Annotated in this window: 51 protein-coding genes, 2 tRNA genes and 3 pseudogenes (1 of these 56 only partly in view); 28 read left to right on the top strand and 28 right to left on the bottom strand. The window is 72.9% G+C overall.

Annotated features, from left to right (window positions below; genetic code table 11):
- Positions 1-106, bottom strand: the beginning of a protein-coding gene (locus tag AC068A_RS26255) for a helix-turn-helix domain-containing protein (RefSeq protein WP_478588698.1). The gene continues 443 nt to the left of window position 1, outside the view; 106 of the gene's 549 nt are visible here — the first part of the coding sequence; the start codon lies at positions 104-106; its stop codon lies off the left edge, out of view.
- 162 nt (positions 107-268) lie between these two features.
- Here AC068A_RS26255 and AC068A_RS26250 point away from each other — a divergent pair.
- Positions 269-341, top strand: a tRNA-Ala gene (locus AC068A_RS26250).
- A gap of 206 nt (positions 342-547) precedes the next feature.
- Positions 548-1,027: a LysM peptidoglycan-binding domain-containing protein gene (locus AC068A_RS26245; protein WP_478588697.1), complete on the top strand. Its 480-nt coding sequence runs from the start codon at positions 548-550 to the stop codon at positions 1,025-1,027.
- Between the two features lie 82 nt (positions 1,028-1,109).
- Here AC068A_RS26245 and AC068A_RS26240 read toward each other — a convergent pair whose 3' ends face one another.
- Positions 1,110-1,796, bottom strand: a complete 687-nt coding sequence (locus tag AC068A_RS26240; protein ID WP_478588696.1) for a DUF5324 family protein — start codon at positions 1,794-1,796, stop codon at positions 1,110-1,112.
- Positions 1,797-1,971: 175 nt separating this feature from the next.
- Here AC068A_RS26240 and AC068A_RS26235 point away from each other — a divergent pair, with 175 nt between their 5' ends.
- Both AC068A_RS26235 and AC068A_RS26230 read left to right on the top strand, forming a co-directional pair.
- Positions 1,972-2,499 carry a peptidylprolyl isomerase gene (locus AC068A_RS26235; protein ID WP_478588716.1) on the top strand — a complete coding sequence of 176 codons (528 nt, stop codon included), beginning with the start codon at positions 1,972-1,974 and terminating at the stop codon, positions 2,497-2,499.
- A gap of 144 nt (positions 2,500-2,643) precedes the next feature.
- Entirely contained in the window at positions 2,644-3,519 is an 876-nt protein-coding gene (locus tag AC068A_RS26230) for a rhomboid family intramembrane serine protease (protein WP_478588695.1), read from the top strand.
- Positions 3,520-3,665: 146 nt separating this feature from the next.
- Here the strand turns inward: AC068A_RS26230 and crgA are convergent, their stop codons facing one another.
- Complete coding sequence (gene crgA, locus AC068A_RS26225; RefSeq protein WP_179171839.1) at positions 3,666-3,917, bottom strand: cell division protein CrgA; 252 nt, start codon at positions 3,915-3,917, stop codon at positions 3,666-3,668.
- Positions 3,918-4,009: 92 nt separating this feature from the next.
- Between crgA and AC068A_RS26220 the strand changes: the two genes are divergently transcribed.
- The 5 genes and pseudogenes from AC068A_RS26220 to AC068A_RS26200 all read left to right on the top strand — a co-directional run bounded on the left by AC068A_RS26220 (position 4,010) and on the right by AC068A_RS26200 (position 7,245).
- Positions 4,010-4,798: a DUF881 domain-containing protein gene (locus AC068A_RS26220; RefSeq protein WP_478588694.1), complete on the top strand. Its 789-nt coding sequence runs from the start codon at positions 4,010-4,012 to the stop codon at positions 4,796-4,798.
- A gap of 47 nt (positions 4,799-4,845) precedes the next feature.
- The gene (locus tag AC068A_RS26215; protein ID WP_478588717.1) at positions 4,846-5,046 is read left to right on the top strand and encodes a hypothetical protein; all 201 of its coding nucleotides are present in this window, start codon (positions 4,846-4,848) and stop codon (positions 5,044-5,046) included.
- Positions 5,043-5,681 (top strand): aminodeoxychorismate/anthranilate synthase component II, encoded by a 639-nt coding sequence (locus AC068A_RS26210; RefSeq protein ID WP_478588693.1) that lies wholly within the window; start codon positions 5,043-5,045, stop codon positions 5,679-5,681. The genes AC068A_RS26215 and AC068A_RS26210 overlap by 4 nt, the downstream gene beginning before the upstream one ends.
- A gap of 125 nt (positions 5,682-5,806) precedes the next feature.
- Positions 5,807-6,490 (top strand): annotated as a pseudogene (locus tag AC068A_RS26205) (class E sortase); the annotation flags it as partial.
- A gap of 41 nt (positions 6,491-6,531) precedes the next feature.
- A complete protein-coding gene (locus AC068A_RS26200; protein WP_478588692.1) occupies positions 6,532-7,245 on the top strand; it encodes a class E sortase in 714 nt (237 codons plus the stop codon).
- Positions 7,246-7,264: 19 nt separating this feature from the next.
- Here the strand turns inward: AC068A_RS26200 and AC068A_RS26195 are convergent, their stop codons facing one another.
- The 7 genes from AC068A_RS26195 to AC068A_RS26165 all read right to left on the bottom strand — a co-directional run bounded on the left by AC068A_RS26195 (position 7,265) and on the right by AC068A_RS26165 (position 16,626).
- Entirely contained in the window at positions 7,265-8,317 is a 1,053-nt protein-coding gene (locus AC068A_RS26195; RefSeq protein WP_478588691.1) for a restriction endonuclease, read from the bottom strand.
- Positions 8,318-8,537: 220 nt separating this feature from the next.
- Positions 8,538-10,562 (bottom strand): Stk1 family PASTA domain-containing Ser/Thr kinase, encoded by a 2,025-nt coding sequence (pknB, locus tag AC068A_RS26190; RefSeq protein ID WP_478588690.1) that lies wholly within the window; start codon positions 10,560-10,562, stop codon positions 8,538-8,540.
- A 222-nt stretch (positions 10,563-10,784) separates the two neighbouring features.
- Complete coding sequence (locus tag AC068A_RS26185; RefSeq protein WP_478588689.1) at positions 10,785-12,251, bottom strand: peptidoglycan D,D-transpeptidase FtsI family protein; 1,467 nt, start codon at positions 12,249-12,251, stop codon at positions 10,785-10,787.
- On the bottom strand, positions 12,248-13,672 hold the full coding sequence (locus AC068A_RS26180; protein WP_478588688.1) for an FtsW/RodA/SpoVE family cell cycle protein: 1,425 nt from the start codon (positions 13,670-13,672) through the stop codon (positions 12,248-12,250). The genes AC068A_RS26185 and AC068A_RS26180 overlap by 4 nt, the downstream gene beginning before the upstream one ends.
- A gap of 31 nt (positions 13,673-13,703) precedes the next feature.
- Entirely contained in the window at positions 13,704-15,164 is a 1,461-nt protein-coding gene (locus AC068A_RS26175; RefSeq protein WP_478588687.1) for a PP2C family protein-serine/threonine phosphatase, read from the bottom strand.
- Positions 15,165-15,308: 144 nt separating this feature from the next.
- Positions 15,309-15,806: an FHA domain-containing protein FhaB/FipA gene (locus AC068A_RS26170; protein ID WP_360621304.1), complete on the bottom strand. Its 498-nt coding sequence runs from the start codon at positions 15,804-15,806 to the stop codon at positions 15,309-15,311.
- Between the two features lie 10 nt (positions 15,807-15,816).
- Positions 15,817-16,626 carry an FhaA domain-containing protein gene (locus tag AC068A_RS26165; RefSeq protein WP_478588686.1) on the bottom strand — a complete coding sequence of 270 codons (810 nt, stop codon included), beginning with the start codon at positions 16,624-16,626 and terminating at the stop codon, positions 15,817-15,819.
- A 291-nt stretch (positions 16,627-16,917) separates the two neighbouring features.
- On the opposite strand from AC068A_RS26165, the gene AC068A_RS26160 reads away from it, so the two are divergent.
- From AC068A_RS26160 to AC068A_RS26135, 6 genes are all read left to right on the top strand, one after another.
- A tRNA-Leu gene (locus AC068A_RS26160) sits at positions 16,918-17,000 on the top strand.
- Positions 17,001-17,183: 183 nt separating this feature from the next.
- Positions 17,184-18,851, top strand: coding sequence for a sensor histidine kinase (locus tag AC068A_RS26155; RefSeq protein WP_478588715.1), 1,668 nt, complete (start codon positions 17,184-17,186; stop codon positions 18,849-18,851).
- Positions 18,852-18,861: 10 nt separating this feature from the next.
- Positions 18,862-19,521 (top strand): response regulator, encoded by a 660-nt coding sequence (locus AC068A_RS26150; protein ID WP_478588685.1) that lies wholly within the window; start codon positions 18,862-18,864, stop codon positions 19,519-19,521.
- 65 nt (positions 19,522-19,586) lie between these two features.
- Positions 19,587-21,023, top strand: coding sequence for a DUF2252 domain-containing protein (locus AC068A_RS26145; protein WP_478588684.1), 1,437 nt, complete (start codon positions 19,587-19,589; stop codon positions 21,021-21,023).
- Positions 21,024-21,143: 120 nt separating this feature from the next.
- Positions 21,144-21,992, top strand: coding sequence for a J domain-containing protein (locus AC068A_RS26140; protein ID WP_478588683.1), 849 nt, complete (start codon positions 21,144-21,146; stop codon positions 21,990-21,992).
- A 55-nt stretch (positions 21,993-22,047) separates the two neighbouring features.
- Positions 22,048-22,392, top strand: coding sequence for a rhodanese-like domain-containing protein (locus AC068A_RS26135; protein ID WP_478588682.1), 345 nt, complete (start codon positions 22,048-22,050; stop codon positions 22,390-22,392).
- A 52-nt stretch (positions 22,393-22,444) separates the two neighbouring features.
- Here AC068A_RS26135 and AC068A_RS26130 read toward each other — a convergent pair whose 3' ends face one another.
- From AC068A_RS26130 to paaA, 6 genes are all read right to left on the bottom strand, one after another.
- Positions 22,445-23,587, bottom strand: a complete 1,143-nt coding sequence (locus tag AC068A_RS26130; protein ID WP_478588681.1) for an acyl-CoA dehydrogenase family protein — start codon at positions 23,585-23,587, stop codon at positions 22,445-22,447.
- A gap of 128 nt (positions 23,588-23,715) precedes the next feature.
- Positions 23,716-24,855 carry a 2Fe-2S iron-sulfur cluster-binding protein gene (locus tag AC068A_RS26125; RefSeq protein ID WP_478588680.1) on the bottom strand — a complete coding sequence of 380 codons (1,140 nt, stop codon included), beginning with the start codon at positions 24,853-24,855 and terminating at the stop codon, positions 23,716-23,718.
- Complete coding sequence (gene paaD / locus AC068A_RS26120; RefSeq protein WP_478588679.1) at positions 24,856-25,374, bottom strand: 1,2-phenylacetyl-CoA epoxidase subunit PaaD; 519 nt, start codon at positions 25,372-25,374, stop codon at positions 24,856-24,858. It lies immediately after the preceding gene.
- Entirely contained in the window at positions 25,368-26,099 is a 732-nt protein-coding gene (gene paaC, locus AC068A_RS26115; protein ID WP_478588678.1) for a 1,2-phenylacetyl-CoA epoxidase subunit PaaC, read from the bottom strand. The genes paaD and paaC overlap by 7 nt, the downstream gene beginning before the upstream one ends.
- Positions 26,096-26,380: a 1,2-phenylacetyl-CoA epoxidase subunit PaaB gene (gene paaB, locus AC068A_RS26110; protein WP_179171857.1), complete on the bottom strand. Its 285-nt coding sequence runs from the start codon at positions 26,378-26,380 to the stop codon at positions 26,096-26,098. Before paaB ends, paaC begins: the two co-directional genes overlap by 4 nt.
- Complete coding sequence (paaA, locus tag AC068A_RS26105) at positions 26,377-27,390, bottom strand: 1,2-phenylacetyl-CoA epoxidase subunit PaaA (protein WP_478588677.1); 1,014 nt, start codon at positions 27,388-27,390, stop codon at positions 26,377-26,379. The genes paaB and paaA overlap by 4 nt, the downstream gene beginning before the upstream one ends.
- A 134-nt stretch (positions 27,391-27,524) precedes the next feature.
- Between paaA and AC068A_RS26100 the strand changes: the two genes are divergently transcribed.
- The 3 genes from AC068A_RS26100 to AC068A_RS26090 all read left to right on the top strand — a co-directional run bounded on the left by AC068A_RS26100 (position 27,525) and on the right by AC068A_RS26090 (position 30,579).
- The gene (locus AC068A_RS26100) at positions 27,525-28,217 is read left to right on the top strand and encodes a DUF5819 family protein (protein WP_478588676.1); all 693 of its coding nucleotides are present in this window, start codon (positions 27,525-27,527) and stop codon (positions 28,215-28,217) included.
- Entirely contained in the window at positions 28,214-29,506 is a 1,293-nt protein-coding gene (locus AC068A_RS26095) for an HTTM domain-containing protein (RefSeq protein WP_478588714.1), read from the top strand. Before AC068A_RS26100 ends, AC068A_RS26095 begins: the two co-directional genes overlap by 4 nt.
- Before the next feature lie 335 nt (positions 29,507-29,841).
- On the top strand, positions 29,842-30,579 hold the full coding sequence (locus tag AC068A_RS26090) for a TrmH family RNA methyltransferase (protein WP_478588675.1): 738 nt from the start codon (positions 29,842-29,844) through the stop codon (positions 30,577-30,579).
- Between the two features lie 7 nt (positions 30,580-30,586).
- Here the strand turns inward: AC068A_RS26090 and paaN are convergent, their stop codons facing one another.
- Entirely contained in the window at positions 30,587-32,287 is a 1,701-nt protein-coding gene (gene paaN / locus AC068A_RS26085) for a phenylacetic acid degradation protein PaaN (RefSeq protein WP_478588674.1), read from the bottom strand.
- Between the two features lie 167 nt (positions 32,288-32,454).
- Between paaN and AC068A_RS26080 the strand changes: the two genes are divergently transcribed.
- The 4 genes from AC068A_RS26080 (at position 32,455) to AC068A_RS26065 (ending at position 37,161) form a co-directional block, all read left to right on the top strand.
- Positions 32,455-34,017, top strand: coding sequence for a 3-hydroxyacyl-CoA dehydrogenase (locus tag AC068A_RS26080; protein ID WP_478588673.1), 1,563 nt, complete (start codon positions 32,455-32,457; stop codon positions 34,015-34,017).
- Complete coding sequence (locus AC068A_RS26075; protein WP_478588672.1) at positions 34,014-34,604, top strand: TetR/AcrR family transcriptional regulator; 591 nt, start codon at positions 34,014-34,016, stop codon at positions 34,602-34,604. Before AC068A_RS26080 ends, AC068A_RS26075 begins: the two co-directional genes overlap by 4 nt.
- A gap of 145 nt (positions 34,605-34,749) precedes the next feature.
- On the top strand, positions 34,750-36,459 hold the full coding sequence (locus tag AC068A_RS26070; RefSeq protein WP_478588671.1) for a hypothetical protein: 1,710 nt from the start codon (positions 34,750-34,752) through the stop codon (positions 36,457-36,459).
- Positions 36,460-36,606: 147 nt separating this feature from the next.
- Positions 36,607-37,161 (top strand): CAP domain-containing protein, encoded by a 555-nt coding sequence (locus AC068A_RS26065; RefSeq protein WP_478588670.1) that lies wholly within the window; start codon positions 36,607-36,609, stop codon positions 37,159-37,161.
- 35 nt (positions 37,162-37,196) lie between these two features.
- On the opposite strand, the gene AC068A_RS26060 is transcribed toward AC068A_RS26065, so the two are convergent.
- Positions 37,197-37,772: an Lrp/AsnC family transcriptional regulator gene (locus AC068A_RS26060; RefSeq protein WP_478588669.1), complete on the bottom strand. Its 576-nt coding sequence runs from the start codon at positions 37,770-37,772 to the stop codon at positions 37,197-37,199.
- Positions 37,773-37,974: 202 nt separating this feature from the next.
- On the opposite strand from AC068A_RS26060, the gene pdhA reads away from it, so the two are divergent.
- Genes pdhA through AC068A_RS26045 form a run of 3 tightly spaced genes read left to right on the top strand, consistent with a single transcriptional unit; the run spans position 37,975 to position 41,488 of the window.
- Positions 37,975-39,111: a pyruvate dehydrogenase (acetyl-transferring) E1 component subunit alpha gene (gene pdhA, locus AC068A_RS26055; RefSeq protein WP_478588668.1), complete on the top strand. Its 1,137-nt coding sequence runs from the start codon at positions 37,975-37,977 to the stop codon at positions 39,109-39,111.
- Positions 39,108-40,106: an alpha-ketoacid dehydrogenase subunit beta gene (locus AC068A_RS26050; protein WP_478588667.1), complete on the top strand. Its 999-nt coding sequence runs from the start codon at positions 39,108-39,110 to the stop codon at positions 40,104-40,106. The genes pdhA and AC068A_RS26050 overlap by 4 nt, the downstream gene beginning before the upstream one ends.
- The gene (locus AC068A_RS26045) at positions 40,106-41,488 is read left to right on the top strand and encodes a dihydrolipoamide acetyltransferase family protein (RefSeq protein WP_478588666.1); all 1,383 of its coding nucleotides are present in this window, start codon (positions 40,106-40,108) and stop codon (positions 41,486-41,488) included. Before AC068A_RS26050 ends, AC068A_RS26045 begins: the two co-directional genes overlap by 1 nt.
- Before the next feature lie 236 nt (positions 41,489-41,724).
- Here AC068A_RS26045 and AC068A_RS26040 read toward each other — a convergent pair.
- A pseudogene (locus AC068A_RS26040) lies at positions 41,725-42,870 on the bottom strand (FAD-dependent monooxygenase); the annotation flags it as partial.
- Between the two features lie 75 nt (positions 42,871-42,945).
- On the opposite strand from AC068A_RS26040, the gene AC068A_RS26035 reads away from it, so the two are divergent.
- Entirely contained in the window at positions 42,946-43,503 is a 558-nt protein-coding gene (locus tag AC068A_RS26035) for a TetR/AcrR family transcriptional regulator (protein WP_478588665.1), read from the top strand.
- 24 nt (positions 43,504-43,527) lie between these two features.
- On the opposite strand, the gene AC068A_RS26030 is transcribed toward AC068A_RS26035, so the two are convergent.
- The gene (locus tag AC068A_RS26030; protein WP_478588664.1) at positions 43,528-44,505 is read right to left on the bottom strand and encodes an NAD(P)H-quinone oxidoreductase; all 978 of its coding nucleotides are present in this window, start codon (positions 44,503-44,505) and stop codon (positions 43,528-43,530) included.
- Positions 44,506-44,573: 68 nt separating this feature from the next.
- Here AC068A_RS26030 and AC068A_RS26025 point away from each other — a divergent pair.
- Positions 44,574-44,639 (top strand): annotated as a pseudogene (locus tag AC068A_RS26025) (hypothetical protein); the annotation flags it as partial.
- An 86-nt stretch (positions 44,640-44,725) separates the two neighbouring features.
- Here AC068A_RS26025 and AC068A_RS26020 read toward each other — a convergent pair.
- The 8 genes from AC068A_RS26020 to AC068A_RS25985 all read right to left on the bottom strand — a co-directional run bounded on the left by AC068A_RS26020 (position 44,726) and on the right by AC068A_RS25985 (position 54,667).
- The gene (locus AC068A_RS26020; protein WP_478588663.1) at positions 44,726-46,039 is read right to left on the bottom strand and encodes a molybdopterin molybdotransferase MoeA; all 1,314 of its coding nucleotides are present in this window, start codon (positions 46,037-46,039) and stop codon (positions 44,726-44,728) included.
- A complete protein-coding gene (locus AC068A_RS26015) occupies positions 46,036-46,953 on the bottom strand; it encodes an NTP transferase domain-containing protein (RefSeq protein WP_478588662.1) in 918 nt (305 codons plus the stop codon). Before AC068A_RS26015 ends, AC068A_RS26020 begins: the two co-directional genes overlap by 4 nt.
- Positions 46,954-47,120: 167 nt before the next feature.
- Positions 47,121-47,660 carry a bacterial proteasome activator family protein gene (locus AC068A_RS26010; protein WP_404237062.1) on the bottom strand — a complete coding sequence of 180 codons (540 nt, stop codon included), beginning with the start codon at positions 47,658-47,660 and terminating at the stop codon, positions 47,121-47,123.
- A 94-nt stretch (positions 47,661-47,754) separates the two neighbouring features.
- Positions 47,755-50,487 (bottom strand): FtsX-like permease family protein, encoded by a 2,733-nt coding sequence (locus AC068A_RS26005; protein ID WP_478588713.1) that lies wholly within the window; start codon positions 50,485-50,487, stop codon positions 47,755-47,757.
- A gap of 86 nt (positions 50,488-50,573) precedes the next feature.
- Positions 50,574-51,317 carry an ABC transporter ATP-binding protein gene (locus tag AC068A_RS26000; RefSeq protein ID WP_478588661.1) on the bottom strand — a complete coding sequence of 248 codons (744 nt, stop codon included), beginning with the start codon at positions 51,315-51,317 and terminating at the stop codon, positions 50,574-50,576.
- Positions 51,318-51,343: 26 nt separating this feature from the next.
- Entirely contained in the window at positions 51,344-52,024 is a 681-nt protein-coding gene (locus AC068A_RS25995) for a PadR family transcriptional regulator (RefSeq protein ID WP_478588660.1), read from the bottom strand.
- Between the two features lie 108 nt (positions 52,025-52,132).
- Complete coding sequence (locus AC068A_RS25990) at positions 52,133-52,645, bottom strand: hypothetical protein (RefSeq protein WP_478588659.1); 513 nt, start codon at positions 52,643-52,645, stop codon at positions 52,133-52,135.
- A 339-nt stretch (positions 52,646-52,984) separates the two neighbouring features.
- On the bottom strand, positions 52,985-54,667 hold the full coding sequence (locus AC068A_RS25985; protein WP_478588658.1) for a protein kinase domain-containing protein: 1,683 nt from the start codon (positions 54,665-54,667) through the stop codon (positions 52,985-52,987).
- A 229-nt stretch (positions 54,668-54,896) separates the two neighbouring features.
- Between AC068A_RS25985 and AC068A_RS25980 the strand changes: the two genes are divergently transcribed.
- Positions 54,897-55,977 (top strand): protein kinase domain-containing protein (locus AC068A_RS25980; protein ID WP_478588657.1); only part of this gene is annotated, 1,081 nt, incomplete at its 3' end.

Raw genomic sequence — 55,977 nt, 5'->3', positions numbered from 1 at the left:
CCAGGTCGTCTATGAGCCGGCGGAAGAGCGCGCCGAGGGGTTCTCCGTACCAGCTGCGCTGAAGTTCTCTGGCTCTGGCTGTAGCCTCTTGCTGTACTGCGTCCACGCGTCCTACTCCCCTTCGCTGGTGCGAACCTCGCGAGCATCTTACGGAGAGTGGTCGCACGGTGGGAGTCCCCATCATTTTTGCGGGATGAGGGGGAGAACCCGGTACTCTGTTCTGCGGAACGGCCACTCCTTCGCGGGAGAGGGTCGCGTCCTCCCTTTCGGGGCTTTAGCTCAGTTGGTAGAGCGCTGCCTTTGCAAGGCAGATGTCAGGAGTTCGAATCTCCTAAGCTCCACTTCTTCACCCCTTCTGACCTGCGGAAACGCCGATCGGGAGGGGTTTTGTCATGCCGTCTTCGGCGATGTTTCACGTGAAACGACGGGCGCGCGGGGCCTCCCTGGTCCCCCGGACAGGCCCGTCGCAGGGCCCGGCGGCGCCTCCTGGCGGACAGTGGTGACAGGCACCGAGCCCGGGGGACTGACCATCCGGAGGCGCACAGACATGGGACTCTTCGACTTCCTCAGGTCCGAGAAGAAGAAACAGGCCGCCGCCGAGAAGGCGGCCGCGACCGCCTCCGCCGACTACGCGACGACGTACGCCGACGCGGTCGCGGCCACCAGGGAGGCCGCCGAGCGCATGGCCGCCGCGGCCCCGCCGAAGCCCGCCCCCGCCACGCCGCGGGCCGCCCGGACCCCGCAGAAGTCGGCCGCGGCCGGGCACCCGCCGCACACCCCCACGCCCGGGTCCGCCGCGCACAAGGCGGTTCCCGCGGCTCCTGCGCCGGCGGCCGGGAGGGGCGCCGTGAAGCGCACGTACACCGTCCAGGCCGGTGACTCGCTCATCTCGATCGCCCTCCGGGAGCTGGGCAACGAGGCCCGCTGGCGCGAGCTCTACGCCGTGAACCGGGGTGTCATCGGTGCCAACCCCCACCTGATCCACCCCGGACAGGTGCTCACGCTGCCCGGCCGGTCCCCCGGTTGATCCTCCGCCAGGAGGCAGCGGAACGCGTGGGGCCGGATCACTCGGATCCGGCCCCACGTCTCACGTCTCACGTCTCCGGCGACTACTCCCCGTTGGCCTCGCGTTCCTTCGCGGCCAGTTCGTCGTCGAACGTCGCCTGGGCCTCGTCGCGCGAGGACAGTTCGGTCGCCGCCGGCGGCTCGACCAGCCATTCGGGGTTGGACTGCTGGTCCCACCAGCGCCAGGCCAGGTAGGCGGCGCCGGCCAGCACACCGACGATCACCACACCCTTGAGCACCCGGGTCCGGCACTGAAGCCGCTCGTGGTGCTTGACGAGCCTCTTCACCTCCTGGGCCGTCACCTGGCCGCGCAGCGCCGCCAGGGCCGCCACGCCGACCGCCGCCGAGCGCAGCGCGGCCTCCTCGGCGACCGGCCGGCCCGCCGCCATGGCGCTCTCCAGCCTCGGCTGCGTGTACTCGGCCGCCTGCCGGGCCACGCGCCGGGTCTGGTGTACCGCCTGGGTTGCCGCCCGGTCGACGTTCGGCGGCACGTGGGCGCGCGCTGCGACCATCCGGGGATGCAGATGGGCGTCGTACGCCGTACGCGCTTGGCGCGAGGCCTGCTGGGCGGCCTGCGAGACCTTCGGTGCCAGCCGCTCGTTCGCCTCGTGCGCGTAGTGCACCGCCGCGTCCCTGGCGGATTCTGCGTACGGCGCCACCAGCTCCGCCGCGTGCTTCATCGTGTCCTTGGCGCTGTCGGCGACCAGGCGCACGCTGTCGTTGCGGGTCACGGGATCCTCCTCCTTGGTGGCGGACACAGTTCACCTTTCCACCCTTTGTCGGATCATGCCTGGCTTGGCGCCGGGCGGCATGCGTGACAGGGCATCCGGGTGGGGGATTTCCGTGCCGTACCGCCCTCCGTGGGAGGATCGGGCACCGACAGTGCTGACTATGGAAGGCAGATCCGTGGCCGAGAAGCTCTACGCCACCCTGAAGACCAACCACGGCGACATCGAGATCGAGCTGCTGGAGAACTTCGCTCCGAAGACGGTCCGGAACTTCGTGGAGCTCGCGACGGGCGCCCGTGAGTGGACCCGCCCCACCGACGGCCAGAAGACCACGGACCCGCTCTACGACGGCACCGTCTTCCACCGCGTGATCAGCGGCTTCATGATCCAGGGCGGCGACCCGCTCGGCAACGGCACCGGCGGCCCCGGCTACCAGTTCGCCGACGAGTTCCACCCCGACCTGGCCTTCACCAAGCCCTACCTGCTCGCGATGGCCAACGCCGGCCCGGGCACCAACGGCTGCCAGTTCTTCATCACTGTCGCCCCCACCGCCTGGCTCACCCGCAAGCACACGATCTTCGGCGAGGTCACCGACAAGGCCAGCCGGTCGGTCGTGGACACGATCGCCGGCCTGCCGACCAACCCGCGCACCGAGCGCCCCCTGCAAGACGTGATCATCAAGTCCGTCTCCGTCGAGAGGCGCTGACCGGGAGCGCTGACTGGGAGTGCTGAACGGGAGTGCTGAACGGGCGGCCCGTCCGGCCCCGGGAACCTTCCGCCCCGCCCGTCCGTCCTGATGGCATACCGGACCGGCGGGGGACCGCCGTCCCGCCGCTGACCGAGGGGACCGATGGACACCGACCGTCTGCCGGGCTGCTACCGCCACCCGGACCGCGACACGGGGATCCGCTGTACCCGCTGCGAGCGCCCCATCTGCCCCGAGTGCATGATCAGCGCCTCGGTCGGCTTCCAGTGCCCCGAATGCGTCCGCGAGGGCTCCGGGACCGGCCACCGGCCGGCCGCGAACGCACCGCGCACCCTCGCGGGCGGAGCCGTGGCCGACGATCCCCACCTGGTCACCAAGGTCCTCATCGGGATCAACGCAGCGGTCTTCCTGGCCGGTCTGCTCCTCCCCCCGCTCGTGGTGCAGCTGGAGCTGCTCGGCCGGTACGTGGAGTACATCGGCGGTCCGGTCGAGGGCGTCTCCACCGGCCAGTACCACCGGCTGCTGACCTCGGTGTTCCTGCACGCGGAGTGGTGGCACATCGCGGGGAACATGCTGGCCCTGTGGGTAATCGGCGGCCCGCTGGAAGCGGCTCTGGGCCGGGTCCGCTACCTCGCCGTCTACGTGCTGTCCGGCCTGGGCGCCAGCGCGTTCGTGTACCTGCTGACCGAGCCGAACACCCCGACCCTCGGCGCCTCCGGGGCCGTCTTCGGGCTGCTCGGGGCGACCGTCGTGCTCGCGCGCCGGCTCCGCTACGAGATGCGGCCGGTCATCGCGATGGTCGTGCTGATGCTGGTGCTGACGTTCGTGCCCTTCGGAGGGGCACTGTCGGTGTCCTGGCAGGCCCATGTCGGCGGGCTGCTGACCGGTCTGCTGCTCGGTCTGGCCATGCTGGCCCCGGGGAGCGGGGGAAAACGGGCCTTCGTCCAATGGGGGACGTGCGCGCTGGTATTTCTGCTGGCAGCGGGCCTGGTCCTGGCCCGTACGGCCGAACTCACCTGATCACACCGGCGTCAAGCTCCACAGAGTTATCCACAGATGGTCTGTCTTTTCCTCAGGTGTGGATGACGCTGTGGATAACTCCTGGGGAGAGCTTGCGGGGCGGCGGCATCCTGTGCTTGCCGCCCCGCCTCAGGCTGGCGAGCCGCCTACTTCCACTGGGTGGAAACGCCGAATCCCGCCGCAATGAATCCGAATCCGACTACAATGTTCCAATTTCCGATGGACTCGATCGGAAGCTGGGTCTCGCTCACATAAAACACGACAATCCAGGCCAGACCGATCAGGAAGAGTGCGAGCATGACCGGAGCGACCCAGCTGCGGTTGGTCAGCTTGATCTGCTGCGCCTTCGTCGGCGGCGGCGTGTAGTCGTCCTTCTTGCGGATACGTGACTTCGGCACGAGGGGCTTCTCCTGTCGATGCGCTGGGGACCTTGCCTGCCCCGGGCGTCCGTTAGCGTAGTGGACCTGTGGCGTTGAAGGAGAAGGGTACGTTGAGCAATTCCGACGACTCCTCCGTGGGTCCCCGCCGGCGGTTCCGGGCGGTCCGGCTGCTCACCGCCGCCGTCTTCGCCCTGGCCGGCCTGATCTTCATCACCAGCTTCAACACGTCCAAGGGTACGAACATCCGGACGGACGCCTCGCTGCTCAAGCTCTCGGACCTCATCCACGAGCGCAGCCAGAACAACGCGGAGCTGGAACAGACCACCGCTGCCCTCCGCGGCCGGGTCGACGCCCTCGCCGAGCGCGACGACGGCAGTACCAAGGCCGAGGACGCCAAGCTGGCCGCCCTGCGCACCGCCTCCGGTACCGAGGCCCTCTCCGGCAAGGGCCTGACCGTCACCCTCAACGACGCCCCGCCCGGCGCCACCGCCCGCATCCCCAACGTGCCCGAGCCGCAGCCCAACGACCTCGTGATCCACCAGCAGGACCTCCAGGCCGTCGTGAACGCCCTGTGGCAGGGCGGCGCCCAGGGCATCCAGGTCATGGACCAGCGGCTGATCTCCACCAGCGCCGTGCGCTGCGTGGGCAACACCCTGATCCTCCAGGGCCGGGTCTACTCGCCGCCGTACAAGGTGACGGCGGTCGGCGACCCGGGTGCGCTGCGCAAGGCCCTCGCCGCCTCCCCGGCGCTGCAGAACTACCAGATGTACGTCACGGCGTACGGGCTCGGCTGGAAGGTGGACGAGCACAAGGAGCTGACACTGCCCGGCTACTCCGGCACCGTGGACCTCCACCACGCGAAGCCGGTCGAGACCTCCTCCGCGACAAGCACCCCCTGACGCCGGGCCGCTGGCTTTAGTCTGTGTGCGTACCGCCCACGCGGTGCGTGAGCGAAAGGGACGCGGACGGCATGTACGGCTGGATCTGGCGGCATCTGCCGGGCAACGCGTGGGTACGCGCGCTGACCTCCCTCGTACTGGTCCTCGCGGCGGTCTTCGTGCTGTTCCAGTACGTCTTCCCGTGGGCCGAGCCGCTCCTTCCGTTCAACGATGTGACAGTGGACGAGGGATCGGGAGCCACTCCGTGAGCGCGCGCATTCTGGTTGTCGACAACTACGACAGCTTTGTCTTCAACCTGGTCCAGTACCTGTACCAGCTCGGCGCCGAGTGCGAGGTGCTCCGCAACGACGAGGTGGAGCTCTCCCACGCGCAGGACGGCTTCGACGGCGTGCTGCTCTCGCCCGGGCCCGGCACCCCGGAGGAGGCGGGCGTCTGCGTGGACATGGTCCGCCACTGCGCCGCTACCGGCGTCCCCGTCTTCGGCGTCTGCCTCGGCATGCAGTCGATGGCGGTCGCCTACGGCGGCGTCGTGGGCCGCGCCCCGGAGCTGCTGCACGGCAAGACCTCGCCGGTCGTCCACGACGGCCTCGGCGTCTTCGAAGGGCTGCCGTCGCCGTTCACCGCGACCCGCTACCACTCCCTCGCGGCCGAGCCGCAGACCCTCCCGGACGTCCTGGAGGTCACCGCGCGCACCGAGGACGGGATCATCATGGGGCTGCGGCACCGGGAGCACGACGTGGAGGGCGTCCAGTTCCACCCCGAGTCGGTGCTGACCGAGCACGGCCACCGGATGCTCGCGAACTGGCTCGTGCGCTGCGGCGACAAGGGTGCCGTCGAGCGCTCGGCGGGGCTGGCCCCGGTGGTGGGCAAGGCCGTCGCGTGACCTCGCTCGCGCCGTCCGCGCCCACCGAGGGCCGGGCCGCGCGGCGCAGGGCCGCCCAGCAGGCCGCGAAACGCGCGCGGCGGCGCGGCAGCGGGCGGCGGCGCAGGCAACCGGCCTCGGGCGGGCCGCTCGTGGTCGCGAGCCGGCTCCTCGGGGAGCTGTTCATCACGCTGGGCGTGGTGATGCTCCTGTTCGTGGCCTACCAGCTCTGGTACACGAACGTGCTCGCGCAGCGCACGGCCGACGGGGCCGCGGGCTCGCTGCGCGAGACCTGGGAGCAGCAGCCGGGCGGCGCTGCCGCCCCGCCTCCGGCGGCGTTCGAGCCCGGCCAGGGCTTCGCGATCCTGCACATCCCGAAGCTGGACGTGAAGGTGCCCGTGGCGGAGGGCGTGAGCAAGCCCAAGGTGCTCGACCGCGGGATGGTCGGGCACTACGGGGACGGCGCCCTGAAGACCGCGATGCCCGCGGACAGGCAGGGCAACTTCGCGGTGGCGGGACACCGCAACACCCATGGCGAACCGTTCCGGTTCATCAACCGGCTGGCGCCGGGCGACCCGATCGTGGTCGAGACCCGGGACGCGTACTACACGTACGAGATGGCCTCGATCCTCCCGCAGACGCCGCCGACCAACGTGGCCGTGCTGAAACCCGTACCGGAGGGGTCGGGCTTCACCGCCCCGGGCCGGTACATCACGCTCACGACCTGTACCCCGGAGTTCACCAGCACCTACCGCCTGATCGTATGGGGCAGGATGGTGGACGAACGCCAGCGCGGCCAGGGTGCTCCCCCCGCGCTGGCCGCCCGGTAGCCCGGCGGCAGCCGCCGCCCCCGCTCGAAGGACGAACCGCCGTGTCCCGTACCGCGCCGCCCCGCCGCAGCAGTGTGCTCGCCGGGTTCCTGAGCCTCCTGGGCGAGTTCCTGATCACGGTCGGCCTGGTGCTGGGCCTGTTCGTGGCGTACTCGCTGTGGTGGACGAACGTGCTCGCGGACCGGCAGGCCTCGGCGCGCGGCGACGAGATCCGCCGCCAGTGGCAGAGCGCCACCCCGGCGGCGGGGGCCGCGGGGCCCGGCGCGCTGGACACCCAGGGCGGCATCGGCTTCCTGCACGTGCCCGCGATGAAGAACGGCGAGGTGCTCGTCAAGCGGGGCACGGCGCCGGAGGTCCTCGACGACGGCGTGGCCGGCTACTACATCGACCCGGTGAAGGCGGCCCTGCCGTGGGAGAAGCCGGGGAACTTCTCGCTGGCGGCGCACCGCGACGGGCACGGGGCGAAGTTCCACGACATCGACAAGGTGAAGAAGGGCGACGCCGTCGTCTTCGAGACCCGCGACACCTGGTACGTGTACAAGGTCTTCGCGGAGCTGCGCCAGACCTCCAAGTACAACGTGGACGTGATCTCGCCGGTCCCGAAGGAGTCGGGGAAGACGGCGCCGGGCCGGTACATCACGCTGACCACCTGCACGCCCGTGTACACCTCGAAGTACCGGTACGTCGTGTGGGGCGAGCTGGTGCGCACGGAGAAGGTCGACGCGAAGCGGACCCCGCCGGCCGAGCTGCGCTGACCGCTGGAAAGCCACCGGCTTACCGCAGTACCTGAAGTGGTGTCCCCGCGCTCCACGCCTCCAGAAGGCCCCGGTGGACTGCGGTGACGCCGCCCTGGGCGGCGATGGCCAAGGCTTCGCGGGTGAAGGCGCAGGTGGCCACGCAGAGGGCCACGTCGGCACGGTGCAGGACTTTGGCGGCGCCGAGGAACTTCTGCATCTCATCGCTGAGCACGTGCCGGAATCGTGTGACTTTCTTGCACTGGACGGCGACGGTTCGGCCGTCGGCGGTGCGGGCGGTGATGTCGATACCGAGCCTGCCGCCGTGGCCGCCGCCGTGTACGTCGACGCCCGTACAGCCGTCGCGGCGGAGCAGACCCGCGACGTGGAGTTCGAACTCTTGCCGGTTCATGGCGGTGATGGTCCCGATGACCCCGGTGAGGGCCCGCTCAGCCTGGTCGCGCTGAAGCCGGCTGATGGCGGTGTCGTGCTCGACGAGCTTCGCCTGGATCCGTGTGACGTCCTGCCGGAGGGAGACCAACTCGCGGTGGTGTTCGCCGGAGGCTTCGATGAGCACGTTGAGCATGGGTACGACCTGTCGGCGGAGGATCTCCGTGGCCTCCTCACCCGAGTCGGCCCTGTGGATGAAGTTGTCCACAGGATGCCTGCGGGCCTCTTGCTCGGTATCGAGGAGGTACGCACGCACCTGACGTGCGATTTCGCTGTCGCGGAGGAGCATCCCGACGTTCAGGATGGCCCGGCGGGTGTACACGGCCAGGTGCACGCGTCCGCCACGGCCGCGGGCCTGTGGATGACTCGCCTTTGAAAGCGACTGGTTGTAGCTTTCAAAATCCGCCAGGTCAGAGCCCTTGAGGGTGCGCATGCCGTTCTGGCTCAACTCTTCGCGGTGGCGTAGCCGGAGCTGGTTGACCACGCGCTCCGAGACTTCGTAGTACGCCGCCACCATCGCCGTCGTCACGTGCAGTCCGTCCGGCAGGAGCGACAGCGCCTTCACCTTGTCCAGGACGTGCGTGCGGTCCAGGACGCTCGTGCGCAGTGTCCGGGATTCCAGGAGTACCGATTCGCTGACCATCGCCCCGCCCTTCCTGGGCAGAACCCGATGTCCCACCCCGACCGGATCAACGATTTCCGATATATGAAGACACGATCGGCTTTCGTGGATATGTGCGGAGGTGGAGCAGAAGGGCACGGGCCCGGGGATGGACCGAGCACATGCAAGAGGCCCGGCCGCCCCTCCCGGTGGGGGAGGGGGCGGCCGGGCCTCTTGTGTCGTGCGGGGTCGGCGCCCGGGGTCAGCGGCCTCCCAGGCCGCCGAAGAACCCGCCGTTGTTGCCGCCCTGCTGGCCGTTGCCGGCGATCGTGTAGACGTTGACGATCGTGCCGGTGGCGACGGGGGAGCCCGCGTTCGGGTCGCTCTTCACGACGATCGCGTTGTCGTCCGCGGGGCCGCCCGCCAGGACGGCACCGAAGGTCAGTCCTCGGCTGGCGAGCTCCTGCTTGGCCTGGCCGACGGTTCGTCCGGCGAGGTTCGGGACCTGTGTCTGCTGTGCTCCTTTTGAAATCTGCACGTTCACCGTCGTGCCCGGGGCCAGCTGCTCGCCCGGCTGGTACTGCTGCTGGACGACCGTCTTCGGCGGGGCGCCGGGGGAGTCCACCTCGGTGGTGCTGCCCAGCTTCAGTTTGGCGTCGGTCAGCAGCTTGGCGGCCTGCTCCTTGGTCTTGCCGAGGAGGTCGGGCATCGCGGCCTTGGCCGGCTCCTTGGCGACGGTCACGGTGACCGTCGAGCCCTTCTGGGCCTGGCCGTTCTTGGGGTTCTGGTCCAGGACGGTGCCGGGGGTGCGGTCGGACTCCTGGGTCCTCTTCTCGACCTGGAAGCCCTTGTCCTTGAGCGCCTTCTCCGCTTCCTCGAATGCGAGGTTGACGACGTTGGGGACGGCCACCGGCGGGGCGCCCGAGGAGATCGTCAGCTTGACCGTGGAGCCTTCGTCGGCCCGGGTGTCCGGCGCGGGTTCCTGCTTGCAGACGTTGCCCTTGGGCTGGTTGTCGCAGGGCTCGTCGGCCGCTCTCTCGACCTTGAGGCCCACGTTGTCGGCGTTCTTCTGCGCCTGCTCGAAGGTCTCGCCGATCAGCTTGGGCACGACGGGCCGGTTGTCGGCGCCGCCGTTGAACAGCGAGCGGCCGATGAGGATGGCGCCGACCAGGACGAGGACGCCGGCCGTGACCAGCAGGATCGTGGAGGCCTTGCTCTTCTTCTGGTTCTGTCGGCGGCCGTGGCCCTGGTCGTACCCGCCGGGGCCCTGGTCCCCGTACCCGTAGCCGCCGTCGCCCGGGGGCATCGGCGGGAGCATGGAGGTCTGGCCGGCGTCGGCGGGGCGCAGGGCGGCGGTGGGCTGGTCGTAGCCCTGGTGCCCGTAGCCGTTGCCCGGTTCCGGGTAGCCGTAGCCGGCGGCGCCCATGGCGGCGGTGGCGGCGACGGGCTGGCCCTCCAGGCAGGCCTCGATGTCGGCGCGCATCTCGTCGGCCGACTGGTAGCGGTAGTCGGGGTCCTTGACCAGCGCCTTCAGGACGATCGCGTCCATCTCGGGCGTGATCTCGGGGTCGAAGTTCGACGGCGGCTGGGGCTCTTCCCGGACGTGCTGGTAGGCGACGGCCACGGGGCTGTCGCCGATGAACGGCGGGCGGACGCAGAGCAGTTCGTAGAGCAGGCAGCCCGCGGAGTACAGGTCGGAGCGCGCGTCGACCTGCTCGCCCTTGGCCTGCTCCGGGGACAGGTACTGTGCGGTGCCGATGACGGCCGCGGTCTGCGTCATGGTCATGCCGGAGTCGCCCATGGCTCGGGCGATGCCGAAGTCCATGACCTTGACCTGGCCGGTCCGGGTCAGCATGACGTTGGCGGGCTTGATGTCGCGGTGGACGATGCCGGCGCGGTGGGAGTACTCCAGGGCCTGGAGGATGCCGATGGTCATCTCCAGGGTGCGCTCGGGCAGCAGTTTGCGGCCGGAGTGCAGGAGCTCGCGCAGGGTGGAGCCGTCGACGTACTCCATCACGATGTACGGGATGGAGATGTTGTCGACGTAGTCCTCGCCGGTGTCGTAGACAGCGACGATCGCCGGGTGGTTGAGCGACGCGGCCGACTGGGCCTCGCGGCGGAACCGGGCCTGGAACGACGGGTCGCGGGCGAGATCGGCACGCAGGGTCTTGACGGCGACGGTACGGCCGAGCCGGGTGTCGTGGGCGAGGTACACCTCGGCCATGCCACCGCGGCCGAGCACGTGGCTCAGCTCGTACCGGCCGCCGAGGCGACGCGGCTCTTCCATAACGTTCCAGCCCTCTCCGTCAGTCCCGACCGCACCCGTGTGTGGTCCGGCGGTGTGCTGTTCGCGCAAAGGCTACCGGCCGATCGTCGGTGATCGGTTCGTGACCACAGCCTGATACCGGACCGGTACCGTACGCTCGGTTCCGGGCGGGATCAGTGCCCCACGTCACTCCGGACACAGCCTTCACACCTCGTCCCGTCGTTCCATTGTCCGTGCCGCCCGTCAGCTCTTGCTGTTGAGGACGGCCTGCATGACGGCCTGGGCGACGGGGGCGGCGAGGCCGCCACCGCTGATGTCGTCGCGGCTGGCGTCACTGTCCTCGATGACGACGGCGACGGCGACGGGGCTGGTTCCATCGGCGCCCTTGGCGTAGGAGATGAACCAGGCGTACGGGCGCTTGGCGTTCTTCTCGCCGTGCTGGGCGGTACCGGTCTTGCCGCCCACCGTGACGCCCTTGATCTTCGCCTTGGTGCCGGTGCCGGTCTCGACGACGTTGACCATCATCTGCTGGATCTTCTGCGCGTTGGCGGCGGAGAGGGGCCGGCTCATCTCCTGCGGCTCGTGCTTCTCGATGACGTCCAGGTTGGGCGCGGTGAGCTGGTCGACCATGTACGGCTTCATCAGCTTGCCGTCGTTGGCGATCGCGGCGGTGACCATGGCCATCTGGAGCGGGGTGGCGGCGGTGTTGAACTGGCCGATGGCGCTCTGGGCGTTGCCGTCCTTGCCCATGGTCTTGTCGTAGATGCTCGCGAACGCGCGGACCGGGGTGTCGATCTTGTCGTTGTTGAAGCCGAACTTCTGGGCCGTCTCGACCATCTTGTCCCGGGTGACCTTGTCGCCGAGCATCGCGAAGACCGAGTTGCAGGAGACCCTCATCGCCTCGTTCAGGCTGGCCTTCTCGCAGCCCGGGGCGTGATTGACCATCGGGGTCTTCGTGCCGGGCAGGAAGTAGGGCTCCGGGGTGTCGGTCGGCGCGTCGATGTTGGTGACGACGCCGTGCTCCAGGGCCGCGGCCGCGGTGACGACCTTGAACGTGGAGCCCGGCGGGTAGGTCTCGCGCAGGGCGCGGTTGACGAGCTTCTTGTCCTCGCTGTCCTTCAGCTCGATCCAGGCCTTCTCGTCGGCCTTGGAGTTGCCGGCGAAGCTGGACGGGTCGTACGAGGGCTTGCTGACCAGGGCCAGGATGGCGCCGGTGCGCGGGTCGATGGCCGCGACGGCGCCCGTCTTGTCCTTGAGCGCATCGAACGCGGCCTTCTGCACGTCCGGCATCAGCGTGGTGACGACGTTGCCCCCGGCCTTCTTCTCGCCGGTGAACATGCCGATGGTGCGGTCGAAGAACAGCCGGTCGTCGTTGCCGGTGAGGATCTTGTCCTCGAGGGACTCGAGCTGCGTGGAGCCGAACGCCTGCGACGCGTAGCCGGTCACCGGGGCCCACATGGCGCCGTCGATGTAGGTCCGCTTGTACTTGTAGTCGCTGCCGTCGGTTTCGACGGAGCCGGTGATGGACTGCCCGCCCTTGACGATGATGTTGCCGCGCTGGGTGGCGTACTGGGCGATCTGGACCCGGCGGTTCTCCTTGCGGGTGCTCAGCTCCTCGGCCTGGACGTACTGGATCCAGTTGGTCCGGATCAGCAGCGCGAGGACGAGCAGCCCGCAGAAGATCGAGATGCGGCGCAGGGGCTTGTTCATGACGGTCGGACCACCTGGGTCATCTCGGAGTCGGGGGACGGCGCGGGGGCCGGCGCGGGGCGGCGGGCGGTGTCGCTGATCCGGATGAGGATGCCGACCAGGGCCCAGTTGGCGAGGACGGAGGAACCGCCCGATGCCAGGAAGGGCATGGTCATGCCGGTGAGGGGGATGAGCCCCATGACGCCGCCGGCGACGACGAAAATCTGCAGGGAGAAGGCACCGGAGAGCCCGATGGCGAAGAGCTTGCCGAAGGGGTCGCGGGCGGCGAGGGCGGTGCGCACACCCCGCTCGATGATCAGGCCGTAGAGCAGCAGGAAGGCCATGACGCCGGCCAGGCCGAGCTCCTCGCCGACGGTGGAGAAGATGAAGTCGGAGTTGGCGGCGAAGCCGATGAGGTCCGAGTTGCCCTGGCCCCAGCCGGCGCCGAGGACGCCGCCGGACCCGAAGCTCATGATCGACTGGCCGACCTGCTCGCAGGCGCCGGACTTGGCGTAGCAGCCGAAGGGGTCGAGCCAGGCGTTGACGCGGGCCTGCACGTGGCTGGCGAACGTGCCGACGACGACGGCGCCGCCGACGCTCATGAGCAGGCCGATCACGATCCAGCTGGTGCGCTCGGTCGCGACGTACAGCATGATCACGAACATGCCGAAGAACAGTAGCGAGGTGCCGAGGTCGTTCTCGAAGATGAGGACGAGCAGGCTCATCGCCCAGATCATCAGGATCGGGCCGAGGTCGCGGCCGCGCGGCAGGTAGAGGCCCATGAAGCGGCGGCTGGCCAGGGCCAGGGCGTCGCGCTTCACCATCAGATAGCCGGCGAAGAAGATCGCGATGACGATCTTCGCGAACTCGCCGGGCTGGATCGAGAAGCCGGCGACGCTGATCCAGATTTTGGCGCCGAAGACGTCCGCGCCCAGGCCCGGGATGACCGGCAGGATCAGCAGGATGAGCGCGCCCGCCATCGAGATGTACGTGAACCGCTGAAGGGTGCGGTGGTCCTTCAGGAGCAGCAGCACGGCCGCGAACAGGGCGATGGCCACCGCGGTGTACATCATCTGGCGCGGCGCGGACTCGGAGAACGTGCCGAAGCTGCGCTTGGCGAGGTTCTGGAGCCGCTCGGACTGGTCCAGCCGCCAGATCAGCACGCAGCCGAGCCCGTTCAGGAGGGTCGCGATCGGCAGCAGCAGCGGGTCGGCGTACTTGGCGTAGCGGCGTACGACGAAGTGGGCGATGCCCGCGAGCACGGCGAGGCCGCCGCCGTAGACGAGCATGCCGGGGGGCAGCTCGCCGTGGATCGCGAGCCCGACGTTGGCGTAGGCGAAGATCGAGATGACCACGGCGAACACGAGCAGCATCAGCTCGGTGTTCCGCCTGCTCGGCAGCTCGATGGCGCCGATGGTGGTCGTGTTGGTGACAACGCTCATGGTGTGGCGGGCCCCCTGTGCCCGCGTATGACTACTGCTTTCCGCACAGGCCCACCAGCTGCTGCTCTGCCGCAGTCAGACTGGGGCCGGCTGTCTGGCTGTTCTGCTCCGCGGTGCGGCGTTCCTCGTCCTTCTTACACGCGGAAACCTGCACTCCGAGTTCATCGATCTTCTGGCGGGCTCCGTCGAGGCTGGTTTCGCTGATGGTCGCCTCGACCTGCTTGCGCTTGAAGGGCGGCAGGTACTTCAGTTCGATGTCGGAGCGGTCGGTCTCCACCTTGGAGAGCTCCAGCGGGCCGAGCTTCTGGCTGATGCCGCGGAAGAGCGCGACGTGGTCGCCCTTGACGCCGACGTAGTACTGGGTCTGCGTCCAGCGGTGGGCCGCGTAGAGGCCGCCCCCGACGACTCCGGCCACGATCAGCAGGATCAGCGTGCGGGCCGTCCACTTGCGGCCCTTGCTGCGGCGCCTGCGGGGGTGGTCGTAGGTGTCGTCGAAGCGGGCGTCGTCGTCGTACGGCTCGGGGTCGCCGAAGCTGCCGTACGCGCCGCCCTGGCCGTGGCTCTGGTCGGGGTAGCCGTAGCCGGGGGCATCGCCGCTGCCGGGCGGGCCGAAGGCACCGGCGGGCGGCGGGACCTGGCGGCCCAGGCCCGCGGCGCGGCCCGCCGGGGTCTGCATGGCGCCGCCGTCGAAGAGCTGGTGCTGGTTCTCGGCGACCGCGCCGACGACGACCGGGGTGTCGTTCAGCTGGGCGGCGAGGGTGTCCCCGCTGTCGGTGTCGAGGACGTCGGCGACGATGCAGGTGATGTTGTCCGGGCCGCCGCCGCGCAGGGCGAGCTGGATCAGGGACTGCACCGTCTCGTGCGGGCCGTGGTAGTCGGCGAGGGTCTCCTCCAGGGTCTGGTGGGAGACGACGCCCGACAGCCCGTCGGAGCAGATCAGGTAGCGGTCGCCGACGCGGACCTCGCGGATGGACAGGTCGGGCTCGACCGTGTCGCCGCTGCCCAGGGCGCGCATCAGCAGGGAGCGCTGCGGGTGGGTGGTGGCTTCCTCTTCGGTGATGCGGCCCTCGTCGACGAGGCGCTGCACCCACGTGTGGTCCTGGGTGATCTGCGTCAGGACCCCGTCGCGCAGCAGGTAGGCGCGGGAGTCGCCGACGTGCACCAGGCCGAGGCGCTGACCGGTCCACAGCAGGGCGGTCAGGGTGGTGCCCATGCCTTCGAGCTGGGCGTCCTCCTCGACCATGACGCGCAGCTGCTCGTTGGCGCGCTGCACGGCCGTGCCGAGCGAGGTCAGGATGTCGGAGCCCGGGACGTCGTCGTCGAGCTGCACGAGCGAGGAGATCACCTCGGAGCTGGCGACCTCGCCTGCGGCCTGGCCGCCCATGCCGTCGGCGACCGCGAGGAGACGGGGGCCGGCGTAGCCGGAGTCCTCGTTGCCTTCACGGATCATGCCCTTGTGTGATCCGGCGGCGAACCGCAGGGACAGACTCATGCGCACCTGCCCTGTCGACGCTTCCTCGGGGTACAACCGGTCTCGAGCCACACTGCCCACCCTCCGGTCGGGAGCGCGCTCGGGTCCGCGTCCTGCACGGGACGGACTGCCGCGGCTCGCTCGCTCCGCTCGCTCATTCTCGTACTACTTCCGCAGCTCGATGACGGTCTTGCCGATGCGGATCGGGGCGCCCGGCGGAATGGGCGTCGGGGTGGTCAGCCGGGTCCGGTCGAGATACGTGCCGTTCGTGGACCCGAGATCCTCGACGATCCACTGGCCGTCCCGGTCGGGGTAGATCCTGGCATGCCGGCTGGAGGCGTAGTCGTCGTCCAGCACGATCGTGGAGTCGTGGGCGCGGCCCAGGGTGATCGTCTGGCCGGCGAGGGCCACCGTGGTGCCCGTCAGGGTGCCCTCGGAGACGACGAGCTTCGTGGGCGCCCCGCGGCGCTGGCGCTGCTGCGGGGGCGCGGCGGCCTGGCGGCCCGCCTGCTGCGGCGCCCCGCCGCTGCCCCGGCGCGAGCCGCGCTGGGTGACGCGCGTACCGAAGAGGTCGCTGCGGATGACCTGGACGGCCACGATGACGAACAGCCACAGAACGGCCAGGAAACCCAGCCGCATGACCGTCAGGGTCAGCTCTGACATTGCCCCCGCTTCACCCTTCGGCTTGCCGGTAAATGATGGTGGTGCTGCCCACGACGATCCGCGAGCCGTCGCGGAGCGTAGCGCGGGTGGTGTGCTGCCCGTCCACCACGATGCCGTTGGTGGACCCGAGATCCTGGATCGTCGAGGGCGTTCCGGTCCGGATCTCACAGTGCCGGCGGGAGACGCCGGGGTCGTCGATCCGCACGTCGGCCTCGGTGCTCCGGCCGAGTACGAGGGTGGGGCGGGAAATCTGGTGCCGGGTGCCGTTGATCTCGATCCAGTGGCGCTTGGGGGCGCCGCCCGGCGGCACGGGGCCAGGCGCGCCCGCGGCCGGCCTGCGGCCCGGCGCGCCCGGAGGCGGCCCGGCGGGCATCGGCGGCGCGGCGACCGGCGGGTAGCCGTAGCCGCCGCCCTGCTGGTTCTGGGGTGGCTGCGGCTGGGAGGTGCTGCCGGCCAGGGTGCGGCTGCGGACCCGGTAGAGCCCGGTGTCGAGGTCCTCGGCCTTCTCCAGGTGGACCTTGATCGGTCCCATGAAGCTGTAGCGCTGCTGCTTGGCGTAGTCGCGGACGAGGCCCGCGAGCTCGTCGCCGAGCTGGCCGGAATAGGGGCTGAGGCGCTCGTAGTCGCCCGCGCTCAGCTCGACGATGAAGTCGTTGGGGACGACGGTCCGCTCACGGTTCCAGATCGTGGCGTTGTTGTCGCACTCCCGCTGGAGGGCTCCGGCGATCTCGACGGGCTGGACCTCGGACTTGAAGACCTTGGCGAAGGTGCCGTTCACCAGACCTTCGAGTCGCTGCTCGAACCGCTTCAGAACTCCCATGGGGCACCTCCTCCGTCGTTGTCGCCCGTACTGCTTACTGATCGTATCCACGCGTGGCGGATTCGGGTGGTTCCCCCTGGGTCCCGTCCGGACGAGTGTTGGTCCTCACAAGGGATCGTAGGGGGCCGCAAGGAACAGTGTCCCGCACCGGGAGTGCTGTGCGGGAGGGGCGTTCGGGGCGGGATCTCGGCCCCGGGGAAAGCGATGTGATTCCACCCCCGATGACGTGCTACTGTTTCGTTCGTCGCCAGGGGGACGGACCGAAAGGGAAGAACCACTGGGACGCTGCTCGGGCGAGTGGCGGAACGGCAGACGCGCTGGCTTCAGGTGCCAGTGTCCTTCGGGACGTGGGGGTTCAAATCCCCCCTCGCCCACAGATGGAACCCCCGCTTCGGAGAAATCCGAGGCGGGGGTTCTTCGTTGTGCCGACGCCGGATCCGACGCCGGGCCAACTTCCGTGCTGCGCCGACGACTTTCGTCGGGCGGGCCGCGACGAAAGAGGGCATCGCGGCCGCGGCCGGGATGTCTAGGGTCGTCGCGTGGATGCGACGGCGAAGATGCAGGCGGGCTGGAACTGGCTGCGGGGGCCCGAGCCGTGGACCCGGCGGATGCTCGCCGGCGATCTGGCGATTGCGGCGATGGTCACTCTGCTCGGGCTGGGCGTCGAGGAGCTGGAGAACGGCACCACAGTGCGGATGCTGTCCAGCGGCGCGGCCGTCTTCGCGCTGGTGCTGCTGCGGCGCCGGCTCCCGGCCGCGACCCTCGTCGTCAGCGCGGCGGTGGGGCCGTTCCTGCCCGGCACGGTGCTCGTCACGATCCCGCTCGGCTGGTCCGCGGGCCGCCGGATCGTCGGCGTCGGGCGCGCGCTGACCGCCTTCACCCTGGCGTTCCTGGCCTCGGTCGGCTTCGCCGTGGTCGAGCAGTGGGCGCAGATGCGGCCCCTGCTGGTGATTGTGTTCACCACGCTCATGTTCCTCGTCACCACCGTGATGCCCGGCCTGGCCAGCCGGTACTGGTCGCAGCGCCGGACCCTGCTGCGGGCCCTCCAGGAGCGCAACGGGCAGCTGATGCGGGAGCGGGCCATGGTCGCCGGGCAGGCCCGGCTGCGGGAGCGGCAGCGGATCGCCCAGGACATGCACGACAGCCTGGGCCACCAGCTGGCGCTGATCGCCGTTCACACCGGCGCCCTGGAGGTGGATCCGGAGCTCACCGACCGCCAGCGCGAGGCCGTGGGCGTGCTGCGGCAGGCCTCGGTGTCGGCCATGCACGAACTGCGTGAGGTCGTCGGGATCCTGCGCGACGGGGTGGAGGCCGAGGCTCCCGTGGAGGATGCGCAGCCCGCGGCCCGCGGCGTGGCCGGCATCGCGGGGATCGTGGAGGCGGCGCGGGCCGCGGGCACCGACGTACGGCTGGCCGCGCAGGGGCGGCAGAGGCCGCTGGCGGCGGCCTGCGACCACGCGGCGTACCGGATCGTGCAGGAAGCGCTGACGAACGCCTACAAGCACGCCCCGGGGGCCGCCATCGCGGTCGAGCTGCGGTACGAGGACGACTCGCTGGTCGTGGAGATCGCCAACGGCCCGGCCCCGGCCGGAGCGGAGGCCGGCGAGGTGGTCTCGGGCGGACAGGGCCTGACCGGGCTGCGGGAGCGGGCCCGCCTCGTCGGCGGGATGGTCCACGCGGGCGGCACCGAGGACGGCGGGTTCCGGGTGGCGGGCGTGCTGCCGTACGGGGCGGAGCCGGCCGGGGCCGAGGACGTCGCCGACGACTTCGGGCAGCGGGCGCAGGCGCTGGCCGCGGCGGCCGCAGGGCCGCCGATGGACTGGGCGGCCGTGGACCGGGAGCTGGCGGTGCGCGCGCGCAGCCGGACCGGCGGCATCGCGCTGGGCTGCGGCATCGCGTTCGCGGCGCTGGTCGTGTTCGTGATCGTGTTCGGGGCGCTCGCGACGCTGCTGGTGGGCTCGGTGAGCAAATCGATGATCAGCCCGGAGGAGTACGAGCGGATCCAGGTCGGCGAGAGCGAGCAGGCGGTGCGCGACCGGCTGCCCTCGGGGGAGAGCTTCCTGACCGAGGGCCTGGACCGCAAGGGCCCGCAGAAGGCCCCCGGCTCGACGTGCGCGGCCTGGCTGTCCTCGGAGAGCGAGGAGCTCGGCGACGATACGGTTTTCCGGTTCTGCTTCAAGGACGGCAAGCTCGTCGACAAGCAGTCGTACGAGGTCAAGCAGTAGGAGCGCGCGGGTGACAGCCAAGGTGATCCGAGTGGTGATCGCTGACGACGAGCCGCTGATCCGGGCCGGGATCAGGATGATCCTGACCTCGGCGCCGGACATCGAGGTCGTCGCCGAGGCGGCGAACGGCCGGGAGGCCGTGGAGCTGGCCCGCTCGCACGCCCCGGACGTCGTGCTGCTCGACATCCAGATGCCCGTGATGGACGGCCTGACAGCGCTCGGGGAGCTCGGCCGGGCCGTGCCCGAGGTGCGGGCCCTGGTCCTGACGACCTTCGGGGAGAAGGAGAACGTGCTGCGGGCGCTCGGCCAGGGCAGCGCCGGGTTCCTGCTCAAGGACACGGCGCCGGGGGAGCTGATCGGCGCGGTCCGGGCGGCCGCGGCCGGGGACGCGTACCTCTCGCCGGGGGCGACCCGGCACGTCGTCGACCAGCTGGCCTCGGGCCGGGCGGCGGCGCGCAGCGAGGAGGCCAGGCGGCGGATCGCCGAGCTGAGCGAGCGCGAGCGCGGGGTGCTGGCCCTGCTGGGCGAGGGGCTGTCCAACGCGGACGCGGGCCGCCGGCTGCACATGAGCGAGGCGACGGTGAAGACGTACGTGAGCCGGATCCTGGCGAAGCTGGGCTGCGAGAACCGCGTGCAGGCGGCCCTGCTGGCCAGGGACGCAGGGCTGTAGATACGGTCGGGCCGGAAACACGGAACGCGCCGGCAGGCCCGGCGGTCAGGGGCGGGGGCGGCAGCATGGCGATGACGGCACGGCACGCGGCGGACGCGGCGGGCACGGAGGACTGCGAAGGGCGGCTGCCGGCCGTACCGGGCTTCGCGCCGCGGACGGAGGACGGCTCGCCCAAGGAGGCCGGCAGGGCGCTGCGGGGCAGGGTACCGCGCTCGGCGCACGCCCGCTTCGAGCTGCCGGCCGGGCGGCCGGACGCCGTTCGCGCGGTCGAGGAGTCCAACGCCGGGCGGGTGCCCGAGCTGACGCCGATACGGGTGGGCCGGATGGCCGCGAACCCCTTCGCATTCCTGCGCGGGGCGGCCGGACTGATGGCCCATGACCTGTCCACCGGCCCCGTGACCGGCATCGGGGCGCAGATCTGCGGCGACGCGCACGCCGGCAACTTCGGCCTGTACGGCGACGCCCGCGGCCGACTCGTCATGGACCTGAACGACTTCGACGAGACCGTCTTCGGGCCCTGGGAGTGGGACCTGAAGCGGCTGGCAACCTCGCTGATCCTCGCCGGCCGGGTGGCCGGCACGGACGAGGACACCTGCCGGGCCGCCGCCCTCGACGCGGTCGGCACCTACCGCCGCACCATGCGGCTGCTGGCCAAGCTGCCGGCGATGGATGCCTGGAACGCCATCGCGGACGAGAAGCTCGTCACGCACGCCGACGCCCGCGACATGCTCGGCATCCTCCAGCGGGTCGTGGACAAGGCCCGCAGCAACACCTCGGCGCGGTTCGCCGCCAAGTCGACCGAGCCCTGCCCCGACAACGGGCGGCGCTTCGTGGACGCCCTGCCGGTGCTGCGCCGGGTCGGCGACGCGGAGGCGGCGGCCGTGGCGGCCTCGCTGGGCCCGTACCTCCAGACGCTCCAGGGGGACCGGCTGCCGCTGCTGGCCCGGTACGCCATCCACGACGTCGCGTTCCGCGTCGTCGGCACGGGCAGCGTCGGCACCCGCTCGTACGTGGTGCTGCTGCTGGACCACCGGGGCGAGCCGCTGGTGCTCCAGGTCAAGGAGGCGCGGCCGTCGGTGCTGCTGCCCCACCTGCCCGCGGTGGGCTTCGGGGCCCGGGCCGAGGAGCACGAGGGCCGCCGGGTGGTGGCCGGGCAGAAGCGCATGCAGGTGGTCTCGGACATCCTGCTGGGCTGGACCACGGTCGAGGGGCGCCCGTACCAGGTCCGCCAGTTCCGCAACCGCAAGGGCAGCGTGGATCCGGCGGCGCTCTCCGCGGACCAGCTCGACGACTACGGCCGGATGACCGGGGCACTGCTGGCCCGGGCGCACGCGCACAGCGCCGACCCGCGGCTGCTGGCCGGGTACTGCGGGAAGAACGAGGAACTGGACGAGTCGTTCGCCGCGTTCGCGGTGGCCTACGCCGACCGCACGGAGGCCGACCACGCGGACCTGGTGGCGGCGGTCAAGGCCGGGCGGATCGCCGCAGAGCCCGGGGTCTGAGCAGGTGCACCGGGCCGGCCCGCGGTGCGGCTGCCGGCCCGGTAGCGGTCGGGGTCACGGTCCAGGGTCGATGTTTCACGTGAAACCCCGGCCCGGCCGGACCGGGCTTAGGGTGGCCGGGTGAGCGAGCAGCAGAGTGAAGAGACCGCCTCCGCGACCTCCGGCGCCTGTGGGCCGGCCTCCGGCGACGAGCGGCCCGAGGCCCGCCTGGAGCGGGCCGTACGGGTCGCCGAGCAGGCGCTGATCGAGTTCGAGATCGCGGTGGAGACCTTCCGGGTGGAGGTCGAGAATTTCTCCCGGCTGCACCACCGGAAGCTGGGCCCGATGTACGCGCGCCTCGACGAGCTGGACGCCCTCATCGCCGAGGCGAAGGCGGAGCGCAGCGGTGACGCCGAGGACCTGCGGCTCGCCCGCGAGGCCCGCTCGCTGGTGATGCCCATGCCGGGGGTGGACGAGCTGTTCCACGACTGGATGGGCTCCGACGGAATCTCCGACGACGCGGGCGCGATGCTCACCGACCGGCCGGTGCAGCCCCCGCAGCGGGTGCGGCCGACGGAGGAGGCCAAGCGCCTCTACCGCGAGCTGGTCCGCCGGTCCCATCCGGACCTCGCCCAGGACGAGGCCGAGCGGCAGCGGCGCGACGCCTTCATCGCCCGGGTCAACGCCGCGTACGGGCGGGGCGAGGAGCAGCTCCTGCGGGAGCTGGCCGAGGAGTGGGCGGCCGGCCCGGCGACGGAGGCGGAGCAGCGGCTGAGTGAGAGCGAGGAGCTGTACGCCCGGCTGGAGTGGCTGGCCCAGCGCAAGGAGCTGCTCACGGTGGTCGCCCGCGAGCTGGAGGACAGCGCGATCGGGGCGATGCTGCGGATGTCCCCGGAGGACCCGGACGGGCTGTTGGACGAGATCGCCGAGCAGCTGCTGGCCCAGGTGTCCGACAAGGAGGCCCAGCTCGCCGCCCTGGTCGCGGGGTGAGCGGGGCAGGCTCGGCTAAGTTGGAGCTCCGACCTGTGACGAGAGAAGGCGACGTATGAACTTCGGACCGCTTCCCTCGGTGGACGCCGCCGCAGTGCCCTCCGAAGGCTTTGTGCTGGACGTCCGCGAGGACGACGAGTGGGCCGCCGGGCACGTGGAAGGCGCCCTGCACATCCCGATGAGCGACTTCGCGGCCCGCTTCGGCGAGCTGACGGAAGCCGTCGAGGACGGCCGCCGGGTGCACGTGATGTGCCGGGTCGGCGGGCGCTCCGCACAGGTCACGCAGTACCTGGTGCGCCAGGGCATCGACGCCGTGAACGTCGACGGCGGGATGCAGGCCTGGCAGGGGGCCGGGCGTCCGATGGTGGCCGACAGCGGCAGCCCGACCTTCGTGCTGTAGGAGCACGCGCTGCGTCTGCCCGCAGGGCCGCGTCAGGCGCCGGCGAGGCGCCTCAGGCGAGTGCGTGGGCGGCCAGCAGGTCGCCCAGGGCCTCCTCGTGCGCAGCGGCCGGGCCGAGCTGGAGCTCCAGCTGCTTGGCCCAGGCGTGGTAGCGGTGGAGCGGGTAGTCGGTGTCGGCGCCGAAGCCGCCGTGCAGGTGCTGCGCCGTCTGCACGACCCGGCGCAGGCCCTCCGCGGCCCAGATTTTGGCGACGGCGATGTCCCCGGCGGGCGGCAGCGGGCCGCCGGCCCCGCCGGTCGCCGCGTCGATCCGCCAGGCCGCCTGCCACAGGGTGGCCTCCATGGCGCGCAGGTCGATGTAGCGGTCCGCGGCCTGGACGGCGACCGCCTGGAAGGTGGCCACCGGGAAGCCGAACTGCTCGCGCTTGCCCGTGTACTCGCCGGTCATGGCGAGCACGGCCGTGCCGAGGCCGAGCGCGAGGGCGCAGGTCCCGACGGTGAGGAGCCGGCGCAGCCGCTCCCAGACCTCCGGGGGGGAGATCAGGTGGGCCGCGGGCACCCGGACACCGTCCAGGGAGAGTTCGGCGAGCAGCTCCCCGCTGGTGGAGAACTGGTCGGCCAGGGTGAGGCCCTCGGCGCCGCGCGGGACGAGCGCGAGGACGGCCTCCCCCGCGCCGGTGTGGGCCGGTACCGCGATCCAGTCGGCGCCGTGCGCCCAGGGCACGGCGGTCTGCACCCCGTCGAGCATCCAGCAGGTGCCCTCGCGGCGTGCGCCGACGGCGAGTTCGGCGGGATCGTGGCCGCTGCGCCCGTGGGCGGCGGCGGTGAGGACGAGTGCCCCGCTCCCGGCGCCGGGCAGCAGGGCGCGGCAGAGTTCTGGGCTGCCGTGGGCCTGGACGGCGGCGGCGGTGGCGCAGTGCTCCAGCAGCGGAACCCGGGCCAGCCGCTTGGCCGCCTCGCGCAGCACCAGGCAGAGGGCGACCGCGTCGAGGCCGGCGCCCCCGTACTCCTCGGCCAGGACCAGGCTCAGCAGGTCGGATGCGGCGAGCCGGGCCCACAGCGGCCGGTCGAAGTCGTCGGCGACGGCGCCCGGGGTCAGGGCGGGGCTGGGCACGCCGTCCGGGGCGACCCCGGCGAAGACGGCCTTTGCCGCCTCGGCGGCGGCCTGCTGCTCCTCGGTGAAGGTGAAGTCCACTGCCTGTCCTCCCGCGCGCACACCGGCAATCCGTCCACTCGATCTGACGGAGCGTCAAGATAGAGGAGGTTCCGGGAATTGGACAGGCCTGCGGCGGCGGCCCCGCACGGGACCGCCGCCGGCCCGGCTCAGCGGTCGAAGTCGATCTCCACTTCCTCGGTCACCGCGTGGGACTGGCAGGCCAGCACGAACCCGGCGTCCGTCTCCTCCGCCTCCAGCGCGAAGTTCCGGTCCATCCGGACCTCGCCCTTCACCACGAACGCGCGGCAGGTGCCGCACACCCCGCCCTTGCAGGCGTACGGGGCGTCCGCGCGGTTGCGCAGCACCGTGTCCAGCAGGGATTCCCCGCCCTCGATCGGCCAGGTGCCCGAGCGGCCGTCGAGGCGGGCGGTGACCCGGCCGTGCGCCGGGGTCTGCGCCGCGGCGGGGGCCGGTGCGGCGGCGTCCTCGACGTGGAAGACCTCCTCGTGGACCCGGCCGCGCCCGACGCCGAGCGCGCCCAGGGCCCGCTCCGCGGAGACGACCAGACCGTAGGGCCCGCACAGGTACCAGCCGGTCACGTCGGCGACGGGCAGCAGCGCCGGCAGCAGGCCCTTCAGGCGCTCCTCGTCCAGCCGCCCGGACGGCAGCCCGGCCTCCTGCTCCTCCCGGGACAGCACCGTGACGAGCTGGAACCGGTCCGGGTAGCGGTCCTTGAGGTCGGCGACTTCCTCCAGGAACATCGTCGAGGCCTGCGTGCGGTCGGTGCGCACCAGGCAGAACCGGGCGTCGGGCCGGGCCGCCAGCAGCGTCGCGGCGATCGACAGCACCGGGGTGATGCCGCTGCCGCCGACGATCGCCGCGTAGTGCCCGCCCGCGGGCGAGGCGGCGGGGTCGAGGACGAAGCGGCCCGCCGGGACCATCACGTCCAGCGCGTCTCCGGCGGCGACCTCCTTGTGGGCGAAGGTGGAGAACTCGCCGCCCTCCACGAGCCGTACGCCGACCTGGAGCCGCTCCGGGCCGGGACCGGCGGGGTCCGGGGCCGGGGAGCAGATCGAGTAGGTGCGGCGGACCTCCGCGCCCTCGGGGGTCGTGCGGCGCAGGGTGAGGTGCTGGCCGGCGGCGTGCCGGTAGTCGGCGCGCAGCTCTGCCGGGACCGCGAGGGTCAGCGCCACGGAGTCGTCGGTGAGCCGGTCGACCGCCGACACCGTCAGCCGGTGGAAGGCGCCGTGGCGCGGGGGACGCGCGGAGCCCGGCGCCGGCGCGGGCGACGGCGTGGACGCGGCCATCTACAGCTCCTTGAAGTGGTCGAACGGTTCACGGCACGCGGTGCAGCGGCGCAGCGCCTTGCACGCGGTGGACGAGAACCTGCTGAGCAGCTCGGTCTCGGTGGACCCGCAGTGCGGGCAGCGGACCGACAGGGCGACGGGGACCGGCCCGCCCGCCGCGTGCGGGCGGGGCGGGGCGATGCCGAACTCGGCGAGCTTGCGCCGGCCTTCGGCGCTGATGTCGTCGGTCGACCAGGCGGGCGACAGGACGGTGCGCACCCGGACGTCGGGTATGCCGTGGCCGGTCAGGGCCCGCTCGATGTCGGCGGACATGGCCTCGATGGCGGGGCATCCGGTGTACGTGGGGGTGAGGGTGACCTCGGCGTGGCCGTCCTCGTGCATCCGCACCCCGCGTACGACACCCAGCTCGGCCAGGGTGAGTACGGGCAGCTCGGGGTCGGGGACGGCGCCGGCCAGCTCGGTCAGCTCCGCCTCCAGGCGGCTCAGGGTCTCGGGGGCGGCCTGCGCGCGGGTCACCATGTCGCCCCCGGGTGGCTGCGGTGCAGATGCTGCATCTCGGCCAGCATCCGGCCGAACGGCTCGGTGTGCAGGCCCTGGCGGCCGGCCCCGGCGGCCCAGGCGCCGGTGCGGGGGCCCTCGGGGAGGGAGAGCCCGGCCCGCTCCAGGACGCCGGCCAGCGCGGCCAGCCAGCGGTCCTCCAGCGCGGTCCAGTCGACCCCGTCGAGGCCCTCCACCGGCTGGAACAGCTCGCCGGTGTACTTCCACAGCGCGTCCAGGCCGGCCCGCATGCGCCGACGGCTCTCCTCGGTGCCGTCGCCGAGCCGCAGCGTCCACTGCTCGGCGTGGTCGCGGTGGTACGCGGTCTCCTTGACGGCCTTCGCGGCCAGGGCGGCGAACGGCCCGTCGCCGGCGGCGAGCTGCGTGTGCAGCTCGTGCTGGTACAGGGAGAAGTACAGCTGGCGGGCGATGGTGTGGGCGAAGTCGCCGCCCGGCTGCTCCACCAGCTGGACGTTGCGGAAGGAACGCTCCTCGCGCAGGAACGCCAGCTCGTCCTCGTCGCCGGCCATCGACAGCAGGACACGGGCCTGGCCGAGCAGGTCGAGCGCGATGTTGGCGAGGGCGACCTCCTCCTCCAGCACGGGGGCGTGGCCCGCCCACTCGCCCAGGCGGTGGGAGAGGACCAGCGCGTCGTCCCCGAGCGCGAGGGCGGCCGCGGCCGACACGGAGACGTCGGTGCCGGTCACAGGTGGCTCACCCCTTCGGGGATGTCGTAGAAGGTCGGGTGCCGGTACGGCTTGTCGGCCGCCGGCGCGAAGAACGGGTCCCGCTCGTCCGGTGAGGACGCGGTGATCTCGGCGGAGGGCACCACCCAGATGGAGACGCCCTCGCTGCGCCGCGTGTAGAGGTCGCGGGCGTTGCGCAGGGCCATCTCCGCGTCGGGCGCGTGCAGGCTGCCCGCGTGCGTGTGCGAGAGGCCGCGCCGCGAGCGCACGAACACCTCCCACAGCGGCCAGTTCTGCGTCATACCCCTGCCTCCTCGTTCGTTGCCGCGGCGGCCGGTGCCGCCGTGTGCTTGGCGGCGTACGCCGCGGCCGCCTCCCGGACCCACGCGCCTTCCTCGTGGGCCCGGCGGCGCTGCTCGAGCCGCTGTTCGTTGCACGGGCCGTTGCCCTTGAGCACGTCCCAGAACTCGGCCCAGTCGATCGCGCCGAAGTCGTAGTGCCCGCGCTCCTCGTTCCACTTCAGGTCCGGGTCGGGCAGGGTCAGGCCGAGCGTCTCGGCCTGGGGAACGGCGATGTCCACGAAGCGCTGGCGCAGCTCGTCGTTGGAGTGCCGCTTGATCCGCCACGCCATCGACTGCGCCGAGTGCGCCGACTCGGCGTCCGGCGGGCCGAACATCATCAGCGAGGGCCACCACCAGCGGTTCACCGCGTCCTGGGCCATCGCGTGCTGCTCCGGGGTGCCCTGGGAGAGGGCGAGGAGGAGCTCGAAGCCCTGGCGCTGGTGGAAGGACTCCTCCTTGCAGATCCGGACCATGGCGCGGGCGTAGGGCCCGTAGGAGCAGCGGCACAGCGGCACCTGGTTGGTGATCGCCGCGCCGTCCACGAGCCAGCCGATCGCGCCGACGTCGGCCCAGGTCAGCGTGGGGTAGTTGAAGATCGACGAATACTTCTGCTTCCCCGCGTGGAGCTTGTCGAGCAGTTCGTCGCGGCTGGTGCCGAGGGTCTCGGCGGCGCTGTACAGGTACAGCCCGTGGCCCGCCTCGTCCTGCACCTTGGCCATCAGGATCGCCTTGCGGCGCAGCGAGGGCGCGCGGGTGATCCAGTTGGCCTCGGGCTGCATGCCGATGATCTCGGAGTGGGCGTGCTGGGCCATCTGGCGTACGAGCGTCGAGCGGTATTCGTCGGGCATCCAGTCACGCGGCTCGACGCGCTCCTCGGCCGCCACCGCGGCGTCGAAGGCCGCCGCGAGCTGTGCCGCGAGGCCGGCTTCCAGCCCCGCGTCCTGCCCCGATTCCGGGGTCACTGCCACCATCCCGGCCCCCTGCCAGAGTCTGTTGACCGCCCGACCGACCGATCGTTCGGTTCGTTCTCTTCAATGGTGAGACGGCGGCCCGTAGGGTGTCAACCTCTGTGGTCAACCTGTGGACGCCGAACGATCGGGACGCGATGGAATCGAACGAGCGCGAGACCGCGGAAGCGGACGATCCGCCCGCCCGCCCGCCGGCCGTCCCGACGGCCCCCCCGCCGGGGATCGCGGGGCTGTCCGCCCCGTACCGGGCCGCCGCGGCCCTGGCCCTGGCCGTGACCGGCCTCGCCGCCTGCGCCCACCTGGCCCTCGCCTTCCTGCACGTCGCCCCGCCCAACACGCTGAGCAAGCGGCACGCGGCGGCGGTAGACGGCTGGATCTACCCCGAGTTCGAGCAGAACTGGAAGCTCTTCGCCCCCAACCCGCTCCAGCAGAACATCGCCGTCGAGGTCCGCGCGGAGTACCGCACCCCCGGCGGGGAGGTGGTCACCGGGCCGTGGCACGACCTGTCCGCCGACGACGGCGCGGCCATCGAGCACAGCCTGCTGCCCAGCCACACCCGGCAGAACGAGCTGCGCCGGGCCTGGGACTTCTTCACCGGCTCCCACGACGAGGACGACACCCCGAACGGAGAGCGCGGCGAACTGTCGGAGCAGTACCTGCGGCGCATCGCGCTGAACCGGCTCGGCGAGGGCGGCACCGCCGGCCGTGACGGGGAGGTCGTACGCATCCAGCTGCGCTCGGCGACGCGCGCGGTGCCCGCGCCGGCGTGGAGCGACGAGCAGACCGACACCCAGACGTACTACCGGGAGCTGCCGTGGTGGACGGTCTGAGACGGGCGCGGGCCGGAGCGGCGCGGGCGCTCGCGAGGGCCACCGGGGAGGCGCTCGGCCCCTACCAGAGCGCCGTCGTCCGGATCGGCTTCGCCGGGACCTGGCTGTTCTTCCTGCTGCGGGAGTACCCGAACCGGCACGAGCTGTACGGGCCCGACGGCCCCTGGAGCTGGGAGCTGGCCCGGCGGCTGGTCGAGTCGAACCACGCCTTCACGGTGCTGCTGTGGTCGGACTCGGTGCTGTGGTTCGAGACCGTCTACCTGGTGTCCGTGCTGGCGAGCGCGCTGCTGCTGCTGGGCTGGCGGACCCGGGCGACATCCGTGGTCTTCATGGCCGGGGTGCTGTCCCTGCAGAACCGCAGCGTGTTCATGGGCGACGGCGGCGACAACGTCATCCACCTGATGGCGATCTACCTGGTGCTCACGCGGTGCGCGCAGGTGTGGTCGCTGGACGCGCGGCGGGCGCGGCTGCGGGGGTCCGCCGCGGCGGGGGCGGCCGGGCCGGTGCTGTGGGGCGTGCTGGGCGCGGTGTTCGCGTACGGGGCCCTGACCGGGCGGTTCGGGCTCGGCTGGACGGCCGCGTTCGCGGCGCTGTGGGTGGCCGCCGCGGTGTGGTGGACGGCCGAGCGGAACGAGGGGGCCGGGCGGGGCGAGGGGGCGGTCGGCCGGAGCGGGGGGCGGGCCTTCCTGGATGTGCTGGCCAACGTGGTGCACAACGCCGGGATGCTGGTGATCATGGCGGAGGTCTGCCTGATCTACGCGACCGCGGGCTGGTACAAGGTCCAGGGGTCGCGGTGGCAGGACGGCACCGCGCTGTACTACCCGCTGGGGCTGGACTACTTCAGCCCGTGGCCCGGGCTGTCGGCGCTGCTGGCGAGCAGCGGGACGGTGGTGATGCTGCTGACGTACGGGACGGTCGTGCTTCAGGTGGCGTTCCCGTTCACGGTGTTCCACCGGCGGATCAAGAACGTGCTGCTCGGTGTGATGATGCTGGAGCATGCGGGGATTGCGGTGTTGCTGGGGCTGCCGTTCTTCTCGTTGGCGATGATTGCCGCCGATGCGGTGTTTCTGCCGACCGGGTTTCTGGTGGGGGTCGGGGCCGTGGTCGCGCGGCTGTGGGGGCCTCGGGGGGCCGGGGCGGCTTCGGGTGGGCCGTCGCCGGCATCCCCTGCCCGGGCTGGGGACGCCGACCCGGATCCCGATCCGGATCCCGACCCGGATCCCGATCCCGATCCCGATCCCGATCCGGATCCCGACCCGGACGTGGCTGCGGCTGCGGGGCCGCGGTAGTCGCCGCTGCGCGGGCAGCTCCCCGCCCCGCCCTTCGCCCGTTCCCCGGGCTCTGCCCGGACCCGCGCCTCAAACGCCGGCGGGGCTGAAGTGGGGCGGCGGGGCTGGACTGGGTCGGTCGGCGGGGCTGGACCGGGCCGGCACGGCTGGATTGGGACGGCAGTGCTGGGTTGGACCGGCAGGGGTGGGTTGGGCCGGCAGGGCTGGCCGGTGGGTTGGGGTCGGCAGGGCTGGCAGGGGTGGGTTGGGGTGGCAGGGCTGGACCGGGTCGGCTGGGGCGGCAGCGCTGGGTTGGGGCGGCGGGGTGGGCGGGGTGTGTGGATTAGGGTCGGGGTATGGGTGTGGTGCGGGAGTGGCGGGAGGGTGTTGAGCGGGGGGACCTCGTCGTTCTCGACGGGTTTCATGCGCTGAAGCACGCCCTGCGGTTCGGGGCCGACGTGCGGGTCGCCGTGGCCGACGATCCCGAGGCGGTGCGGGCGCTGGCCGCGCAGCTGGCTCCCGATGTGGAGGACGACGTCGAGCGGCTCGTGCGGGCCGCCGAGCTGCGGACGCTCCTCACCCGCGTGCACCCCACCGGGGTCGCCGCTCTCGCCGTGCGGCCCGATGCCGCCGAAGGCCGGGCCCGGCTGGACCGGCGGCCGCGGACCGCGCCCATCGTCGTGCTCGACAACCCGCGCAACCTGGGCAACGTCGGCGCCGTGGTGCGGCTCGCCGCCGGCTTCGGGGCGACCGGCGTGGTCACCCGGGGCGACCTGGACCCGTGGCATCCGAACGTCGTACGGGCCGGGGCCGGGCTGCACTACGCCACCACCGTGCAGTCCGTGAGCCTGGAGACCCTCCCCGACGGGCCCGTGTACGCGCTCGACCCGGAGGGCGAGGACATCCGTGCCCTCACCCTCCCGGATGACTCGCTGCTGGCCTTCGGCTCCGAGCGGCACGGGATCTCGCCCGAGCTGCGCGCCCGGGCGGATCACCTCGTCTCCCTGCCGATGCGGCCGCAGGTGTCCAGCTACAACCTGGCGACCAGCGTGGCCATGGCCCTGTTCCACTGGGGCGGGCCCCACCCCGGCTGAGCCGCCGTCACGCCTGGCGGCGGACCTCCACCATGCGGAAGCGGTTCGCGACGAACGCCCCGTCGCACAGCGCCGCGTTCGCGGCCGGGTTGCCGCCCGAGCCGTGGAAGTCGGAGAACGCCGCGGTCTGGTTGACGTACACCCCGCCGGTCAGGTTCAGCGACAGCTGCGCCGACTCCTCCAGGCAGACCTCCTCGAGGGCCCGCTCGGTGTCCGCGGACGTGGTGTACGCGCCCACCGTCATCGCGCCCTTCTCGCGCACCGTGCGGCGCAGCAGGGCGAGGGCGTCCGCGGTGCTGTCCACCGCCACCGCGAAGGAGACCGGGCCGAAGCACTCCGAGAGGTAGGGCGCCGAGTCGTCCGCCTTGCCGGCGTCCAGCTTCACCACCACCGGGGTGCGCACCACGGCGTCCGGGAACTCGGGGTTGGCCACCTCGCGGGAGGCCAGCGCGACCTCGCCGAGGCCGGCCGCCGCCTCCAGGCGGGCCTTGACGCCCGGGTTGACCAGCGCGCCCAGCAGCGCGTTGGCGCGGGCGTCGTCGCCGAGCAGGCCGCTGACCGAGGCCGCGATGTCGGCGACCACCTCGTCGTACGTCTTGCGGCCGGCGTCCGTGTCGATGCCGTCCCGCGGGATCAGCAGGTTCTGCGGGGTGGTGCACATCTGGCCGCTGTAGAGCGACAGGGAGAAGGCGAGGTTCGCCAGCATGCCCTTGTAGTTGTCGGTGGAGTCGACGACGACCGTGTTGACGCCGGCCTTCTCCGTGTACACCTGGGCCTGGCGGGCGTTGGTCTCGAGCCAGTCGCCGAACTCCGTCGAGCCCGTGTAGTCGATCACCTTGATCTCGGGGCGGACGGCCAGTTCCTTGGCGATGCCCTCGCCCGGGCGGTCGACGGCCAGCGCGACCAGGTTCGGGTCGAAGCCCGTCTCCTCCAGGACCTCGCGGGCCGCCTGCACCGTCAGGGCGAGCGGGAGGACGGCGCGCGGGTGCGGCTTGACCAGCACCGCGTTGCCGGTGGCGAGGGAGGCGAACAGGCCCGGGTAGCCGTTCCACGTCGGGAAGGTGTTGCAGCCGATCACCAGGGCGATGCCGCGCGGGACCGCCGTGAAGGTCTTGTCCAGCCGGAGCGGGTCCTTCTTGCCCTGCGGCTTGGACCAGTCCGCCTGGCCCGGGACGCGGGTCTGCTCCGCGTACGCGTACGCCACCGCCTCCAGGCCGCGGTCCTGCGCGTGGGGGCCGCCCGCCTGGAAGGCCATCATGAACGCCTGGCCGCTGGTGTGCATGACGGCGTGGGCGAACTCGTGCGTCCGCGCGCCGATGCGGGCCAGGATCTCGATGCAGACCAGGGCGCGCGCCTCCGGCCCGGCCTCCCGCCAGGCGCCCATGCCCGCGCGCATCGCGGGCAGCAGCACCTCCGCGTCCACGTGCGGGTACTCGATGTCCAGGGCGGGGCCGAACGGGGAGACCTCGCCGCCCGTCCAGCCGTCGGTGCCGGGCTGGTCCAGGTCGAAGCGGGTGCCCTTGAGGGCCTCGAAGGCGGCGAGGCCGTCGGCGGGGGCGGTTTCGCCGTACGCCTTGGGGTGCTCGGGGTGCGGGGACCAGTAGGCACGGCTGCGAATGGCCTCCAGTGCCTGGTCCAGGGTGGGCCGGTGCTTGGCGGACAGCTCCGACAGGGCGGGCGACTGGGGGACGGTGGGCTCGGCGGCCATCAGGGACCAACTCCTCGTTGAGCCGGGCAAGATCGGACTGGATCGCAGACCGGGATCAGGCAGGGGCGGGTGAAGAAGAGCAGACTGGAGTTAGAGTAACCGAACGATCGGTCGGGACAAGAGGGCCCGGCGGACCTGTGGACAACCCGGTGCGGGAGGATCAGGACATGACAGCAATCGAGCGGTCCCGCACCGTTGCGGTGGTCGGCGCCGGCACCATGGGCCAGGGCATCGCCCAGGTCGCGCTCCTCTCAGGCCACCGGGTGCTGATCTACGACATCAACGCCGCCCTCGCCGCCGACGGCGTCGCCATCGTCCAGGACCGTGTCGAGCGCATGGCCGCGAAGGGCCGCCTGGAGCCCGCCGAGGCCGACGCCGCGAACGGCCGGATCGTTTCGGCCTCCGCCCTCTCCGACCTCGCGGACGCCGCGCTCGTCGTCGAGGCGGTCGTCGAGGACACCGCCGTCAAGCGCGCGCTCTTCGCGGCACTCGAAGAGGTGGTGGCCCCGGACGCCCTGCTGGCGACCAACACCTCCTCCCTCTCCGTCACCGAGCTGGCCGCCGGCCTCGCGCACCCCGGCCGCTTCCTCGGCCTGCACTTCTTCAACCCGGCCCCGCTGCTCCCGCTCGTCGAGGTGGTCAGCGGCCACGCGACCGACCCGGCCGCCGCCGAGCGCGGCTACCGCACCATGCTGAGCTGGGGGAAGACCCCGGTCCGCTGCGCCGACACCCCGGGCTTCATCGTCAACCGCATCGCCCGCCCCTTCTACGCCGAGGCCTTCGCGGTGTACGAGGAGCAGGGCGCCGACCCGGCCACCATCGACGCCGTGCTCCGCGAGTCCGGCGGCTTCAAGATGGGCCCGTTCGCGCTGACCGACCTGATCGGGCAGGACGTCAACGAGGCCGTCACCCGGTCGGTGTGGGAGTCCTTCTTCCGCAGCCCCAAGTTCACCCCCTCGCTCGCGCAGCGCCGGCTGGTCCAGTCGGGTCGCCTCGGCCGCAAGACGGGGCACGGCTGGTTCCCGTACGGCCCGGACGCGCCGGCCCCGGCCCCGCACACCGCCGCCCCCGAGGAGGCCCCGGAGAAGGTCACCGTGGTCGGCGACCTCGGGCCCGCCGCGGACCTCGTCGAGCTGATGGAGGAGGCCGGGATCGCGGTCACGGCCACCGGGAGCGGGGGCCCGTACATCCAGCTGCCCGGCGAGGGGCAGCTGGTGCTCGCGGACGGCAGGACCTCCGTCGAGTTCACCGACGTGGTCTACTTCGACCTCGCGCTGGACTACCGCGGGGCCACCCGTGTCGCGCTCTCCGCGGGCGAGGACACCAGCGGGCGGACCCTCGCCGAGGCCGTCGGGCTGTTCCAGAAACTCGGCAAGCAGGTCTCCGTCATCGGCGACGTCCCGGGCATGATCGTGGCCCGCACGGTGGCGATGCTGATCGACCTCACCGCCGACGCCGTTGCCCGCGGAGTGGCCACGGCCGAGGACATCGACACGGCGATGCGGCTCGGCGTCAACTACCCGCTGGGCCCGTCCGCGTGGCACGAGCGGCTCGGCCGCGACTGGGCGTACGACCTGCTGCACCACCTCGACGAGCGCTGCCCCGGCGGCCGTTACGCGCCCTCGCTGGCGCTGTTCAAGCTCGGCTACGCGGACTCCCCCGAGGACACCGAGGACACCGAGGACGCCGCCCAGGCGGAGGCCGCCGCCGAGGCGGAGGAGCGCGCATGACGACCGCCAGGCGGGACACCTACACCCCCGAGTCGCTCCTGACGGTCGCCGTCCAGGTCTTCAACGAGCGCGGCTACGACGGCACCTCCATGGAGCACCTCTCCAAGGCGGCCGGCATCTCCAAGTCCTCGATCTACCACCACGTCGCGGGCAAGGAGGAGTTGCTCAACCGCGCCGTCAGCCGCGCGCTCGACGGGCTCTTCGCCGTGCTCGACGAGCCGGGCGCGGTGCAGGGCCGGGCGGTCGAGCGGGTCGAGTACGTCACGCGCCGCACGGTGGAGGTCCTGGTCTCCGAGCTGCCGTACGTGACGCTGCTGCTGCGGGTGCGGGGCAACACCCGGACCGAGCGCTGGGCGCTGGAGCGCCGCCGGGAGTTCGACCACCAGGTCGCGGAGCTCCTCAAGGCGGCCGCGGCCGACGGCGACCTGCGGGCGGACGTGGACATCCGGCTGGCCACCCGCCTGCTGTTCGGCATGGTCAACTCGCTGGTCGAGTGGTACCGCCCGCACCCCGGGACCACCCCGGACCAGCTCGCCGACGCCGTGGTCCACATGGCCTTCGACGGGCTGCGCACGATCCGCGGCTGACCGGCGGGGGCGGTTCGCCGGGGTTGCGGCGAATCTGGCCGAAAAACTGTGCGATCAGGGGGCCCCTCCGGCATGTACGCTGAGCGCGACTCAAATCCTGAGCGTGTTCAAAACTGGGGGGCCGGTGCGCAATCGCCGTCTTGTAATGTCCGCTGCCGTCGCCGTGGCGGCCAGCGTCGGAATGGCCCTGGCGCCGGCAGCGGCGCAGGCCGCTCCCGCCGCTCCCGCGGCCAAGGTGAAGCCCGTACCGGGCGTGGACGCCGGCAAGCTGGCCAAGCCCGAGGCCAAGACCTTCCACAGCCCCGCCGAGCGCTCGGTCCGCAAGTCCCTGCGTACGGCCAAGGGCCAGGCGGTCGTGGGCCAGGCGACCGAGGGCCAGGCGACCGAGGCCGCGCCGCAGGCCGACACCGCCGCCTCCGCGGGCAACCCGAACCTCGCCGTCGTCCTCAACGCCAAGCCCACGTCGGCGCACGGCATCGCGCTGCAGTCCTCGATCGTGAGCGCCCCGGGCGTCACGCTGAAGGTCACCTACGACTGGGGCGACGGGTCGGTGGACGTCGCCGACGGCATCCCCGACCTGGAGACGACGCAGCAGCACCGGTACGCCGAGCTGGGCGAGTACAAGGTCAAGGTCACCGTGACGGACGCGGCGAACCAGGTCGAGGTCGTCAACGAGCTCCCGCTCTCGACGGTCGGCTCCGACTTCACCCCGCACACCCCGACCCGTCTGCTGGACACCCGCAGCGGCACCGGTGCGCCGAAGGCCAAGGTCGCGCCGTACACCTCGGCCCGGGTGAAGATCGCCGGCAACGCGAAGATACCGGCGGGCGCCAGCGCGGTGGCCCTGAACGTCACCGCCACCAACACCACCAGCGGCGGCCACGTCACGGCCTTCGCGTCCGGCGGCAAGCGCCCGACCACCTCGAACCTCAACTTCGAGCCCGGCCAGACCGTTCCGAACATGGTGATCGTGCCGGTCGGCAAGGACGGGTACGTCGAGCTGTACAACGGCGGCTGGGAGTCGATCGACCTCATCGCCGACGTCACCGGCTACTTCGCCCGCACCGCGTCCAGCGGCTACACCCCGATGACGCCGGTCCGCTTCGTCGACACCCGCGAGGGCCTGGGCACCGCCTGGGGCCAGGTCCCCGGCCAGGGCACGTTCGGCACCCAGATCAGCGGCCTGCGGGGGGTCCCGGGCGGCATCACCGCCGTGGCCCTGAACGTGACCGTCACCAACCCGCGGGAGGACGGCCACCTGACCGTCTTCCCGAGCGACGTGCAGCAGGCCCCGACCACCTCGAACCTGAACTTCCGGGCGGGCCAGACCATCGCCAACTCGGTGATCGTCCCGGTCGGCCCCGACGGCAGCATCAAGGTCCGCAACGGCGCCTGGGCCGGGGTCGACGTCATCGTCGACGTCGTCGGCTACTACAGCCCCGACAGCCAGGGCGCGTACATGCCGACCGCCCCGAACCGCATGATCGACACCCGGGACCCGGTGGAGTGGGGCAACGAGCCGCTGGCCGGCCGCAACTACATCTGGCTCGCGGTCTCCCACAAGGAGCAGGGCATCGCCGGGTACGTCATGAACACCACCGTGACCAGCCCCGCCGAGGCCGGGTTCCTGTCGGTCGCCCCCGACCCGAACGCGCCCAGCGACTACTACAACGACACCGTTTCCGTCCCGGCGCGGCCCACCGCGTCCAGCCTGAACTGGGCGGCGAACAAGACCGCCGCGAACATGGTCCAGGCGAGCTCCGGCGGCACCAACGGCGTCATCGACTTCTGGAACCAGAGCTGGGGCCCGATCCACCTGATCGTCGACATCTTCGGCTACTACGAGACGAAGTAGCAGCCCCCTGCGGCGGCGGCCCGGTCCCGGATGGCGACCGGGCCGCCCCGATGGCAGCCTGGGAGAGAAGTTCCAGGCGACCGGTCGCCACCTCCGCACCGCTGCAGACCACTGCAGACCGCTGTTCGTCCGCGGGAGGTGGACCTCGTGACAAGCCGTGCTTCTCGAACCCGTTGTCTTCTCGGCCCCCTCGTGGCCGCGGCCCTCTCCGCCGCACTGGTACCCGTCGCGGCGCCCCCGGCCGCAGCACAGGGCTGCGACACCTCCGTGCTGTGCCTCATCAACACCGAGCGCACCAGCCGCGGGCTGCCGGCCCTGACCGTCAACCAGCCGCTGACGAACGCGGCCCGGCAGCACGCCGTCGCCGCCGTACAGCAGAAGTGGTGGGGCCCGGGCAAGGACCCGCACCGGAACCCGCAGACGGGCTCCACACCGCAGACGCGCATCACCGCGGCCGGCTACTGCCCGAACCCGCGGTCGTGGGCCTTCAGCGAGATCACTTACACCGGCTGGGGCAGCGGGGGGACCCCGAAGGCCGCCGTGAACTGGTGGATGCACAGCCCTGGGCACCGGGCGATCATCCTCGACGGGTCCCTGCGCGACATCGGCCCCTGGCCGCAGCCCGGCTCGGCCGACCCGGCCGGGGCCGGCGCGAGCAACGCCTGGACCTACGTGGTGACCTTCGGCCGCTGCCGGCAGTGATCCGACCCGGCTCCGGCCAGGCCCTCCGCAGACCGCTAGTCCTCCGGGAAGGCCGGGCCGGCTCCGGTGCCCTCCGGGGCCGGGTCGAGCAGGTCCGTCTCCTCGAAGACCAGCAGAGTGCGCGTGGAGAGCACCTCCGGAATGGCCTGGAGGCGGGTGAGGACCAGCTCGCGCAGGGTCCGGTTGTCGGGGGTGTGGACCAGCAGCAGAACGTCGAAGTCGCCGCTGACCAGGGCGATGTGCGCGGCACCGGGCAGCTCGCGGAGCTTCTCGCGCACCGTGCGCCAGGAGTTCTGGACGATCTTCAGGGTGATATAGGCGGAGGCGCCCTGACCTGCGCGTTCGTGGTTGACGCGGGCGGTGAACCCGCGGATCACCCCGTCGTCGATGAGTCGGTTGATCCGGGCGTAGGCGTTCGCGCGCGACACGTGGACCTGCTCGGCCACCGACCGTATCGACGCGCGGCCGTCCGCCTGGAGCAGCCGCATGATCGACCGGTCTATGGGGTCCAGCGGGCGCGGCGGGGCGGACGGGGCCGCCTGTGGGCCGGAGGAGGATCCCCCTGCCGGGACCGGTGCGGAACCGCTTGCGGCCATTTGTTCATCCGGCATTGCCCACTGCCTCCCTGTCCTGGACGTCCTGCACCCATCCCAGGGCCACGGCGCCAGTTTGTCCACAGCCTGAGGTCGCCTGTAGCCAAATTGCGCCATCGACCGAACAATCGGTTGGTGAGGCACCTCACTCATCCGGCTACCGCCGGGGGTGCCCCACAGGTACTGCCTGCCCGCTTCCCAAGAGGAGGTGTACGCCGCCATGACGGTCCAAGAGCTGCCCGGTGCCGGGGCGTCCCACCGTTCTGCCACGCCGCCCGCCTGGAGTCCCCGTACGGACCCCGCCCCGCTGCTCCCGGACCCCGAGCCGTACCGGGTGCTGGGCACGCCGGCCGCGGAGAAGCTCGACCCCGAGCTGATGCGCCGCTGCCACGCCGAGCTGGTGCGGGGGCGCCGCTACAACGCGCAGGCCACGGCCCTCACCCGGCAGGGCCGACTCGCGGTGTACCCGTCCACGGTCGGCCAGGAGGCCTGCGAGATCGCGGCCGCGCTGGTCCTCGAGGAGCAGGACTGGCTCTTCCCCAGCTACCGCGACACCCTCGCGGCCGTGGCGCGCGGGCTGGACCCCGTACAGGCGCTGACCCTGCTGCGCGGCGACTGGCACACCGGCTACGACCCCCGCGAGCACCGGATCGCCCCGCTGTCGACCCCGCTCGCCACCCAGCTCCCGCACGCGGTGGGCCTGGCGCACGCCGCGCGGCTGCGCGGTGACGACGTCGTCGCCCTCGCCATGATCGGCGACGGCGGCACCAGCGAGGGCGACTTCCACGAGGCCCTGAACTTCGCGGCCGTCTGGCAGGCCCCGGTGGTCTTCCTCGTCCAGAACAACGGCTTCGCCATCTCCGTACCGCTCGCCAAGCAGACCGCCGCCCCGAGCCTGGCCCACAAGGCCGTCGGCTACGGCATGCCCGGCCGCCTCGTCGACGGCAACGACATCGCCGCGGTCCACGAGGTGCTGTCCGAGGCGGTCCGGCGGGCCCGGTCCGGCGGCGGGCCGACCCTCATCGAGGCCGTCACCTACCGCATGGAAGCCCACACGAACGCCGACGACGCGACCCGCTACCGCGGTGACGCCGAGGTCGAGGCATGGAAGGCGCACGACCCGGTGGACCTGCTGGAGCGCGAGCTGACCGCCCGCGGCATCCTCGACGCGGCGGGCATCGAGGCCGCCAAGGAGGCGGCCGAGCAGATGGCGGCCGCACTGCGCGAGCGGATGAACGCGGACCCCGTCCTGAACCCGATGGACCTGTTCGAGCACGTCTACGCGGAGCAGACCGGCCGGCTGCGCGAGCAGGCGGACATGCTGCGTGCCGAGCTCGAGGCGGAGGAGCAGTCGTGACCACGGTGGCGGCGAAGCCCGCGACGATGGCGCAGGCCCTGAACCGGGCCATGCGCGACGCCATGGCGGAGGACCCCACGGTCCACGTCATGGGTGAGGACGTCGGCACCCTCGGCGGCGTCTTCCGCATCACGGACGGCCTCGCGAAGGAGTTCGGCGAGGACCGCTGCACGGACACCCCGCTCGCGGAGGCCGGCATCCTCGGCACCGCGGTCGGCATGGCCATGTACGGTCTGCGGCCGGTCGTCGAGATGCAGTTCGACGCGTTCGCCTACCCGGCGTTCGAGCAGCTCATCTCGCACGTGGCGCGCATGCGCAACCGCACGCGCGGCGCCATGCCGCTGCCGATCACCATCCGCGTGCCGTACGGCGGCGGGATCGGCGGCGTGGAGCACCACAGCGACTCCTCGGAGGCGTACTACCTCGCCACCCCCGGCCTGCACGTGGTGACCCCGGCGACCGTCGAGGACGCGTACGGGCTGCTGCGCGCGTCGATCGCGAGCGACGACCCGGTGGTCTTCCTCGAGCCGAAGCGGCTGTACTGGTCGAAGGCCGACTGGAACCCCGAGGCGCCCGCCGCCGTACCGGGCATCGGCACGGCGCAGGTCCGGCGCCCGGGCACGAGCGCGACCCTGATCACCTACGGGCCCTCCCTCCCGGTGTGCCTGGAGGCGGCCGAGGCCGCCCGCGAGGAGGGCTGGGACCTGGAGGTCGTCGACCTGCGCACGCTGGTGCCGCTGGACGAGGACACCGTCATGGCCGCCGTACGCCGTACCGGGCGCGCGGTCATCGTGCACGAGGCGAACGGTTTCGGCGGACCGGGCGCGGAGCTCGCCGCCCGCATCCAGGAGAAGTGCTTCCACCACCTGGAGGCGCCGGTGCTGCGCGTCACGGGCTTCGACATCCCGTACCCGCCGCCGATGCTCGAGAAGCACCATCTGCCCGGTGTGGACCGGATCCTGGACACCGTGGCCCGCCTGCAGTGGGAGAACTGATGGCGCAGGTAATGGAGTTCAAGCTCCCCGACCTCGGGGAGGGACTGACCGAGGCCGAGATCGTCCGCTGGCTGGTGGCGGTGGGCGACGTCGTCGCCGTCGACCAGCCGGTGGTCGAGGTCGAGACGGCCAAGGCGATGGTGGAGGTGCCGTGCCCCTACGGCGGTGTGGTCACCGCCCGCTTCGGGGAGGAGGGCACGGAACTCCCCGTCGGGGCACCGCTGATCACGGTGGCGGTGGGCGCGGGTGCGGCTGATGCCGCCGCGGTGGCCGGTGCGGGCGCAGGAGCGGAGCCGGAGGCTTCCGGTTCCGGCAACGTCCTGGTCGGCTACGGCACGGACCACTCCCGCCCGGCGCGTCGGAGGCGGGTGCGACCGGGCTCCGCCGCGCCGGCTCCCGCCCCTGCGGCCGTTCCCCAGCCCGCTGCGGCTGCTCCGGTGGCCGCTGCGGCCCCGGCCCCGGTGGCTGCTCCGGCTCCGGCAGCTGCCCCGGTGGCCGCGGTCCTGTCGACCGGACCCGTGCCGGTGATCTCGCCCCTGGTGCGCAAGCTCGCCCGGGACCACGGGATCGACCTGCGCGCCCTGCGCGGCTCCGGACCCGAGGGCCTGATCCTGCGCGCGGACGTGGAGGCGGCGCTCAAGGCTCCCGCCGCGGCACCCGCCCCGGCTGCGGCCGCCGCTCCCGCTGCGGCGGTCGGCGAGCGCATCCCGCTCAAGGGCCTGCGCGGCGCGGTGGCCGACAAGCTCTCGCGCAGCCGCCGGGAGATCCCGGACGCCACGTGCTGGGTCGACGCCGATGCGACCGAACTGATGGCGGCCCGGGCGGCGATGAACGCCGCGGGCGGCCCGAAGGTCTCGGTGCTCGCGCTGCTGGCCCGGATCTGCACCGCGGCGCTCGCCCGCTACCCGGAGCTCAACTCCACCGTGGACCTGGCGGCGAACGAGATCGTCCGGCTGCCCGCCGTGCACCTCGGCTTCGCCGCCCAGACCGAGCGCGGCCTGGTCGTGCCGGTCGTGCGCGACGCCCAGGGGCGCAGCGCCGAGTCGCTGACGGCGGAGTTCGCCCGGATGACGGAGCTGGCGCGGACCGGGAAGCTGGCCCCGTCGGACCTCACGGGCGGCACGTTCACGCTGAACAACTACGGCGTGTTCGGGGTCGACGGGTCCACGCCGATCATCAACCACCCGGAGGCGGCGATGCTCGGGGTGGGCCGGATCGTCCCCAAGCCGTGGGTCCACCAGGGCGAGCTGGCGGTCCGCCAGGTGGTCCAGCTGTCCCTCACGTTCGACCACCGGGTCTGCGACGGCGGGGCCGCGGGCGGCTTCCTGCGGTACGTGGCCGACTGCGTGGAGTCCCCGGCGGTGCTGCTGCGCTCGCTGTAGCCGCCCAAGCGCCCGGGCGGCACCGCCCGGGCGCGGGCAGCACCGGGGGGGGGGGGGGGGGGGGGGGGGGGGGGGGGGGGGGGAAGGGGGGAAGGAGGGGGGGGGGGGGGGGGGGGGGGGGGGGGGGGGGGGGGGGGGGGGGGGGGGGTACGAANNNTTCCTGCCCTCCCCCCTTCTCCCCCGTCCCCTCCCCCCCCCCCCCCCGACCCGCCCCCCCCCCCCCCCCCCGCCCCCCGCGGCGGCGTCCAGTCCGCATGCCGCAGGATGCCGCGGACCACGGCCCCGGAGGGGGCCAGGCGCAGCGCGCCGTTGCGCAGGGACACCGCCAGGGGGTGGGAGAGCCGGTGGCCGAGCCGCCCGGCCCGGCGGGCCGCGCGGGCCACGCCCTGGCTGCGGGGCCGGCGTACGGCGTCGTAGCGGGCCAGTGCCGTCTCGACGTCCGGTCCGGCGGCCAGTTCGGCGGCCAGGGTGACCGCGTCCTCCAGGGCCTGGCAGGCGCCCTGGCCCAGGTTCGGCGTCATCGCATGCGCGGCGTCCCCGAGCAGCGCCACCCGCCCGGCGGTGTAGGCCGGCAGCGGGGTCGCCAGCTCGTGGACGTCGTGGTGCAGCACGTCCTCGGGGCGGGTGGCCGCGAGCAGCCGGGCGACCGGCTCCTGCCAGTGCGCGAACCGCCGCCGGAGCACGGCCAGGGGATCCACGTGGCGGATGCCCGCCGGGGCGGCGAGCACGGCGTGCCATTCCGCCCGGCCGTCGGCGAACGCGATGTGCCCGAACTCCGCGCCCGGGCCCCAGGCGAGCTCGAAGTCGGTGTCCAGGGCGATCGGTTCGGCCGTGACGGCGCGCAGCACTGTGGAGCCGCTGTAGACCGGGCCCGGGTGGTCCGGGAAGAGCCGCGCGCGGATCCCGCTGCGCACCCCGTCGGCCGCGACCACCACATCGGGCGCCGTACCGGGCCGCCCGCCGGGCCCCTCGCCGGGTCTTTCGCCGAGCGCCGTGTCGAGCGAGCCGGTCACCCCGGTCCGCAGGCAGCCGGGCGGCAGCGCCCCGCGCAGCAGGCGGTGGAGCTCGGCGCGCGGGATGCCGGTCATGGGGATGCCGAGGGCGCGCTCCAGGGCGGCGCCGTCCATCCGGGACAGGACGCGCCCGCCGGCGGTGCGGGTGCCGCCGGTGTACTGGCGGCGGGCGGCCGCGCGGACGGCCCCGCCCACGCCCAGCGCGTCGAGGGCGCGGATGCCGTTCGCGGCGAGCGAGATGCCGGCGCCCGCGTCGTCCAGGACCGCGGACCGCTCCAGCACGGTCACCTCCCACCCCGTGCGGTGCAGGCCGATCGCGGCGGCGAGGCCGCCTATGCCGCCGCCGATCACCAGAGCCCTGCCGTTCATGAGCGCCCCTTTCTACAGATGTAGAAGTCGTGGGCTGAGCCTACCCCGGGCCTTCTACAGGTGTAGAAATGGGGGGTGAGCGAAGAACGACGCACCGTCCTGGCCGATGCCGCCATCGAGGTCCTGGCCGACGCCGGCATGCGCGGGCTGACCCACCGCGCGGTGGACCGGGCCGCCGGACTGCCCGACGGCACCACCTCCGCCTACTTCCGGACCCGCGCCGCCCTGCTGACGGCCCTCGTACGCCGTCTCACGGCCCGGGACCAGGCCGAGCTCCAGGCCGCCGGCGAGCGCACGCCCCCGCTGCGCACCCCCGCCGAACTGGTCGACGGGCTGGCCGCGCTGACGCGGGCCCGGCTCACCGGCGAGGGCCGGCAGCGCTCCCTGGCCCGCTCCGCCTGCGTGCTGGAGAGCGTCCGGGACCCCGAGCTTCGCGAGATCCTCGTGCCCCGCGACAACGCCGGCCGGGCCGCCGTACGGGCCTTCCTGGCCGCAAGCGGCGCACCCGACCCGGACGCCCGCACGCAGACCCTGCTGGCCTGCGTGGACGGCCTGGTCTTCGAGCACCTGGTGCAGGGCACCGAGGTGCCGTTCGACGCCCTGGAGGGGCTCGTCGCCGCCGCCCTCAGGTAGCCGCCCCGCAGGGCGGCCGGAGGATCAGACGGTCAGCAGGAGCTTGCCCACGTGGGTGCCGGACTCCATCGTCCGGTGGGCCTCGGCCGCCTCCTGGACGGGGTGCACCGCGTGTACGACCGGGCGGATCCGGCCCGCCGCCACCAGGGGCCACACGTGCTCACGGACGGCCGCGACGATGGCCGCCTTCTCGGCCCGCGGCCGGGCCCGCAGCGTGGTCCCGGCGATCGCCGCCCGCTTCGACAGCAGGGTGCCCAGGTTCAGTTCGGCCTTGACCCCGCCCTGGAGCCCGATGACGGCGAGCCGTCCGTTCACGGCGAGGGCGTCGACGTTCCGCGCCAGGTACTTCGCCCCGATGATGTCCAGGATCACGTCGGCCCCGGCGCCCCCCGTCGCGGCCCGCACCTCCGCCACGAAGTCCTGTTCGCGGTAGTCGATCAGGATGTCGGCACCCAGCTCCTTGCAGCGGGCCAGCTTCTCCATGCCGCCGGCCGTCACCGCCACCGTCGCGCCGACGGCCTTCGCGAGCTGGATCGCCATGGTGCCGATGCCGCTGGAGCCGCCGTGCACCAGCACGGTCTCGCCGGGCCGCACATGGGCCACCATGAACAGGTTCGACCACACCGTGCAGGCCGCCTCCGGCAGGGCCGCCGCCGTCACCAGGTCCACGCCCTCCGGGACGGGCAGCAGCTGGCCCGCCGGCACGGCCACCCGCTCCGCGTACCCGCCGCCGCTGAGCAGCGCGCACACCTCGTCGCCCACGGCCCAGCCGGACACGCCGGGGCCGACGGCGGAGATCCGCCCCGAGCACTCCAGGCCCGGGTGGGGCGAGGCGCCGGGCGGCGGGTTGTAGAACCCCTGGCGCTGGAGGACGTCGGCCCGGTTGACGGCACTCGCGGCGACGTCGACGACGACCTCGCCCTCGCCGGGCACCGGGTCGGGGGCCTCGGCCCAGACGAGGACCTCGGGGCCGCCGGGCTGCTCGATGGTGATCGCATGCATGGCCCGGAGCGTACGCCAACTCACCGGCTGCGGGCCCCGCCACGGCCACCGCCGGCAGCGTCGTGGTCATGCGGCCTCGTTACCGGTACCGCGTCCACCCGACGCCCGGTCAGCGCATCCGCGCGGCGCGGGTGTTCGGGTGTTCGGGTGTCGGCGTGTGGTCCGGAACGATGCCCTGGCCCGCCCGCTTCCCGGGCGATCGCGTCCCCGCCGTGGAGTTTCACGTGAAACATCCTCCGGAGACCCACGGCAGGTCGAGGATCTCCAGATCCTGCCCCGCCCGCGCGCCGTGCGGCGGTACGACGGCCAGCGCGTCGGCGGCGGCGATGCCGCGCAGCATCGCCGGGCCGTTGTAGCGCAGCGGCACGGCGTGCTCGTCGGTCAGCACGACCGGGACGAGCCGGGTGTCGTACGGGTGGCCCGGGATGCCGCCCTGGACGGGGACGGCGTACCGGGGGCGCTGCCGGCGGCCGGCGAGGGCGCGCAGCAGCGGTTCGGCGAGGGTCAGCAGGCCGGAGACGGCGGCGAGGGGGTTGCCGGGCAGCCCGACGAGGTGGCGGCCCTCGGCGCGGTCGCCGAGCCGGGCCAGCAGCATGGGGTGCCCGGGGCGGACGGCCACCCCGTCGACCAGCAGCTCCGCCCCGGCCCGGCGCAGGACGGGGTGGACGTGGTCCACGGGCCCGGAGGCGGTGCCGCCGGTGGTGATGACCACGTCCGCGTCGGAGCCGGTGACGGCGTCCAGCAGGGCCTCGGCCCCGGCCGGGTCGTCGCCGATCCGGCGGGTGCCGGTGACCTCGGCGCCGATCCGGGTCAGCCAGGGGCCGAGCATGGGGCTGAGGGCGTCGCGGATCAGGCCGTCGTGCGGGCGGCCCTCGGTGAGCAGTTCGTCGCCGAGGACCAGGATCTCCACCCGGGGCCGGGGCCGGGTGGCGAGCTCGTCGTACCCGGCGGCCGCGGCGAGGCCGAGCACGGCCGGGGTGACGAGGGAACCGGCGGGCAGCATCAGGTCGCCGGAGCGGCACTCCTGGCCGCGCGGGCGGATGTCCTGGCCGGTCTGCACCGGCCGGTCGGCGTAGAGCTGGGAGCCGGCCTCCCGGGAGTGCTCGCTGCGGAGCACGGCGGTGGTGTCGGCGGGGATCCGGGCGCCGGTGGCGATCCGCACGGCCTCCCCGTCGGCCAGCGGCTCGGGGCGTTCGGAGCCGGCCAGCACCCCCTCGCCGGGGCGGACGGTCCACGGGCCGGGGCCGGCGACGGCCCACCCGTCCATGGCGGAGGTGTCGAAGGACGGCAGGTCGGTCAGGGCCTCCAGGGGCTGGTCCAGCACTTCCCCGAGCGCCTCGGCCAGGGGCACGCGGTGGATGCGGGCCCGGACACCGGATCCGGCGCGGGCTGCGGCCTCGCGGGCCTGCGCCCAGCCGAGGGCACGGTGCCCGCCGGGCCCGGGCCCGAGGCCGCTGCCCGCGGGGGTGCGGCTGACGAGGGCGAGGGCCTCGTCGAGGGCCTCCATGGCGCGGTCGGAGTCGGTGGGGCTCATCCCGGGGTGCTCTCTCCGGTCTCGGCACCGTTCCCGGTCTCGGCGGCCCAGCGCAGTGCGAGGTCGGCGGCCTTGCGGGAGGCCTCCGCGACGGCGGCGGCGGGATCCGCTCCGGCGGCTTCGGCGCGGGCCGCCGCGTAGCCGACCAGGAAGGTGGTCAGCGGGGCGGCGGGCCGGGCGACGCCGTGGGCGGCGTCGCGGGCGAGGTCGAGCAGGGCCTTGGTGTCGACGTCCACGTCGATGCCCAGCTCGGCCTTGGCGGCGGTGATCCATTGGTCCAGCACGTTTCCATGCTCCCTGATCCTGGCGCGGGCTGAAGCAAGATCCTGCCAGGTGTCGCAGTCGAAGGAGGCGAACGGCTCGGTGTCCGTCACATGCGCCAGCCGCAGTTCGCCGGTGAGGGCGCGCAGGGGGAGGCCGGACAGGGTGCCGTGCTCGGCGGCCAGCAGGGCGATCTCGCGGCGCAGCGGCTCGGCCCGGTAGGCGGCGACGAGGGGCTGGTCGCGGCCGGTGCGATCGCGCAGCAGGGCGCCTTCCATCCCCTCCGCGCCCCCGGCGTCCTCCGCACCGGGACTGCCGGGCGGGCCGGCGGGCGCCGCGAGCAGGGCCCGGACCGTGGCCCGGTCGAGGAACGGGAGGTCGGCGGAGAGGACGAGGACCAGCTCGGCCGTGGTCTGCCGCAGCCCGGCGTCGAGGGCGGCCACCGGCCCGCCGCCGGGCGGGTTCTCCCGGGCCCAGCGGACCGGCCGGGACGTGGGCCGGCGGTCCCCGACCACCACGGTGGCCTCCGCATCTGCGCAGGCGTCGAGGACGCGGTCGAGCAGGGTCCGGCCGCCCACCCGCAGACCCGGCTTGTCCGCACCGCCGAGTCGCCGCGCGGCGCCGCCGGCGAGGACGATCGCGTCGTAGCTCATGCCCCGAGTATGCGCGGACCATGTTCCGGCCGGGGAAACGCACTTGCCGGGACCGGAACCGGGGTCCGGGTCGCGGGATCCGCGATCCGGACCCCGGATGCGCACGTGAACGGGCGGGGCCGGAGGAATCCGGCCCCGCCCGCGTGCCACCGCCGCCTGCGCGGTGGTTACAGGTACGGTCCCGAGCGGACGGGCCGCTGCGGGCCTTCCTCGTCGTCGTCGTGGGGTGCGCCCGCCGGCAAGGCCCGGCGCATCTGCTCCAGTTGGGCCCGCGCCGCCATCTGCTGCGCGAACAGGGCGGTCTGGATGCCGTGGAAGAGGCCTTCCAGCCAGCCCACCAACTGGGCCTGGGCGATGCGCAGTTCCGCCTCGGACGGGACGGCCTCCTCGGTGAACGGCAGGGAGAGCCGCTCCAGTTCCTCGACGAGCTCGGGAGCCAGGCCGTCCTCCAGCTCCTTGACCGACGCGGCGTGGATGTCTTTCAGGCGGACCCGGCTGGCCTCGTCCAGAGGCGCGGCGCGGACTTCTTCCAGAAGTTGCTTGATCATGCTGCCGATCCGCATGACCTTGGCGGGCTGTTCGACCATTTCCGTCACCGGGACCTCGCGCGACTCGTCATCGGCGCCGCCGACCGCCATCCCGTCCTGTCCCACGATCAGGACGTGCGGGGGACTGTCCTGCGACCGTTCACTCCTCGGCATCTCCATGCCTGTCATTCTCTCGCACACCTGGGTTCTCAGTCGGTGTGCCCCCGTACGGGCGTGATCCACCCTGTACGGGGGCGGCAACACCGGGTGACCGTCAGGCGGCTGCGCGCCGGGCGAACCCGCCGCCGGACCGGGTCACCAGGGCCGCCAGCAGGGCGGCGCCCAGCGGGACCAGGACCAGCAGCGTCCCGATCGTCTCCCACGGCAGGACGATCGGCACGTGGACGACGTCGTCCGGGCCGCCGGATGTCTCCAGGAGGTGCTCCGTCTCGCGCCGCCGGAAGAGCCGCAGCCCGACCGCGGGCAGGATTCCGGACAGGGTGCCCAGGACGACTCCCATGAGGGCCACCAGCCCGCACTGGAACCCGCTGACGGCGCGCCGCACTCCGGGGGCCGCGCCGACCGCCGCCAGGGTCTTCAGGTCGGCCTCGGCGTCGGTCTGGGCGAGCCCCGTGGCGATGCCCGCGGCGCCGAGGGTGACCAGGCCGGCGAAGACGGTCAGCGCGAGCAGGGCCGTGCTGTCCCAGCCCTGGTAGCCGGACTCGATCAGGACCGGGGCCTCCACGCCGATCCGGTCGATCTGTGCGGACAACTGCTGCCGCTGCCGGTCGGTGGCCGCCCCGTCCAGGGTGAAGTACGAGGCGAAGGGCTGGGTGGCGAGTCCGGCGGCCCGGGCGGCGGACGGCGGCAGGACGAGCTCGATGCCGTAGCCGTCGACGCCCTCGGGCGCCTGGTGCACGGCGAACACCTTGTCCTCGCCGGGGGCGTACTCGCCCGGCCCGTTGACCGCGCGGTCCGCCTCACGGCCGATCAGCCGCACTGTGACCCGGCCGTCCTTGACGTTGCGCCGGTCGAACGAGACGGCCTGGCCCGACTTCAGCGCGGCGACCGTGCCCGGATCGGTGACGGCGAGCGTGGTCAGCAGCTTCTCGTCGGCGACGACCAGCGGGTACATGGCGGGGTGCCGGGTCGGGGCGCACCGCCGGTCCCGGAGCAGGGCCCGGCGCTCCGCCTCGGTGAAGGAGGAGGGCCCGACATCGCCCGCGTGGAGCGGGCAGCGCTGCTCCGCGGGCTGGATGACCTCGGCCCGGCCGCAGCCCTCGCTGCGCGCGCTCTGCTCGCAGTCGGGCGCGCCGACGTGGACCCGGTCCACGTCCGCCCTTACGGCCAGCGGGAGTTCGCTGCTCACCGCGTCGCGGACGGCCGCCATGGCCTTCTGGTGTCCGGTCTCGTGCAGTTCCACCCGGCCGGAGCCGGCCGGCAGCTCGGCCACGTACTCGAACCGGGCCTGGGCCTCGTGACTGCGCTCGTAGGTGGCGACCGCGACGGTGCCGGCGACGGCGGCCAGGACGGCTGCGACGGCGGGCGCGGTACGGCCCCGGTTGCGCACCGCGTCGCGCAGTGCGAGCCGCGGCGACAACGGCAGCAGGCGCCCGAGCCGCCCGAACAGGCCGACGAGCACCGGGGTGAGGGCGACGAGGCCGAGCTCGGCGAGGGCGCTGCCGTACACGACGACGTTGGCGCCCATCCGGGAGGCGGCGCCGAAGAGGGCGATCGCGGTGCCGAGGCCGAGGGCCGCGAGCCCCACGAAGGGCAGGATCCGGTTGGCCCGGCGGATTCCGCGCCGGCCGGTCAGCGAGGCCAGCACGGTCTGGCGGGAGGCGCTGACGGCCGGGACGACCGCGGCCAGCAGGCCGGTCACGACGGCGAGCAGGGCGATCCCGGCTATCTCCGGCGGGCGGACGTCGAAGCTGCCGAAGCGCACGCCGACGTACTCCTCCAGCAGCGGGCGCAGGGCCACGGTGAGCAGCGCGCCGGTCACGGTGCCGAGGACGGCGGCCGCGGCGCCGATGACCAGGCCGCCGGAGAGCACGATGGCCCGGATGTGGCGCCGGTCGCCGCCGTTGGCGCCGACGAGCCCGAGCTGGCGGCGCGAGCGGCGGGCGCCGACCGCGAAGGCGGGCCCGGCCAGCAGGCAGATTTCCAGCATGGCGAGTCCGACGACGGTGGCGAGGGCGGCCGTTTCGCTGCCCGGCAGCTGCGGCGGGCCGTCGTCTCCGACGCTTTCCGTCTGCGTCGCGTACAGGGGCACGTCGGACGGGGCCGGCGGGTGCAGGGTGACGACGCGGGACTGGACCAGCACCCCCTTGGTGTTGGCCTCCTTGACCATGTTCCACGTGAAACCATCGGGCCCGGTCTTCACGAGGTACCTGTCGTGGGCGACCACCCCGGGCACCCCGGCGGCCCGGAGCTCCTTGTCGAGCGGGGTCAGCAGGGTGCCGGGCGGGGCGATGACCTCGTGCCGGTCGAGCTCCGAGGGCAGCTCGTACGCGCCCACGATCCGGTACCAGGTGCTCGATCCGCGGGGCGTGAACTGCGAGCCGACGAACAGGCCGGAGGCCTTCAGGAAGGCGTTGGTGGCGACGACCTCTCCGGCTTCTTCGGGCGTCCGGCCGCGGTCCATGGCGACCATGCCCTCGACCAGCGGGCTGGACAGGTCCAGCTCCCGCAGCTCGGCGTCGAGCAGCCCGTGGCGGGTGCGGACCTTGGCGTGGCCGCTGCTGTCCTTGAGGGAGCGGGCGCCCGCCGGGATCGCGGACGCCGGCTGCTGCGGGTCCGGCTCCGGCGGCTCCTCGGAGGTGAGGCCGCCGGCGGGGGAGAAGCCGCCGCCGTCGGGCTTCTGGTGGATGGGTGCGGCCATGCCCGAGGAGAACAGGGCGGCATCGGCGGCCCCCATCCTGCGCGTGACGGTCTCGGCGGGGGAGAGCTGGGCGCTGCGCAGGGTCAGGTCCGCCGCGCTGACCCCGATGATCGGCAGGGCGATCATCGCGAGGACGAGGGAGCTGCGGCCCTTGGCGCGCCAGGCGTCGCGGCGGGCTATCCGGATGGCCGCGACCCAGGAGTGGTACGCCTTCACGGTCGGCCCGCCTGCCCCGAGAGCAGCGATTCGGCATGGGTGCGCAGCGTCGAGTCGACGATGCGGCCGTCGCGCAGGAAGACCACGCGGTCGGCCCAGGCGGCGAACCGCGGTTCGTGGGTGACGAGGATGCCGGCGGCGCCCGCGTCGCAGCGCGAGCGGAGCAGGGCGAGGACGGATTCGCCGGTCTCGGAGTCGAGGGCGCCGGTGGGTTCGTCGGCGAGGACCAGGCGGCGGTCGCCGACGAGGGCGCGGGCGATGGCCACGCGCTGCTGCTGGCCGCCCGACATCTCGTCGGGGAACCGGTCGGCGGTCGCGCCGAGTTGCATCTCGTCCAGGGCGGCGAGGGCGGCGGCCCGGGCCTTGCGGGCGGAGACCCCGTCGAGTTCGAGGGGCAGGGCGATGTTCTCGGCGGCGGTGAGGGCCGGGATCAGGTTGTAGTCCTGGAAGACGTAGCCGATGCTGCGGCGGCGCAGGGCGGCGAGCTGCCTGCGGCTCGCGGCGGTGATGTCGGTGCCCTCGACGAGGACGCGGCCGCTGGTGGGCCGGTCGAGGCCGCCGGCGAGGGTGAGCAGGGTGGACTTGCCGGAGCCGGAGGGCCCCATGACGGCGACGAGTTCGCCGGGGTACACAGCGAGGTCGATGCCGCGCAGGGCGTGTACCTCGGTGGCTCCGGTGCCGTGCGTGCGGACGAGCTTGTCGAGCTGGAGTACGGGCTGCGCGGGGCGCTGGTCGGGCATGGGTCCCCCCTGGGACGGCGGTGGCGTCAGCTCCGCGGGGAGCGGGCGGTGCGGGGCTTCGGGGCGGCGGAGCCGGCGGCGGGATCGGCGGCGGGATCGGCGGTCCGGGGCGGGTCGGGTTCGGCGGCCTGGGGCGGGTCGGGTTCGGCTCTCCGGTCGGCCGTGAGGGAGAGCCGGACGAGCCGGGACTCGCTGTGGTCGAGCCAGCGGGCCTCGGCCTCGGTCTGGAAGATCAGCTGTTCGAGGACCAGGAGCCAGGCCACGTCGTCGCGTTCGCGGGAGTCGCCCTTCTCGACGGCGGCGAGGGCCTGCACCTTGAGCCGGGTGTAGTCCTGCATCGCCTTGATCGTGGCGTGCCGCTGGGCCTGGATGACGGCGCGGATGTCCACGCCGGGCGAGCCCACGGCCATGGCGAGCTTGATGGACAGTTCGTCGCGGGGCGGGTTGGCGCGGTCGACGGGGCGCGCGTACCACTCGCGCAGTTCGGCGCGGCCGGTGTCGGTGATGGCGTAGAGGGTGTGGCCGGCGGCGTCCTCGCCGCCGGAGGCGACGAGACCGTCGCGTTCCAGGCGGGCGAGGGTGGTGTACACCTGCCCGACGTTGAGCGGCCAGGTGGAGCCGGTGCGGGATTCGAACTCGGTGCGCAGCCGGGAGCCGTACCGGGGTCCTTGTTCCAGCAGGGCGAGAAGGCCGTGGCGGATCGACATACCGAGTATGTATACCGGGTATGTCGGCGGCTGCAACTGTCCTCCGGCATGGTCCGCGCGTCGCCGGCTCCCGCGGGGCGCGCGGGAGCCCGTACGCCCCGGTGCGGGTCAGAGGCCCTTGCGCAGCCGTACGCCGAGGTAGCCGAGGCCCAGCCCCATCAGGGCGAACCCGGTGCCGAGCGGCAGCAGGTGCGCGGCCAGGTCGGCTGCCCGGTCGTTCGGCTCGGCGGCGAGGGCGCGGTACGGGTCGGCGGGGGCCCGCTGTGCGGGGGGCGGCTCGGGCGGGGGCGGGGTGGCGGGCACGGGGCGGGGCCGCACCGGGAGGAAGGGGCGGGAGGCGAGGGCGGTCTCCGGGTTCGCCGGCTCGGCGGCGGGCCGCCCCGGCCGCACCCGCCCGACCCCGGCGACGCTGCCGGCCAGCTTCCCGTACGCCTCCTCGCCGGGGGCGTCGTCCGCCGGGTCGTCGGGGGCCCGCGGCGCCGGCGCGGACACCGCGGCGAGGAGGGAGGCGGAGGCGGCCGGGGCGGCGGGCGACAGCGCCGCGGCGAGCAGCACGGCCACGGCGGGCAGGTGCCGGGGCCGCGCGGCCGGCAGGCGCGGCGCCCGGAGGCTTCGGTTCACGGGGAGCCCCTCCCAACCGTGGGGTCCCCCGGACGGAGCCTGGGGGAGGCCGAGATGTCCAGCCCAGATTCACATAGTGGGATAAAAGGGGCATCCTGGGCGCCTCATCGGGGGCCCGGGATGTGGCGTCCCGCACATGGGGCCGAACGGCGCACAGTCATCCGGCCCGTCCGCCCGGCACCTCCGTATGGCCCACCCGGCCCTCTGGCCCATCCGGCCCTCTGGCCCATCCGGCCCTCTGGCCCATCCGGCCCTTCCGCCCTCCGGCCCGCCCGTCCGGACGGGCCCGCCGCGCGGCCGGGGCGGGCCGCCTGCCGGAGGCCGCCCGCCGGCGGCCGCCTACTGCGGGTCGCCGGTGGACACGACCAGCGTGAACTCGGTGCCCTCCTTGTCGACCTTGCCGCCTGCCTCGGGCAGCTGCTGCAGCACCGTGTCCTCGCCGTAGACCGCCTCGTCCCGCTTCTCGATCTTGTACTTCCAGCCCGCCGCCTGGATGCACTCCTTCACCGAGCGGAGGTTCTTGTACCGGAAGTCCGGCGCCACGACCTTGGTGGCGTCGCTGTAGTGCTTGGTCGGCTCCTTGCACTTCTGCGGGTCGATGGTGCGGGTCGTGTCCGGGCCCTTGTGCCCGGCCTTGGCGGAGCCGGACGGGTTGGCCGCCTGGCCGCCCGTGGTCTGCTGGTTGGCCTGGGGGTTGTTGCCGCCCTCGTCGTCGCCGCTGTTGACGACCGCGTAGACGAGGCCGCCGATGGCCAGCAGCGCCACCGCGATCGCGCCCACGACCACCGGCATGTTCCGCTTGCCGCCCGCGCCCCCCGCGCCGACCGACGCCTGCTGGGCGGTCGACGAGGCGGCGAACGGCGGCGGGGTCTGCGGCGCGTACTGCTGAGCGACCGGCTGCTGCGGCGGGTAGGCGTACCCGCCCTGACCGTGCGTCTGCGCCATCGGCGGCGGGGTCGGCGCGTACGGGGCCGGGGCCGGGGTCGGCGCGTACGGCTGCTGCACCTGCTGGGCCGTCGGCGCCTGGAAGCCGGAGTCCAGCGGCGGGAACACGGCCGAGCCGACGCCCGCCCCGCTGCCGCCGGTGTGGGCGCCGGGGACGATGGCCGGGGCGCCGGTCTGACCGGCCGCCAGGACCCGCGCGATCTCGTCCCGCATCGCCGCCGCGGTGGGGAAGCGCTCGTTCGGGTTCTTCTTCAGGGCCCGCGCCACCAGCGCGTCCATCGCCGGGGTGAGCGACCGGTTGACGGAGGACGGGGCGACCGGCTCCTCCTGCACGTGGGCGTACGCGATGGCGAGCGGCGAGTCGGCGTCGAACGGGATCCGGCCCGTCAGCAGCTGGAACAGCATGATGCCGACCGAGTACAGGTCGGAGCGGGCGTCCACGCCGCGCCCCAGCGCCTGCTCGGGCGACAGGTACTGCGGGGTGCCGACGACCATGCCGGTCTGCGTCATCGACGTGACGCCGGACTGCATGGCGCGGGCGATGCCGAAGTCCATCACCTTGACCACGCCGCGCTTGGTCATCATCACGTTGCCGGGCTTGATGTCGCGGTGGACCAGGCCCATCTCGTGGCTGGTGTCCAGCGCGGCCAGCACGTCGGCCGTCACCTTCAGCGCCTTCTCGGCGGGCATCGCCCCGTACTGGCGGACGTCCGCGTCGAGCACCGAGCCGAGCGGCTGGCCCTCGACGTACTCCATGACGATGTACGGCATGACCGCCGCGTCGCTCCGGCCGTCGGGGAAGGTGACCTCGCCCTCGCCCGTGTCGAAGACCGAGACGATGTTCGTGTGCGACAGTTTCGCAACAGCCTGGGCCTCACGGCGGAACCGCTCGCGGAACGAGGCTTCCCGGCCGAGGTCGCTGTGCAGGGTCTTGATGGCGACCTGCCGGTCGAGCGCGCTGTCGTACGCCAAATAGACGGACGCCATACCGCCCGCACCGAGCAAGTCCCTTAGCTGGTAACGGCCACCGGCCAGAGAGCCGCCCGCGTACTGGGCCTGAGTGCCGTCCTGGCTCATGACTGTTGCTTCCCCTCGGGGTGTGTCCCTACGCGTCTGGCTGAGCGCATGTCGGGCCCAGTCTGCCGGAGGGCAAGCACACGTCAAGCCGGGTACCCGTTCCGTGACGACGAGGCCACCACGAGCCATTGTCCGAACGGCGACCTGTTCCGAGGCTGTAGCGTTCATCGGAGCACACGAAATGGACCTACCGCTCAGCGGCGGCCGAGAGAGACGACGGCGAGGACTCATGGCACCCGAACCCGAGGACAGCGGCGCCGGGATGGCCGACGGTCCTGAGCATTGGGGCGCCGGCGGCCTGGTCGGCGACGGCCGCTACCGGCTGACCCACCGCCTGGGCCGCGGCGGTATGGCCGAGGTGTTCGCCGCCGAGGACGTCCGCCTGGGCCGGACGGTCGCCGTGAAGCTGCTGCGCGCCGACCTCGCCGAGGACCCCGTCTCCAAGGCCCGCTTCACGCGTGAGGCACAGTCGGTCGCCGGGCTGAACCACCACGCCGTCGTCGCCGTGTACGACTCGGGTGAGGACAAGGTCGGCCCGAACACGGTCCCGTACATCGTCATGGAGCTGGTCGAGGGCCGCACCATCCGCGACCTCCTCATCGGTTCGGAGGCCCCCGGGCCCGAGCAGGCCCTCATCATCGTCTCGGGCGTGCTGGAGGCGCTGGCCTACTCGCACCAGCACGGCATCGTCCACCGCGACATCAAGCCGGCCAACGTCATCATCACCGGCACGGGTGCCGTGAAGGTGATGGACTTCGGCATCGCCCGCGCCCTGCACGGCGCCCAGTCGACGATGACCCAGACCGGCATGGTGATGGGCACCCCGCAGTACCTGTCGCCCGAGCAGGCCCTCGGCAAGGCCGTGGACCACCGCTCCGACCTGTACGCCACCGGCTGCCTGCTGTACGAACTGCTGGCGCTGCGGCCCCCGTTCACCGGCGAGACCCCGCTGTCCGTGGTCTACCAGCACGTCCAGGACGCGCCGGTCCCGCCCTCGCAGCTGCCCGAGGGCCAGGACATCCCGCAGGAACTCGACGGCCTGGTCATGCGGGCCCTCGCCAAGGACCCGGACGACCGGTTCCAGAGCGCCGAGGAGATGCGCGGGCTCGTCCAGTTCGCCCTCCAGATGCTCCAGGACCAGGGGCCGAACACCGGCACGTGGAACACCGGCCCGGTCGCCATGGCCCTGCCGCACGGGGGGGGGGGGGGGGGGGCCACCGACAGGCCCGTCGCCCAGGCCAGCGGCACTCAGCAGCCCGCCGCGCACGCCGCGAAACCACAGCTTCCGCACCCCACGGTTCCGCCGCCTA

This window comes from Streptomyces sp. NPDC043854 (assembly GCF_056436005.1).
This window is presented reverse-complemented; position numbering and strand designations above follow the sequence as displayed.

What these genes read in the sequence shown, in the direction of transcription:
- AC068A_RS26245 (WP_478588697.1), top strand. Translation starts at nt 548, where the DNA reads ATGGGACTCTTCGACTTCCTCAGGTCCGAGAAGAAGAAACAGGCCGCC.
- AC068A_RS26230 (WP_478588695.1), top strand. Translation starts at nt 2,644, where the DNA reads ATGGACACCGACCGTCTGCCGGGCTGCTACCGCCACCCGGACCGCGAC.
- AC068A_RS26195 (WP_478588691.1), bottom strand. Translation starts at nt 8,317, where the DNA reads ATGGTCAGCGAATCGGTACTCCTGGAATCCCGGACACTGCGCACGAGC.
- pknB (WP_478588690.1), bottom strand. Translation starts at nt 10,562, where the DNA reads ATGGAAGAGCCGCGTCGCCTCGGCGGCCGGTACGAGCTGAGCCACGTG.
- AC068A_RS26185 (WP_478588689.1), bottom strand. Translation starts at nt 12,251, where the DNA reads ATGAACAAGCCCCTGCGCCGCATCTCGATCTTCTGCGGGCTGCTCGTC.
- AC068A_RS26180 (WP_478588688.1), bottom strand. Translation starts at nt 13,672, where the DNA reads ATGAGCGTTGTCACCAACACGACCACCATCGGCGCCATCGAGCTGCCG.
- AC068A_RS26175 (WP_478588687.1), bottom strand. Translation starts at nt 15,164, where the DNA reads ATGAGTCTGTCCCTGCGGTTCGCCGCCGGATCACACAAGGGCATGATC.
- AC068A_RS26170 (WP_360621304.1), bottom strand. Translation starts at nt 15,806, where the DNA reads ATGTCAGAGCTGACCCTGACGGTCATGCGGCTGGGTTTCCTGGCCGTT.
- AC068A_RS26165 (WP_478588686.1), bottom strand. Translation starts at nt 16,626, where the DNA reads ATGGGAGTTCTGAAGCGGTTCGAGCAGCGACTCGAAGGTCTGGTGAAC.
- AC068A_RS26155 (WP_478588715.1), top strand. Translation starts at nt 17,184, where the DNA reads ATGCAGGCGGGCTGGAACTGGCTGCGGGGGCCCGAGCCGTGGACCCGG.
- AC068A_RS26145 (WP_478588684.1), top strand. Translation starts at nt 19,587, where the DNA reads ATGGCGATGACGGCACGGCACGCGGCGGACGCGGCGGGCACGGAGGAC.
- AC068A_RS26135 (WP_478588682.1), top strand. Translation starts at nt 22,048, where the DNA reads ATGAACTTCGGACCGCTTCCCTCGGTGGACGCCGCCGCAGTGCCCTCC.
- AC068A_RS26125 (WP_478588680.1), bottom strand. Translation starts at nt 24,855, where the DNA reads ATGGCCGCGTCCACGCCGTCGCCCGCGCCGGCGCCGGGCTCCGCGCGT.
- paaD (WP_478588679.1), bottom strand. Translation starts at nt 25,374, where the DNA reads ATGGTGACCCGCGCGCAGGCCGCCCCCGAGACCCTGAGCCGCCTGGAG.
- paaB (WP_179171857.1), bottom strand. Translation starts at nt 26,380, where the DNA reads ATGACGCAGAACTGGCCGCTGTGGGAGGTGTTCGTGCGCTCGCGGCGC.
- paaA (WP_478588677.1), bottom strand. Translation starts at nt 27,390, where the DNA reads ATGGTGGCAGTGACCCCGGAATCGGGGCAGGACGCGGGGCTGGAAGCC.
- AC068A_RS26100 (WP_478588676.1), top strand. Translation starts at nt 27,525, where the DNA reads ATGGAATCGAACGAGCGCGAGACCGCGGAAGCGGACGATCCGCCCGCC.
- AC068A_RS26090 (WP_478588675.1), top strand. Translation starts at nt 29,842, where the DNA reads ATGGGTGTGGTGCGGGAGTGGCGGGAGGGTGTTGAGCGGGGGGACCTC.
- paaN (WP_478588674.1), bottom strand. Translation starts at nt 32,287, where the DNA reads ATGGCCGCCGAGCCCACCGTCCCCCAGTCGCCCGCCCTGTCGGAGCTG.
- AC068A_RS26080 (WP_478588673.1), top strand. Translation starts at nt 32,455, where the DNA reads ATGACAGCAATCGAGCGGTCCCGCACCGTTGCGGTGGTCGGCGCCGGC.
- AC068A_RS26075 (WP_478588672.1), top strand. Translation starts at nt 34,014, where the DNA reads ATGACGACCGCCAGGCGGGACACCTACACCCCCGAGTCGCTCCTGACG.
- AC068A_RS26070 (WP_478588671.1), top strand. Translation starts at nt 34,750, where the DNA reads ATGTCCGCTGCCGTCGCCGTGGCGGCCAGCGTCGGAATGGCCCTGGCG.
- AC068A_RS26060 (WP_478588669.1), bottom strand. Translation starts at nt 37,772, where the DNA reads ATGCCGGATGAACAAATGGCCGCAAGCGGTTCCGCACCGGTCCCGGCA.
- pdhA (WP_478588668.1), top strand. Translation starts at nt 37,975, where the DNA reads ATGACGGTCCAAGAGCTGCCCGGTGCCGGGGCGTCCCACCGTTCTGCC.
- AC068A_RS26045 (WP_478588666.1), top strand. Translation starts at nt 40,106, where the DNA reads ATGGCGCAGGTAATGGAGTTCAAGCTCCCCGACCTCGGGGAGGGACTG.
- AC068A_RS26030 (WP_478588664.1), bottom strand. Translation starts at nt 44,505, where the DNA reads ATGCATGCGATCACCATCGAGCAGCCCGGCGGCCCCGAGGTCCTCGTC.
- AC068A_RS26020 (WP_478588663.1), bottom strand. Translation starts at nt 46,039, where the DNA reads ATGAGCCCCACCGACTCCGACCGCGCCATGGAGGCCCTCGACGAGGCC.
- AC068A_RS26015 (WP_478588662.1), bottom strand. Translation starts at nt 46,953, where the DNA reads ATGAGCTACGACGCGATCGTCCTCGCCGGCGGCGCCGCGCGGCGACTC.
- AC068A_RS26010 (WP_404237062.1), bottom strand. Translation starts at nt 47,660, where the DNA reads ATGGAGATGCCGAGGAGTGAACGGTCGCAGGACAGTCCCCCGCACGTC.
- AC068A_RS26005 (WP_478588713.1), bottom strand. Translation starts at nt 50,487, where the DNA reads ATGATCGCCCTGCCGATCATCGGGGTCAGCGCGGCGGACCTGACCCTG.
- AC068A_RS26000 (WP_478588661.1), bottom strand. Translation starts at nt 51,317, where the DNA reads ATGCCCGACCAGCGCCCCGCGCAGCCCGTACTCCAGCTCGACAAGCTC.
- AC068A_RS25995 (WP_478588660.1), bottom strand. Translation starts at nt 52,024, where the DNA reads ATGTCGATCCGCCACGGCCTTCTCGCCCTGCTGGAACAAGGACCCCGG.
- AC068A_RS25985 (WP_478588658.1), bottom strand. Translation starts at nt 54,667, where the DNA reads ATGAGCCAGGACGGCACTCAGGCCCAGTACGCGGGCGGCTCTCTGGCC.